General features: G+C 39.0%; 40 protein-coding genes and 1 pseudogene (1 of these 41 running past the window's edge). 9 read left to right on the top strand and 32 right to left on the bottom strand.

The features are described 5' to 3' along the window. Positions 1-87: 87 nt before the first annotated feature. The 5 genes from pflA to RU86_RS04350 form a co-directional block, all read right to left on the bottom strand. A complete protein-coding gene (gene pflA, locus RU86_RS04370; protein WP_096814234.1) occupies positions 88-870 on the bottom strand; it encodes a pyruvate formate-lyase-activating protein in 783 nt (260 codons plus the stop codon). Positions 871-1,085: 215 nt separating this feature from the next. After that, complete coding sequence (locus tag RU86_RS04365; protein ID WP_096814233.1) at positions 1,086-1,823, bottom strand: response regulator transcription factor; 738 nt, start codon at positions 1,821-1,823, stop codon at positions 1,086-1,088. Then, positions 1,820-3,205: a GHKL domain-containing protein gene (locus RU86_RS04360; RefSeq protein WP_179296197.1), complete on the bottom strand. Its 1,386-nt coding sequence runs from the start codon at positions 3,203-3,205 to the stop codon at positions 1,820-1,822. Before RU86_RS04360 ends, RU86_RS04365 begins: the two co-directional genes overlap by 4 nt. A gap of 386 nt (positions 3,206-3,591) precedes the next feature. Beyond that, on the bottom strand, positions 3,592-4,941 hold the full coding sequence (locus RU86_RS04355; protein ID WP_096814231.1) for a hemolysin family protein: 1,350 nt from the start codon (positions 4,939-4,941) through the stop codon (positions 3,592-3,594). A 63-nt stretch (positions 4,942-5,004) separates the two neighbouring features. Then, positions 5,005-6,132, bottom strand: a complete 1,128-nt coding sequence (locus RU86_RS04350) for an AI-2E family transporter (RefSeq protein WP_096814230.1) — start codon at positions 6,130-6,132, stop codon at positions 5,005-5,007. Positions 6,133-6,277: 145 nt separating this feature from the next. Between RU86_RS04350 and RU86_RS04345 the strand changes: the two genes are divergently transcribed. Next, positions 6,278-6,715, top strand: coding sequence for a GNAT family N-acetyltransferase (locus tag RU86_RS04345; RefSeq protein WP_096814229.1), 438 nt, complete (start codon positions 6,278-6,280; stop codon positions 6,713-6,715). A gap of 21 nt (positions 6,716-6,736) precedes the next feature. On the opposite strand, the gene rsmA is transcribed toward RU86_RS04345, so the two are convergent. The 5 genes from rsmA to RU86_RS04320 all read right to left on the bottom strand — a co-directional run bounded on the left by rsmA (position 6,737) and on the right by RU86_RS04320 (position 9,750). Further along, entirely contained in the window at positions 6,737-7,606 is an 870-nt protein-coding gene (gene rsmA, locus RU86_RS04340) for a 16S rRNA (adenine(1518)-N(6)/adenine(1519)-N(6))-dimethyltransferase RsmA (protein ID WP_096814228.1), read from the bottom strand. Beyond that, positions 7,606-8,169, bottom strand: a complete 564-nt coding sequence (gene rnmV, locus RU86_RS04335; protein ID WP_096814227.1) for a ribonuclease M5 — start codon at positions 8,167-8,169, stop codon at positions 7,606-7,608. The genes rsmA and rnmV overlap by 1 nt, the downstream gene beginning before the upstream one ends. Beyond that, positions 8,162-8,932, bottom strand: coding sequence for a TatD family hydrolase (locus RU86_RS04330; protein WP_096814226.1), 771 nt, complete (start codon positions 8,930-8,932; stop codon positions 8,162-8,164). Before RU86_RS04330 ends, rnmV begins: the two co-directional genes overlap by 8 nt. A 291-nt stretch (positions 8,933-9,223) precedes the next feature. After that, complete coding sequence (locus RU86_RS04325; protein ID WP_096814236.1) at positions 9,224-9,439, bottom strand: helix-turn-helix transcriptional regulator; 216 nt, start codon at positions 9,437-9,439, stop codon at positions 9,224-9,226. After that, positions 9,439-9,750, bottom strand: coding sequence for a DUF6442 family protein (locus RU86_RS04320; RefSeq protein ID WP_096814225.1), 312 nt, complete (start codon positions 9,748-9,750; stop codon positions 9,439-9,441). The genes RU86_RS04325 and RU86_RS04320 overlap by 1 nt, the downstream gene beginning before the upstream one ends. Before the next feature lie 208 nt (positions 9,751-9,958). Here RU86_RS04320 and RU86_RS04315 point away from each other — a divergent pair, with 208 nt between their 5' ends. Then, positions 9,959-11,764, top strand: a complete 1,806-nt coding sequence (locus RU86_RS04315; RefSeq protein WP_096814224.1) for a glycerophosphoryl diester phosphodiesterase membrane domain-containing protein — start codon at positions 9,959-9,961, stop codon at positions 11,762-11,764. Positions 11,765-11,892: 128 nt separating this feature from the next. Here the strand turns inward: RU86_RS04315 and RU86_RS04310 are convergent, their stop codons facing one another. The 3 genes from RU86_RS04310 to RU86_RS04300 all read right to left on the bottom strand — a co-directional run bounded on the left by RU86_RS04310 (position 11,893) and on the right by RU86_RS04300 (position 14,075). Beyond that, positions 11,893-12,483, bottom strand: coding sequence for a DUF1349 domain-containing protein (locus RU86_RS04310; RefSeq protein ID WP_096814223.1), 591 nt, complete (start codon positions 12,481-12,483; stop codon positions 11,893-11,895). A 30-nt stretch (positions 12,484-12,513) separates the two neighbouring features. Continuing rightward, positions 12,514-13,152: a GNAT family N-acetyltransferase gene (locus RU86_RS04305; RefSeq protein WP_179296196.1), complete on the bottom strand. Its 639-nt coding sequence runs from the start codon at positions 13,150-13,152 to the stop codon at positions 12,514-12,516. 263 nt (positions 13,153-13,415) lie between these two features. Continuing rightward, the gene (locus tag RU86_RS04300) at positions 13,416-14,075 is read right to left on the bottom strand and encodes a DUF6198 family protein (protein WP_096814221.1); all 660 of its coding nucleotides are present in this window, start codon (positions 14,073-14,075) and stop codon (positions 13,416-13,418) included. 84 nt (positions 14,076-14,159) lie between these two features. Between RU86_RS04300 and RU86_RS04295 the strand changes: the two genes are divergently transcribed. Continuing rightward, entirely contained in the window at positions 14,160-14,819 is a 660-nt protein-coding gene (locus RU86_RS04295) for a cyclic nucleotide-binding domain-containing protein (protein WP_096814220.1), read from the top strand. Between the two features lie 259 nt (positions 14,820-15,078). Here RU86_RS04295 and RU86_RS04290 read toward each other — a convergent pair whose 3' ends face one another. The 4 genes from RU86_RS04290 to mutM all read right to left on the bottom strand — a co-directional run bounded on the left by RU86_RS04290 (position 15,079) and on the right by mutM (position 18,581). After that, the gene (locus RU86_RS04290) at positions 15,079-15,600 is read right to left on the bottom strand and encodes an HdeD family acid-resistance protein (RefSeq protein WP_096814219.1); all 522 of its coding nucleotides are present in this window, start codon (positions 15,598-15,600) and stop codon (positions 15,079-15,081) included. A 200-nt stretch (positions 15,601-15,800) separates the two neighbouring features. After that, positions 15,801-16,199: a transcriptional regulator Spx gene (gene spx / locus RU86_RS04285; RefSeq protein ID WP_047916282.1), complete on the bottom strand. Its 399-nt coding sequence runs from the start codon at positions 16,197-16,199 to the stop codon at positions 15,801-15,803. Between the two features lie 205 nt (positions 16,200-16,404). Continuing rightward, positions 16,405-17,574, bottom strand: a complete 1,170-nt coding sequence (recA, locus tag RU86_RS04280; RefSeq protein ID WP_096814218.1) for a recombinase RecA — start codon at positions 17,572-17,574, stop codon at positions 16,405-16,407. 173 nt (positions 17,575-17,747) lie between these two features. Beyond that, positions 17,748-18,581, bottom strand: coding sequence for a DNA-formamidopyrimidine glycosylase (gene mutM / locus RU86_RS04275; RefSeq protein ID WP_096814217.1), 834 nt, complete (start codon positions 18,579-18,581; stop codon positions 17,748-17,750). Positions 18,582-18,788: 207 nt separating this feature from the next. Here mutM and RU86_RS04270 point away from each other — a divergent pair, with 207 nt between their 5' ends. Then, entirely contained in the window at positions 18,789-20,225 is a 1,437-nt protein-coding gene (locus RU86_RS04270) for a UDP-N-acetylmuramoyl-L-alanyl-D-glutamate--L-lysine ligase (protein WP_096814216.1), read from the top strand. 222 nt (positions 20,226-20,447) lie between these two features. On the opposite strand, the gene RU86_RS04265 is transcribed toward RU86_RS04270, so the two are convergent. Beyond that, on the bottom strand, positions 20,448-22,235 hold the full coding sequence (locus RU86_RS04265; RefSeq protein ID WP_096814215.1) for a collagen binding domain-containing protein: 1,788 nt from the start codon (positions 22,233-22,235) through the stop codon (positions 20,448-20,450). A 173-nt stretch (positions 22,236-22,408) separates the two neighbouring features. Between RU86_RS04265 and hslO the strand changes: the two genes are divergently transcribed. Next, positions 22,409-23,281: an Hsp33 family molecular chaperone HslO gene (gene hslO / locus RU86_RS04260; RefSeq protein WP_096814214.1), complete on the top strand. Its 873-nt coding sequence runs from the start codon at positions 22,409-22,411 to the stop codon at positions 23,279-23,281. Next, entirely contained in the window at positions 23,271-24,260 is a 990-nt protein-coding gene (dusB, locus tag RU86_RS04255; protein ID WP_096814213.1) for a tRNA dihydrouridine synthase DusB, read from the top strand. The genes hslO and dusB overlap by 11 nt, the downstream gene beginning before the upstream one ends. Positions 24,261-24,398: 138 nt before the next feature. On the opposite strand, the gene RU86_RS04250 is transcribed toward dusB, so the two are convergent. From RU86_RS04250 to yfmF, 9 genes are all read right to left on the bottom strand, one after another. Further along, the gene (locus tag RU86_RS04250; protein WP_096814212.1) at positions 24,399-25,250 is read right to left on the bottom strand and encodes a YitT family protein; all 852 of its coding nucleotides are present in this window, start codon (positions 25,248-25,250) and stop codon (positions 24,399-24,401) included. 78 nt (positions 25,251-25,328) lie between these two features. Continuing rightward, on the bottom strand, positions 25,329-26,204 hold the full coding sequence (locus RU86_RS04245; RefSeq protein ID WP_096814211.1) for a YitT family protein: 876 nt from the start codon (positions 26,202-26,204) through the stop codon (positions 25,329-25,331). A 2-nt stretch (positions 26,205-26,206) separates the two neighbouring features. Beyond that, positions 26,207-27,949 (bottom strand): aspartate--tRNA ligase, encoded by a 1,743-nt coding sequence (gene aspS / locus RU86_RS04240; protein ID WP_096814210.1) that lies wholly within the window; start codon positions 27,947-27,949, stop codon positions 26,207-26,209. A 55-nt stretch (positions 27,950-28,004) separates the two neighbouring features. After that, complete coding sequence (locus tag RU86_RS04235) at positions 28,005-28,235, bottom strand: hypothetical protein (RefSeq protein ID WP_096814209.1); 231 nt, start codon at positions 28,233-28,235, stop codon at positions 28,005-28,007. Then, positions 28,228-29,517 carry a histidine--tRNA ligase gene (gene hisS / locus RU86_RS04230; RefSeq protein WP_096814208.1) on the bottom strand — a complete coding sequence of 430 codons (1,290 nt, stop codon included), beginning with the start codon at positions 29,515-29,517 and terminating at the stop codon, positions 28,228-28,230. Before hisS ends, RU86_RS04235 begins: the two co-directional genes overlap by 8 nt. Before the next feature lie 241 nt (positions 29,518-29,758). Beyond that, positions 29,759-30,304 (bottom strand): CDP-diacylglycerol--glycerol-3-phosphate 3-phosphatidyltransferase, encoded by a 546-nt coding sequence (gene pgsA, locus RU86_RS04225; RefSeq protein WP_096814207.1) that lies wholly within the window; start codon positions 30,302-30,304, stop codon positions 29,759-29,761. A gap of 7 nt (positions 30,305-30,311) precedes the next feature. Then, the gene (locus RU86_RS04220) at positions 30,312-31,181 is read right to left on the bottom strand and encodes a helix-turn-helix domain-containing protein (protein ID WP_096814206.1); all 870 of its coding nucleotides are present in this window, start codon (positions 31,179-31,181) and stop codon (positions 30,312-30,314) included. Positions 31,182-31,265: 84 nt separating this feature from the next. Further along, positions 31,266-32,552 carry an EF-P 5-aminopentanol modification-associated protein YfmH gene (yfmH, locus tag RU86_RS04215; protein WP_096814235.1) on the bottom strand — a complete coding sequence of 429 codons (1,287 nt, stop codon included), beginning with the start codon at positions 32,550-32,552 and terminating at the stop codon, positions 31,266-31,268. Further along, the gene (yfmF, locus tag RU86_RS04210; protein WP_096814205.1) at positions 32,542-33,804 is read right to left on the bottom strand and encodes an EF-P 5-aminopentanol modification-associated protein YfmF; all 1,263 of its coding nucleotides are present in this window, start codon (positions 33,802-33,804) and stop codon (positions 32,542-32,544) included. Before yfmF ends, yfmH begins: the two co-directional genes overlap by 11 nt. A gap of 214 nt (positions 33,805-34,018) precedes the next feature. Here yfmF and yaaA point away from each other — a divergent pair, with 214 nt between their 5' ends. Together yaaA and recF are read left to right on the top strand one after the other, a co-directional pair. Continuing rightward, on the top strand, positions 34,019-34,417 hold the full coding sequence (yaaA, locus tag RU86_RS04205; RefSeq protein WP_096814204.1) for a S4 domain-containing protein YaaA: 399 nt from the start codon (positions 34,019-34,021) through the stop codon (positions 34,415-34,417). Between the two features lie 6 nt (positions 34,418-34,423). Next, on the top strand, positions 34,424-35,500 hold the full coding sequence (gene recF, locus RU86_RS04200) for a DNA replication/repair protein RecF (RefSeq protein ID WP_096814203.1): 1,077 nt from the start codon (positions 34,424-34,426) through the stop codon (positions 35,498-35,500). 48 nt (positions 35,501-35,548) lie between these two features. Here recF and arcC read toward each other — a convergent pair. The 4 genes and pseudogenes from arcC to ptcA all read right to left on the bottom strand — a co-directional run bounded on the left by arcC (position 35,549) and on the right by ptcA (position 40,091). Next, positions 35,549-36,487 (bottom strand): annotated as a pseudogene (arcC, locus tag RU86_RS04195) (carbamate kinase). A 9-nt stretch (positions 36,488-36,496) separates the two neighbouring features. Further along, on the bottom strand, positions 36,497-37,594 hold the full coding sequence (gene aguA / locus RU86_RS04190) for an agmatine deiminase (protein ID WP_096814202.1): 1,098 nt from the start codon (positions 37,592-37,594) through the stop codon (positions 36,497-36,499). A 22-nt stretch (positions 37,595-37,616) separates the two neighbouring features. Then, entirely contained in the window at positions 37,617-38,984 is a 1,368-nt protein-coding gene (locus RU86_RS04185; RefSeq protein WP_096814201.1) for an APC family permease, read from the bottom strand. Positions 38,985-39,068: 84 nt separating this feature from the next. Continuing rightward, positions 39,069-40,091 (bottom strand): putrescine carbamoyltransferase, encoded by a 1,023-nt coding sequence (gene ptcA / locus RU86_RS04180; protein WP_096814200.1) that lies wholly within the window; start codon positions 40,089-40,091, stop codon positions 39,069-39,071. 255 nt (positions 40,092-40,346) lie between these two features. Here ptcA and RU86_RS04175 point away from each other — a divergent pair, with 255 nt between their 5' ends. Then, on the top strand, positions 40,347-41,363 hold the full coding sequence (locus RU86_RS04175; RefSeq protein ID WP_096814199.1) for a response regulator transcription factor: 1,017 nt from the start codon (positions 40,347-40,349) through the stop codon (positions 41,361-41,363). A gap of 85 nt (positions 41,364-41,448) precedes the next feature. Here RU86_RS04175 and RU86_RS04170 read toward each other — a convergent pair whose 3' ends face one another. Further along, positions 41,449-41,608 carry the 3' end of a transglycosylase domain-containing protein gene (locus RU86_RS04170; RefSeq protein WP_096814198.1) on the bottom strand. Its footprint extends 2,192 nt past the window's final position, so the window shows 160 of its 2,352 coding nt (coding positions 2,193-2,352); its start codon lies beyond the right edge, outside the window — the gene reads right to left on this strand; its stop codon occupies positions 41,449-41,451.

Raw genomic sequence — 41,608 nt, 5'->3', positions numbered from 1 at the left:
TCGAAATATGCCTTTTGTCTCCAGTCTGATATGAGAATTTCTTCTCATATTTTTTTGACTTCATAATGCCAATACAATACTTTAAGACTAATTTTTCACACGTTCTAGATATTTCTGATAGTCCTCAGTATGTAAGAGGTCCTTAGCATTTGCAACACGACTAGCACTTGGTGGTTTTACCCCAACCAGTGGGTAATCCCAGCCAAGTTCACGCCATTTAAATTCTCCCATCGTATGATAAGGCAAGACTTCAAATTTTTGAACATTCGATAGTGTTTTAACATAATCACCAAGTGCAACCAAGTCTTCATCAAAATCTGTTTCACCAGGTACTAATACGTGGCGAATCCAAACTGGTGTGCCTTTATCTGATAAGTACTTCGAAAACTCAATTATCGTACTATTTTTATGGCCTGTTAAATCTCGATGGCGCATATCATTAATTTCTTTTATATCGAGCAGGACCAAATCCGTTACAGCAAGTAACCGATCAATCTCCGCAAGCGTATCCGGTTGTGTTGAGTAAGGCAGGCCACATGTATCTAGTGTACAATGAATCCCTAGCGCTTTAGCTTTAGTAAACAAGGCTGTTACAAAGGGCATTTGTAGCATGGCTTCACCACCAGAAACAGTAATCCCCCCACGACTTCCCCAGAACGACTTGAATTTAATCGCTTCTGACAAGACATCGTCAACCGTCCGTTCCTTTGACTTATCATTTGTCATCGCCCAGGTATCTGGATTGTGGCAGAATTTACAACGCATCTTACAGCCCTGCATAAAAATGACAAACCGAACGCCAGGGCCATCCACACTGCCAAAACTTTCAGTCGAATGAACAAGTCCTGTTACACTGCCTATATCTTCCATGATTATCAACACTTTCTAGTAGGGTCAGCTCATACGATGAGCTTGATTGATTGCAAAATAAGTTGTTCTTAGATAACCACAAAAAATATAAACCTATTTAAAATAGATATTTGTATCGTCATCCTAACTCTATTTTACGTTATTTTGAAAGCGTTGACAACTTTTTATGTACATCTCTCAACAAAATGATGTCCTGCTGGGTTAGTTAACCTCGTTTAACCTGTCACCCCTAACCGTTCTAATAACTTAAAACCACCTCTTGAAACGGCAATTTCAGTATCATCATCTAATAAAATTAACTTCTCTTTTTTATAGACCTTTTTAATACATGCTTTATTAACAAGATAAGAACGATGTACTCTAACTAGCCTGTCAGAAAGCATTGCAATCTCATTCATATTGCCGTACATGGTTAAGGTTTCCCCATCCATTTGTAGCAATAATTTGTGTGAGACACCTGTTGTTTCAAAATAATAAATATCAGAATAGAGCGCTTCTATCACTTTACCCGTTCTCGACCGATATGAAAAAATCTCATCTAAGGGCTTAAGTCGATTGACACCTACAAAATGATCAATATTGTCTTTAATCTTCTGGTCAAAGTCCGCTTGTGGCATTAACTTGTCAATAAAATCATGCGCATTCACTTTGTATTCATAGGTAATGGAGGCGAATTCACTGTGCGTCGTCACAAAACTGATTTGTCCGATCACGTCTTTTTGTCTGATTTTTTCAGCAATTTTAAGCCCCGCATTATGATGCATTTTGATTGCAATATCTAAAAAATACAAATTGTTTTGAGAAAGTTGTCCTATTATTGCTAAGAAATCCCTGATTTTATCATAGGTTATGACCTCGGTTATTGGGTATTTTTTTTCTTTCAAATATGTTTTGACCAGACTCTCAAGTCGAAACTGCTGGACAATCTCATCTTCTAGAATATATACTTTCATCTTATCCTCATCTCTAGTTCAATTCTATAGGTATAGCTTTTTGCTTGAATATGGTAACTTACCCAAGGGTAGGTTGCAACAATCGCAGCCAAACTCGTCAGACCATAGCCCCGATGCTTACTTTTTGTTGAATAACCTTCAGATAATAGTAACTTAGTCGGCAATTTTTCTTGACGCATCCTATTTTCAACAACGTAATACCTGGATAATCCCTTGTTAAAGATAGCTAGCTTAATGGTAGGTTTATCTATCTCTAACTCAGTCATTTCATCAATTGCATTGTCTAACATAATACCTAACAATCTCACGATATCCAATTTATCTACACGTAAAGTATCTACTCGTTCTGGGAGCTCTAGTTCAATGTTGATACCTTGCATATCAGCCTGTAGGATTTTTGCAGAAATCACACTTTTCACTTCCAAAATTTTGATATTGGCAAGTTTTGCAACCTCTTGTCTATTTTCATCAAGTATAATATTACTTTTTTCAAGTATGTCTGCATAAGTCTTTCTGATTTCACCTATCTCCTGTGTCGCAATCGTTTCACGCATCGATAGAAGAATATTGGTAAAATCATGGTGAAATGCACGAACTGACTGATAGGCTTTATCAACTTCTTGTGTATAGGTCGTGAGTCCTGAGACCATATAGTCCTTATATCTAAGTAGCTTTTGATTTTCCCATTCTTTATATTTAACATTAATTGCATACAACATAAAGATAAATAAAAAGACATAGGTGAAAATCATATACTTATCATTATCATGATTCCCATCGGTCGTCACCCGAACAATATTACTATATAAATAGAAACATAGCATCATACTATTTGATAGGACGATTAAATGATGTTGCTCTTTTTCAATATTCCGTTCATGTTCTGATCGTGTTTCTGGTACCATATACGCTACTTGTTGCATATCTATCGTCTGCTCTGAGATTAACAGATGACTTGGTCTAATGATCATATATCTCAGTAATAAGTAATAACTTGGCACCACACAAAAATAGCTCAGAACGATTTCAAAAACGATATGATTTATACGCAATAAATCACAGACAATGAAGGTAGATACCAACAGCTTAACAAAATAGGTAAAATTTAAGGTGAAAATCGTATAAAATAAACTCCTTGTTACATCTTTTTCTAGTATCCACCACAAAAATACAAGCATAAAACACAACTTTAGAAAACTCGGAATATGGTAGGCAGTTTCCACCGAGGAAACAAGTGTCAACAAAATACCAGCACCTATGTATCTTGCAAAAGCAAGGGGTTTTGGCTTATTTTTCAAGCTCGTGATTTGATAAAGTAGGTATAAATTAATACCCACATCTAAAGCAGCAAGTGGCAGACCTAAAAAAATTGTAGTTATCATACCCCACCTATTATCCATACCCTAACCCTATCTAAACCTGATCGGGTTAATCTCTTTATTTTTAATTATCTGATATTTTTATTATATAACAAATGCCTTCTAAACTGAAATAATAAGTCGCTGTCATGAATCAAATACGGTTACTTGACGCCAGCCTTGTTCAATCTACCTTAATTTTACAGAAAAAAATGCAACTTATTGTCAGCATACCCAACATGGTCAGAAATATGCCAAATATAACGTACTTCATGTATGAGTGACCATAATGTACCACTTATGATATGTGTCAGTAGCTCCCTGTAAAAAAAGCAAACAAAAAAACAAGTACCGAAGTATCAGTACTTGTTCAACATGCTTAACTATTTTTCAACACAATTTATCAAAGTTTATTTGTCAGCACTAGTTGCTTCTGCTTCTAGTTCATCTCCATGGAAGGTGACACGTAGTTTAACCAGTCTCGTCCCATCAACTTCTAAGCTGGTCAGTGTCAAATTATCTTTTTCAGTGATCACGTCATAGTCAATCTGTTCTTTTTCACCAGGAATGGCACCGATACCCGCCATAAAGTAACCTGCTATTGTATCGACATCATCTGATTCTAAATGCGTATCAAAATACTCATTAAAATCATTTAAAGTCAGGCCACCTTTAACGGCAAAGATATTTTCATTAATTTTGAAGACATCTTTTTCAGCGATATCCGACTCATCTTCAATCTCACCGACGATTTCTTCTAGGAGATCCTCAAGTGTGACAATCCCTTCAACACCACCGTACTCATTCAGTAGGATAGCCATCTGATTTTGGGTCTTCTTAAGCTCTCGCAAGAGGTCATCAACAAAAATCGTTTCTGGTACAAACAAAGGTTCTTGTATAATGTCAGCTAGATCTAATTTATCGAAGCCTTGTGCATAGCCTTTTTTCAATAAGGTTTTGGTGTGTAAAACACCTGAAATTTTATCTTTTTCACCATCATAGACTGGAATTCTACTATAGTTTTGTGCCAGAACTGCCATGATATTATCATGGACATCATCATTGACATCGATCATAAAGGCATCCGTGCGTGGCACCATGATTTCACGCGCCATCAACTCATCCAAACTAAAGACACCCGCTAGCATCTCTCGCTCATTTTGGTCTAAAGCCGTATTATCCGTATTGAGCAGATACTCAATCTCATCACGCGTCATATTCTCATTATCATCATCAAATGTCATGGGTGTTAACTTACTCAAGATATTTGTAGAGGTTGCTAACAACCAGACGAAAGGATGCATGAGGTGGCCCAGAACATTTAAGGGACCTACTGCTGCAAGGGCATATTTTTCTTTTAAGTTTTGCGCAATTCGCTTAGGATATAACTCCCCAAAAACGATCGAGATATAAGTCAAAATCGCAAGAATGATCACTGATGCTAATGTTTTCGCAGTTGGCGTACCACCTAGTACAGGTGCTAATCTTGTCGCCAGGCTATCAGCCAAGCTCGCCCCCGAAAGGATATTAATCAGCGTGATACCGATTTGAATCGTCGATAGAAAATTACTAGGCTGATTCAAAATAGCAAGTAATTTTTGATATTTCTTATCCCCTTCTTCTGCTCGTTGTTCAACACGTGAACGACTCGTTGACACTAGCGCCATCTCTGCGCCAGAGAAGAGCGCATTAATAATCGTCAACACGATCAGTAAGGCGATTTGCAATATTAAGGACTGACTATCGGGGTCAGGGTGCATGAGTTATATTCCTCCAAATTTTTTTACAGTTATTATATCAACCAATCAGATAGGTCAACACAGTTATTTTTCTATTATATCATACTTCTCTTTGCCATCGCTACCTAGTTGTACTTGTTTATGATTTTCCCATAATCGCCATAGAAATTTAACAACTTCTTTTGCAAGCGAATAAAATGGGACTGCAACCAACATACCAATTAAGCCATAAAGGCTGCCCGCAACTAACATCAGCACCATAATTGTCACTGGATGCACCTCGATAGCAGAGCCAACAACTTTTGGATAGATGATGTTGCCATCAATTTGTTGTAAAGTCAATACAATCAAGGCTGCAATCAAAGCTCTTACTGGGTCTGTAAAACCGATCGAGAATAAAACGGGGATCAAACCGATGTATGGACCTAAATAAGGAATTAAGTTAGTAATTGCTGAAAAGGCTGCGAATAAGAAGGCATAGGGGACACCAATGATGAGATAGGCGATAAATACCGTTACAAAGATAAATAAGCAGTCGATGGCAGCACCACTAATATATTTTGAAATGGTTGCATTCATATCATCTAGCAGGGACACAATATTCAGCCTATCCCGTTTCAATAGTGTCTTCTTCAAGAATGGCAGCATATTCTTGCCATCTTTTAGCATATAAAATAGCAAGATAGGGACTAAGCTCAGGATCATGACCACTTTAAAAATGGCATTCACAACATTTGACAAGCTAAAGGTAACACCAGATAATAGGTTTTGTAGAATATCCATATAGCTGATATTTGCCTTATTAATTAATGCCTTGAAATCAATCTCTTTAAAAGCAGGATTTGCCGATAGTTTATCTACCCATTTTTGCAATTCAGGGACAATCGACCCTGAGGCAATAATCAGATCAGATAACTGTGTAATGACCCGGGGTACCAAGGATATCACTGTGTAGGTCAAAAGACCAATCAGTAATACGAAGACAAGCACAATCCCCCAAATGCGAGGTAACTTAATTTTTTCCTCTAAAAACATCACTAACGGATTAAAGACATAGTATAAAAAGCCTGCAATAATAAAGGGCAGAAATACAAGTGAAAATAAGGTGGTCACAGGCTTGAAGACAAATCCGATATGCGTTGATATCCAGATCACCCCAAGGACGGCGAACAGTTCTATCGTCCAGAAAAATAATTTTGAGTTTTTAAACATATCGATCCCTTTGATATTTTCGTTTTATTTGTTATAATATTCCTAATTATAGCAGATTTTTTAGACAAATGCGGCTTTCCAGCGATTAAGTCAAAAAATTTTAAATCTACTAGCCACCTACACGCACACCCCTAAGGAAAATCATATGACAATCAAACATACTCGCGATAACTTATCCCCCGTCTATCACCAATCCTTGAGCATCCGACATGCCGTCTTTGTCAAGGAACAACAAGTCCCACTGACACTTGAAATAGATCAAAACGAAGCTTACTGCATCCATTTCGTCTTATTTGATGATGCGGATACACCGGTCGCTACCTTACGGATTTTACCAGATAAATCTGGTAAACAAGCACTCATTCAACGTGTTGCAACCCTGAAACCTTATAGAGGAAAGGGCTATGCTTTTGACCTCATGACAAAAGCATTAGCGTTCTTAAAAACACAACAGATCGAATTGGCCGAGCTTCATGCCCAGCTTGAAGCCATTCCTTTTTATGAAAAACTTGGCTTTACATCCTTTGGTGACGAATTTTTAGATGCTGATATCAAGCATCTAGCCATGAAAAAAACAGTATGACGACAGCGCGTCATGCTGTTTTTATTTTAAGGGTAAAAGCGCTTCAGATAGTTTAGCAAATTCTGGAATTGAGAGGGCCTCACCACGAATTTGTGGTGAAATTTCTGCTATCTCAAGTGAGTTTGTCAGTTGCGCGCGAACTTCTTCTGTCTTACCAAAGACAGCTTGCAGATTATTCCAAAGTGTTTTTCGTCTATGCGCAAAGGCTAACTTTGATACTTTGAAAAAGAAATCTTCATCCGTAACTGCCACTAAAGGTGACGCACGGCGCGTCATTTTTAAAATCGCAGAATCTACATTTGGTGCTGGTACAAAGACAGTTTTAGGAACGATGAAGGCAACTTGCGCTGTCATATAGTATTGTACAGCGATACTCAAGCTACCATAAGCCTTGGTGTTGGGTTCAGCTGAAATACGATCCGCAACCTCTTTTTGCATCATGACAATAAATTCACTAAAGGGAATCTTACTCTCAATCAGATGCATCAAAATAGGCGTTGTGATATAGTAAGGCAGATTTGCCACGATTTTTATCGGTAAAGTTGGATTCTTAAACTGGGCAATATGTGTCTTTAAATCAGCTTTTAAGATGTCTTCATTTATGATCGTCACATTATCAAAATCTCTTAAGGTATCCGCTAAAATAGGGATCAAGCGATCATCGATTTCAAATGCCATTACTTCTGCAGCATTTTCTGCAATAAACTCCGTCAATGCCCCAATACCTGGACCGATTTCGATGACATTGACCTCACGATCAATTTCTGCTGTATCCACTATTTTTTGTAGAATATTTGTGTCTGTTAAAAAGTTTTGACCAAGACTTTTCTTAAATGAAAAGCCATGACGGTCTAAAATCGCTTTTGTCACGCGATAATCTGCTATATGCATTAAAATTTCTCCATTATTTCTTCAACTTCTGCTAATGTGATCCCGAATAGGCTTAACCGTTTTAATTGTTGCTTGGCATTGCTATAGCCGATTCTAAGTGCTTCACCTAAATATTCACGGCGAATTCTGCTATCTGTATGCCCAATCAACCCTAAACGAATCAAATCAGCATGGCAAATATCAAATTCAGATGCATCCTCAAAATTTGAGGTTAGGTTACGCAGCGCTTTTTCTAAATCAGCTGCACTTGCATGTTCCACACCAAGAGAACGGCCTTTGGTCTTCGATTTCGGTGCTGCCTCATCTCTGTTTAGAAAGGCATGTTTGACCGTTGGAATAGCAGTCATGATGATGCGACGAATCCGCTCACCACTATGATCTGGGTCTGTGAACACAATAACGCCACGTAGTTCATTTAACCGATCAATCCGCTCTAAATCATCATCTGAAATAGCCGATCCTTGCGTCTCATAGGTATCAACATCATAATACTGTTTGAGGTTGGCTGTATCATCCTTACCTTCAACCACAACAACTTCTGCGATTTTTTGTTTATTAGTCATGAATATCAAACACTTTCAAGGCATTTTGGTAGGTTACATCCGCGACTTCATCGCTAGAAATCCCACGAAGTTCAGCTATTTTTTCAACAACAAATTTAGTGTAAGCCGGCGTATTCTCACGCCCTCTAAAAGGCATCGGAGCTAAATAAGGTGCATCTGTTTCTACTAATAGTTTATCCAACGGCAACAGTTTAGCTGCTTCCTGGAGCTCCAGAGATTTTTTAAAGGTGACCACACCTGAAAAGGAAATCAACATGCCTAAGTCGATGAACTTCATGGCATCCTGGTAGCTTCCTGAAAAAGAATGCATGATCCCACCACGTGGGCCAACACCCTCTGATTTGATAATCTCATAAGTGTCTGCCAATGCATCACGCGTATGCACCATAAAAGGTAAGTTATGCGTTTTTGATAGCTGAATCTGCTTGCGAAAAACAGATTCTTGCACCGCTTTCTCATCTGACATCCAGTGATAATCTAAGCCAATCTCACCTAAAGCAATCACTTTGGGATCACCTAGATGACTGACCAGCATCTTTTCTATTTCAGGCGTATAGGAACCTGCCTCAGTCGGGTGCCAGCCAATCGTTGCGTATAAGTTGTCAAATTCAGCAGCTAATGCCAAACTTTTTTCAATCGTTGGCCTATCAAATCCGACAATATTGAGTTTTGTCACACCAAATTCGCGTGCTTTCTCAATCTCTTGTGCTTCACGTCCTGTGAAATTTTCGGCATTCAGGTGTGTATGTGTATCAAATATCATTTAAACCTCTTTTTACTCTTCCTCATGTAAGTATTGACTATCTAATAGTATAACATTTATTTCCACCCCGTTTCCGCTTTGCATGCAAGAAATTTGTCAAATGCTGTGGCGGTTAGACATACTCATTAATCCGTTTAGCTCTTGAGCTATTCTCAATAATTTTTTGTGCTTCAAACTTGAATCAAATCCCTAATTTTCAGTGACACTATTATGCTATCCTGCTTTTGTAGACTAACTATCGTAACAAAGCAAAAATACCAACAAAAGCGATTATGCTGTCGGTATTATTGCTTAGTCTTCAAAATAGAATAAGGTTTCAAATGTTACATCTAATGCGATGCAAAGCAGTAAGGCTAATTTAGCAGAGGGAATATATTCATAGGTTTCGATATTACTAATCGTTTGTCTCGACACACCAACCAGTTTGGCAAGCTGACTCTGATTGAGTTTTTTTTCAGCACGTGCAACTTTCAATCTATTCTTTAGCTCAAGTTTATCTTTGTGCATCATTTTAAAATGACGCTCATCAGTGTCCAACCAGTGGTTAAGACAGCAACCACTAAAATGGCACTGACGCCTAAACTAATCATTGATTTTTTCCTTTTAAAGGCATAGACTTCATGTCCCAAGGCTAATAAATACACCATGAAAAACAAGTCAGTTGTTGCTTGTTTGTGAATTAATCTGATCGCAAAAATGAACACCCAAGCGGCCAAAAGCATGATGTAGTGTACGCTCGATATATTTTTCAACTCATATAATCTGCCTTCATCTAGGTTTTCCTGCTGTGCCATTTCTAAAATTTTTTTATGATTCATGTCATCCTCCATCTGATAACAGTATATCATTTGACAAGCTAACTTGTCAATAATATAAGTTAACTTGTCATAGAAATAGTGCAGTCATTCATCAAAATAATAATAACAATGACATCTCCCCTGTATAGCGGTATAATAAAGTATCATTGCGCCAAAATTCAAGGCGTTTTTATGTGATGCCGACAGGTATCATCAGTAGGGAGTAGTTATGACCAACTTAGGCACAAACTTTAGGAAAGCTTTTAGATTTATCAGAACAACAAGACACTATTACCGTGATGTCTTATTAATGCACGTTTTTTTATTATTCATCTTAACACCATCACTTTCACAACTCACAAAACTTTTGCTTAATCAGGGGGGAATCAACTATATTTCCTATGATAACATCGGCAATATCCTGCGTCACCATTCAGTCATATTTGCTAGCCTCATTTTTATGCTTTTACTTCTGCTAGTCTCCGTTTATTTTGAATTTACTTTCTTACTCTTAACTGTTTATTTTATTGAACAAAAACAGCAAGTTGTACTGAAAGACTTACTCAAAGGCACATTCCTTCAAATCAAAAAAATAAAAGGCGGTGCACTTGCCTTTTTCCTCTTCTATTTCTTTTTAGTGTTACCTGTGATTGGCATGAGTTTTAACTCCGCTCTCCTTGCAAAATTCAGAATACCTGTTTTTATTTTAGACGTCATTTTTGAATACAGACGCTTGTACATCGCACTCTTTATTTTAGTTTATCTATTACTCATTTATCTAGCAATACGCTTTATTTTTACACTACCTGAAATGATTCTGCATGATCAGCCCTTTAAGCATGCGATAGCCCTTAGTTGGCAAAGGACCAAAAGAGATGTATTCAAGATTCTTTTTCAATTCTTGGTAGTCTCAGTGACCCTCACACTAATGATGGGCTTATCTCAAGGGCTACTGCTTTTGATACAACACGGCATAGAAGTCTTGCTACCTCACTTTAGTTTTGTGTCTGCCATTATCATCATGACCCTGCTTCAAATCCTTTGGCTAGTTAACATTGTGCTCTCTACAGTTAGTATTTTTTTCATTACTGTAGACTATATGAAAGAAGGCAATTTTTTACTTGATCGGTTAAGTTGGTTCATACCAACCCATCGTCCTACGCCTTCTCTCAATAAAAAAAGACTTAAGGATGTCATGATAGGCATTCTGATACTACTTGTTATCTCTTTTGTTACCCAAGCTAATGTCGCCTTTCTTTCAAATCCTAGGGCTGCAAGGCCAGTTGGCGTTTCCCATCGAGGCGTCGACAATAAAAATGGTGTCCAAAATACGATTGCCTCACTCAAGAAAACCAGTCAAACCACACATCCTAAATTCGTTGAGATGGATATTCAAGAAACCAAAGACCATCAATTTGTCGTCTATCATGACTATAACCTCAAAGCATTGACTGGCGTTAATGAAAAGCCTAATCAGCTCACACTCAGCCAACTGACAAAGCTAACGATTCATGAAAATAAACAGACTGCGACTATTGTTTCATTTGATGACTACTTGGCAGCTGCACAAAAACTCAATCAAAAACTGATGATTGAAATCAAACCAAACAAGGATGATAGTCCTGAAATGCTCACCAATTTTCTAAACAAGTATCAAGACAAGATATTGAAATCAGGCCATGTCATCCAATCCCTTTCTTATGACATTATTGAAAAGATAAAGGAACTTTCTCCAACTGTCACCGCAGGCTATATTATGCCGTTTAGCTTAGTTGGTCCCCCAACAGGAAAAATGGATTTCTTAACCATCGAATATACAACGCTAAATGCTAAATTTATTGACTCAGCTCATGCTCAGGGAAAGCAAGTATTCGCCTGGACACCTAATGACGAGGATACCATGTCTAGAATGCAGTTTTATGGCGTAGATGGGATTATAACCGATCAGATGCAGGTCCTTAATCATACTTTTAAAGGGACTACACGTCTCAATTATTCTGACCAGCTGTTCTTTTTTACAATAGGTATCGGATAACTTAATTTCAAGCCTATTACTTATCAGATCAGCATTTATCTACTATCATAAAAAATCCTGTAGGGCGTATTCGGCCTACAGGATTTTTTTATGTATTGTACCAATCGTCACATCCCCATACATCACGATTAGCTATGAGGGGGCCATTTACAATCTGTTATCGATAGTGCTTCAAAAGTGGCTGTAAATGATGAATTTTCTGGGCTACAGGCATAGATACCAAAGGATATCGTTGCATCCCCTTGATTCAGATGACAAATCCGCATTTGCTTAAATAGCACGCCATCAAAACTATAGTCGATACAGTAATCACTATGTCTTCTACTCAGTCGATACCAAACTTCTCTATGATCAGTCGAGATGTCAGTCGTCGCCCAATCTGAAAACCCTTGATTTGTGACGACACTACCTAATCTTTGAAAGATGTCATTTTCATATTCAACTGACGCCTTTAACCAATTCTCTGAGTCTAAGTAGATGACAATGCCACATTGATCAAATCGGTGTGAACTATCAAATGTCGTCTTCACCACAAATGAGAAAAATGGGTCATCTGTCTTCGTCTGTAACACAGGGGCATTATCGTTTTGGAACCCATAGTAAGTCCTTTGCCATAAATCCGTAAATGGTTCTGTTATGATCTCAATTTTATCATCTTCAATCACAACTTGTCCTGGTTCTCTTGTCCAAAACAAGTCTGCATCTGTAAATTTTTCCATCTCACCCTCCCAAATGACAACTTATACCAGCTAAGTTCTATCCGCGACAATATGTTTTTGATAGCTCCAATTGAATAAGACTTTATCACGTCGATGAATCTCACCTGCATGAAACTCAATGAACCCATTCTTTTTATAAAATCGGCGATTCACTTCTGAATTTGTGATAAATGTCAACGTACCACCACCTTGATTCGCGATATAAGGTATGACAAATTCATTTAGCATTTTACCGCCTACACCCTGCCCCTGAGCGTTATTTGAAACAGCAAACAGTTCTAAAAACCAAGCATCGGGATAGGTGCTATGACAAACTGAGTTGCTTTCTTCTAGTAGGCCTAAGAAACCAGCTGTATCTTTGATGCCACCATGACGTAATAACGTGAGCCCACCAGCAAGTATATAATCAATCAAGTTGACTTTAGGGGCTTTGGGTGGTACTAGTATGGCTACTGAACAAATGACATCATCAATCAAGCCGACTAAAATAGGATAGCCTTTACGCATTGATGTTACCACACATAACTCTTGAATCACACGAACAAATTTTTGTCGTTTCTCTTCTTGATCTACATATAGTTTATAATAAGCATAATCCATAAAAGAGGCTGTTAACAGCGCAACAATCGCTGCTTGCTCAGTTCGTTTTGCTTCTCTATACACAATCATTCTACACGCCTCCTGGATGATGCTTAGCATGGCACCATGTATCTGCCTATCTGACTATCTAGCGAAACGACACGCGCATCTCTCAATAATTTAGAGATCGGCATCACACAGCTACTGCCTATATCATACTAAAAAAAAAGTCGAGTGACAACTTTTATGCTAAGTAAGTCCTGTAGGTTGGGGGGGGCCTATAACAGAGGAAAGCTAGCAGGTATTCATGTATTTTTAACCTCTATCGCCAACATGTAACATCAGCTAGACCATTAACTTTTTTTGGTAAATCTGCTTATCAACTTCATGTACAAACCTTTCACTGATAAGTTCTTCGATAGATTAATCATGTAAGAAAGCAGAACGAGACTGATTATCGTCCCCTCACGCACAAATAGTGGTAGGTGAAATAGACTGGTCAACCCTAGAGAACCTATAACGCAAAGCACATCAATACTATAGCGATAAACTGAAAATTTCTGATGCGTCATCTCACTTAAGAGCAAACAAAAGTGTTCAATTGGGAAGCGTAACGTTTTTAATCTCAATACTTGGCCTGTCCCAAATCCTGCGATAATAACGCCAGCAATAAATAGCAGCATACGCATCCCATAAGTGCTTATGAATAGGCCTGAAAACATATAGTAAACAAAAAAATTAACAACTGTGCCAAAGAGAATGAGGGCCAGCACGATTACAAGATAATCTTTTACTTTTCTATGCTTATCTAACAGCCAGCAAGCCAATAAAAATAGTAAATTAATGAAAATCGTGATAGTACCCACTTTCATCGTTAGTTCTTGAGCTATTGCTAGATTTAAAGCATTGAAACTACTAACACCTATTTTGGAAATAATCGTTAAGCTAATGCCAAAGGCACTGATGAGATAAAAGATAATTGAATAAAAAAATTGGGTTTGTTTTACAGTCATTATGATACTTCCTTATTGGTTTTTCTATATTATATGCTATAATAAAATCAAAAAATATGAGATTTAGCACATATAGGAAAACCCATGAAAAAAATAAAATTTAATCAGGAAACAGCTGCTAACATGTATAACACGGCGTTACCTTTTGACCAGAATATCTTGTCCATCAGTTATCTGATGACATATGGTAATAAAGAATGGATACAGCATGCCTCTAGTTCAATCGACTACTTATACCTGTTGCTAGATGGCAAGGCAAAACTAGTGAAAGGTGAAGAAAACGGCAAGCAAGCGATTCTACAATTTCTATACCCTGGGGATTTTATAGGTGAGTTAACCTTAGTTGGTGCAGAAAAAACGACGAAAGATATCATTTCTATAGGTAATAGTGTCTGCTTAGCGATCCCAATGTTTTATGCTGAGAAGCACTTGTTAGATGATAATGCTTTCTTACGCATGATCAGCCAATATACAGGTAAAAAATTACTAGAGCGAACAGAACGCGCCATACACAGCCAGTTATACGAATTTAAATATCGATTAGCAGAACTACTATTAATCATCACTGTTGACGATCACTATCAAGAAAAGCACACAGAGATGGCTGAGTATTTAGGGGTTAGTTATCGACATCTACTCTATACATTTCAACACTTTCGGGATCAAGGGTTAATTGACAAAGGAAAAAAAATTAAAATAAACCGAACAAAATTAAGCCATTTTCTAGAAGAGCGGATGCAGTAAGCAATAGATGTATGAGATTCCCGCCAACTTAATAGCCTATGTTGCCCTAAACAAGGTATTTAATGCAAACACATTAAGCAGCTAATTTGATAGCCTAAATACGCAAGACTGTTAAAATAGGGTACATTAGATAAGAAAAAAAGCAAGTACCGAGGTACTTGCTGATACGTTAGCACATAAGCAGCATGATTTTAAAACGTGCTACTACCATACAAACTGTAAGACTAGGCATTAAATAGTGGCTACCTTCCAAATGATACTAGAAAGATGTGACAATAAAATCAATACCTGAAGTTAAGAAATATAGGCCAACTAGAAAACTGATTGTCAAAGCAGAAACAATTGGATTGAATAACATCATAATCCCTAAAATTAGGCCTAAAACATTCATAACTACTTTAAACCAATAATAACTCGTACTGACTGTTTTGAAAACATCAGCTATGATTAATTCACCAATTGAGTCAATGATAAACCAAATCGCAAATATGTAGGGTAATGCAAGCACACCGAAACTCATATTGAATAACAGAAACAACCCGATCAGAATATCTAAAATTCCTAATACTAAAATAGAATTTGCCTTATGCCCAGTGTACTCATTCAATCGACGACGGAAAGCCAGTTGAATAATACCTTCGAAAATAGCAGAAATTGCGAAAATAAGAACGATTGCGACCAAACTCTTCATAGGATTTAAAAATGAGATTATCCCTGTAAGTAATAGTACTAATCCTAGAATAAAATAAACGACATTAAACTTGTTTTTAGATGTCAACATAAAGACACCCCTTTCTTTTTAGTGAACCTAGTCTTCAAAGAGACAGTATAGCCCTTTATTGTATAAAGTGCAAACTTAAAGAGAAGTGACGCATCAAATTTGTGTGACTCCCCTTATTCAAGTATCAATATTTTGCATGCACATAGACTTGAGTATGTACAAAAAAACCGGCCATCAACTGGTCGGTTTTTATCAATACATCAGATGGCATCGCGTAAGCGTAAGCCGTCATTTTCAAGGACACGAACATTACGTGGGAGAAAGGCACGGATTTCTTCTTCATTATAGCCAATATGTAGTCGCTTATCATCCAATATAATTGGGCGACGCAAAATCTGTGGATTTTGAGATATAATCGAAACAGCCTCAGAAAGAGACAATTCTTCAAAATCGACATTCAATGACTTAACAAACCGATTTCGGTTAGAAATCAAAGATTCAATGCCATCATCACATTTTTCTAGAATGTGCTTGACTTCATCAGTAGATAAAGGGCTCGACATAATGTTTCTCTCATCATATGAGATGTCATGAACTGCTAACCATTGTTTCGCTTTTTTGCAACTGGTACATGATGGAGCCGTGTAAATTGTTATCATATATTGCCTCCGTGCTGATAATGCTAACGCGTATCAAGTTATACCCAGTCAACCATCCAATTTCATTTTAGTTGATCAAGTTAATTATATGTTACCAATTATAGCACAGTTTGTCATCAGTCAAAAGACCTATTCCGTACAAAATCACATTTTTTACGGAATTGTTACTCATTTTTCATATTTAAGTTGCATTTTGGTGAGCAATTTATTCTTCTATCTCTATCGTATCTAACTCTAGTGATACAAGCTCTGGCTCTGAAACTTTAGCTTTTTCTTTAGTCGCCTTTGCTGCAGGTTTTTCGTTTGATTTATCTGAGGCTGCTGCTTCAGGAATCAAGCCAAAGTGTTTCCGAACTTTATGGTCTATCTCCTGGAATACTTCAGGATGCTCTTTTAAGTATAATTTAGCTTTTTCAGACCCTTGTCCAATTTTTTCATCATTATAAGCAAACCAAGCACCAGATTTTTTGATAATGTCTAAATCAGTTGCAATTTTGACAAGTTCTCCTGTTTGTGAAATCCCCTCACCAAACATAATCTCAACTTCTGCCACTTTAAATGGTGGGGCAACTTTGTTTTTGACAACCTTAATCTTAGTTTCTTTACCCATTGCTGTATCTTTATCTTCACCGGTTCCTTTAATCTGTGTATTACCACGGACATCTAGACGAACTGAGGCATAAAACTTCAAGGCACGACCACCAGGTGTTGTTTCTGGACTACCAAACATAACACCAACTTTTTCACGCAATTGGTTGATGAAAATCGCGATTGTTTTTGTTTTATTGATAGATGATGAGAGTTTACGCATGGCTTGAGACATCATACGCGCTTGCAGTCCGACGTGAGAATCACCGATTTCACCATCAATTTCGGCACGTGGTACAAGTGCAGCTACTGAGTCAATAACCACTAAATCGATCGCACCTGAATCAATCAGTTTACCAGCGATTTCAAGACCTTGCTCCCCAGAGTCTGGTTGAGATAGTAATAACTCATCTATGTTAACGCCAAGTGCTGCTGCATAGGCTGGATCAAGTGCATGCTCTGCATCGATAAATGCGGCAATCCCACCTTCTTTTTGTGCTTGTGCAACCGCATGAAGCGCAACAGTTGTTTTACCTGAAGATTCAGGGCCATAGATCTCAATGATCCGTCCTTTAGGATAGCCACCAACACCCAAGGCAATGTCAAGAGCCAATGACCCTGAACTCATGACTTGTACTTTTTGCTCTGCTTTATCTCCAAGACGCATCAATGCGCCTTTTCCGAAATCTTTCTCAATAATTTTAAGTGCGTCATTGAGTGCTTTTTCACGCTCATCACCGAATTTTTTAGTAATATCATCTAGATTTTTTTTAACTTTTTTTGCCAATGTTTATCTCCTCTAAAGTAGTGAACCTATCGCTAAAACTCATCGCGAACAGGGATTGCTTTTAACGACTAGCAAGGCTGTTTTCAAGAATTTATCGCAAGTCCATAGTATCTTATTATACCATTTTTCTGTCTATTTTTATATACGTATAACCGATATCAATTGCGCAACTCTCACCCTTTTTTTAGGTGTTGACAGTGTGGACAAAAGTGCGTGCCGCGCCCCGCAAGTTTATATTTTTCGATTGGTCTACCACATCTTTGACAAGGCTGATCTTTCTTTGCGTACACTTTCAGACTGTCTTGCATGGTACCAGCCATCCCCAAAGCATTTTTATAGCTCCGAATAGTAGACCCGCCTCGCTTGACACCCTCGTCTAATACTGAAATGATGGCCTGTCTCAAATCTGCAATTTGTCTCTTTGATAAATTCCTCGCAATTTCTGATGGATGGATTTTAGACAACCATAGCACCTCATCAACATAGATATTGCCTAGTCCTGCTACTAAGGTTTGGTCTAGTAAATACGGTTTAATTTTTTTTGTACTCTTGACAAGCTTTTCTTGAAAAGGTGCTAAGGTAAACTCTGATGCTATTGGTTCTGGCCCAATTTTTTTACCCCTGAAAAAAGCAAGCAGCTTGCCCTGATCAACCAGCTCCATCGTACCAAATTTTCTAACATCTTGATAGACTAAGGTCTGACCATTTGATAGCGCGAAAAAAGCATGAAAATGTTTATGATCAGGTACTGCTTCACTAGGGAACAGCTGGTACTTGCCTTCCATCCTCAGATGACTGATCAATGTCTTATCCCCTAGCTCAAACAACAAGTACTTGCCACGACGGCTAACAGTCAAAATCGTCTTGCCTGGTAGATAAGCTAAAAATTCTGATAGCTCCGACTGGATCATCCGGTTATAGTTAAGCTCAACAGAGATTATCTTTTGACCACTAACAAGTTTATTAAGCCCGCGACGTACGGTTTCTACTTCTGGTAATTCTGGCATATAAGTTACTCCTCATTAATCAGTTTACCAAAAATATGCCGATGGCAAGGCAATTTTGTCTTGATAGACTGACATAATACCAAAGCATCTGTTCACATCAATAGCCAGTAGATGGGATACTAATTTTAACTAACTTACATTTCAGCAATGGTATGCGTTATCTTGTTCTCAAGCACCATGACTATTCAGGTATGATATAATGGAGCTATGATAACTTTGAAAACTGTTGTAACTATCCTGAAAAATGATCATAATTTCCGCGATATCCTGATAGATGGCACTTATTTTAACACTGAACAGACTGATTTTATTTTTGATAGCCTTTCATATGATAGCCGAGAGGTCGCTTCAAAGACCCTTTTTTTCGCCAAAGGTAGCCAATTTAAACGCGCATTCTTAGCTGATTTAGCCATTCCCTTTTATATTTCTGAGACAGACTATGAAGTTGGCATCCCTGCGATTATTGTCAATGATGTCAAACATGCCATGAGTTTGATCGCCATGGCCTTCTACGGTAACCCCCAAGATGACCTTAAAACATTGGCATTCACAGGAACAAAGGGCAAGACGACTGCAGCTTATTTTGCCAAAAATATTCTAGATGTGCATAATAACCATAAGACCGCCATGTTTTCAACGATGGATACAACACTAGATGGCAAAACCTTTTTCAAGTCACAACTAACAACACCTGAAAGCATCGACCTGTTTCGCATGATGCGCGAAGCCGTTCGTAACGGTATGACACACCTGGTCATGGAGGTCTCTTCTCAGGCCTATAAAACAGCTCGAGTCTATGGCTTGACCTTCGATGTTGGTGTCTTCCTAAATATCTCTCCCGATCACATCGGACCGATCGAGCACCCGACGTTTGAAGATTACTTCTACTGCAAGCGCCAATTACTCGCAAATTCACGGTTTGCTGTTGTCAATGCTGAAATGGATCACTTCGATTTTATCAAGTCTGAGTTAACTTGTGATCATGCATTTTATGGCGACAATTCTACCCACCCAATCACCCAATCTAAGGCCTTCAGTTTCCAAGCACTAGACCAAATATTTGATATCCAGCTGATTGGCCACTTCAACCAAGAGAACGCTGTAGCAGCTGCACTCTCTGCCCTACAACTAGGAGCTGAGATGTCCGATATCAAGAAAGGTATTGCCAAAACAACGGTACCAGGCCGTATGGAAGTGATCAAGCAAGCAAATGGTGCCAAAGTTTTTGTAGATTATGCCCATAATGCAGATAGCCTAGACAAACTAATTAATGTCGTGCTCCCACATCAAACCGGTCAAGTCACAGTCATCATCGGGACGACTGGTAATAAAGGCGAAAGCCGTAGACAAGGGATAGGGGAGCTTTTAAATGGCTTGCCGAATCTCAATGTCATTTTAACAGCAGATGATCCAAACTTTGAGGACCCGGCAGCTATTGCTAAAGAAATTGCGAGTTTTATCGACCGTGATATCTCGATTATTATCGACCGTGAAGTCGCAATTCAAACTGCCTTGCAGCAAACATCTGGTCCTAATGATGCCGTTATCATAGCTGGCAAAGGGGTCGATGCTTATCAGATAGTGAATGGCGTTCACACCCCTTATGCAGGTGATAAGAAAATTGCTGAAAAGTACTTATCATGACAAGACGTACAAGATAATGCCTGATTAAACGATGAATTACAAGATACGATATTAAGTAGCAACCCATAAAGGGTTGCTATTTTTAATTTCTTTTATAATGAATGAATGCATCCACCCGATCACATTTTACACCCCTAGATTATGCGTTACAAAAAAATGCTTAGTCGCTTTATTGCTTACTAAACATTTTCTTGACTGACTCATAAAAATCAGATAACTTTATTAGTTAGATTTTTTTCTTTCAAAATAGACGTAACCTATTGTTAAGATCATGATAATTCCTAGAACAATAGCTAACATTCCTTTTTCTTCTCCCGTTGCCGGTAATGCTACGCTAGGATCAGCTGGCGTTTTTGTCGCTGGGGCAACTGGCGTTGGTAAATCTGGATTAACTGCGGGTGTGGGTAGGTAACTATTGTTAAAAGTTTGATTGCCATCATAAGTCACCACGGCTAATAATTGATTATGTTCCAATGTAACAACCACTGTTGCCTTAATACTATGGTCGTCATAAGTCATGCCAGACGCATTACCCTTTACTTCATTTATCGTGTATTGGTAAGTACCTGGTTGACTATAGTTGATGCTGTCAAAACTAATTGCACCTTGACTATCATTTGACTTTGTTTGCAACACATTGCCGTCTACATCTCGCAATTCAAAACTAAAAGCATCAGCTGTCAGTATTTTTCCTGTCAATACTTTTTTTGCGCTCAACTTGGCAGAGACATCCGGTATTACTGGTAAATCAGTATATGTATTGGTGATATCATATCCCACTATATCGGACGTATAGCCATTTACAGGAACTTCTTTAACCGAGTATTGATAGGTCTGATTATTTGTATCAAATTTTGGCCGTGCATTAAACTTGTACATCCAGTTATCAGATGCTGTAACAACTTTTGCATCTATCTTTTCATTATTTTGATACAGTTCAACTGTAATCGCATCTGGTCTTGCATTTTGAGAATTATTATCGTCTATCCATGTTTTCTTACCGGCTACGGAAACAGTCATATCTCCTCCGCCACCGCCACCACTATTTGGTGTATAAACATCAACAAGTCTGCTCTCAATATTGTCACCAGATAAAGTTCCTGAGTTTTGGTAGTTTAAGGCATAGCCACCATCAGTTGCTCGCGTATCATAGTCAAGATAAACACAATCTGTTAAGTCTTCAAATTTAACCGAAAAATGCGACTTATCAGCCTCTGTTATACTTTCACTAGAGATATAAGTACCTGGTACAGCATTCCAATTACTATCAAAAGAAGCGACATGGTAGCCTGAAATTGAATCCGTCACTAGTTCTTGATTGGGACCAACATTATCTGTATAAACAGCATTTTTGATTGCTGTTTTGGAATAATTCACTCTAACAGTCCAATGAATCAGGCTTGGATCATTTGCATCTACACTTCCCCATTTATGGAGACCCTCATCATCATCTGGCTTGCCATTACCACTTGGATTGATAAAAATAATTGACTCACCAACCGTTCCCCAGTTTAGAGAGACATCGGTATCTTCCTTGACTTTTGTCTTATCCCAATGTACCCACATATCAAAGTGTCCTTCGATATCGTGTGATCCGGATGCCGCAGCTACTTCTGTAAAAGTAATCGTAACGATGCCAGTATTATGGTTTGCAAATGCATTCCCAATTACGTTACCGCTACTATCCTTAATAGCAAAAGTCAAATCAGCTTGTAAAGTCAAGACCTCTGGATTTTTGATGGTCATTGTATCTCCGGATTGAATACCGGTACCTGCTTTGATAAGAAACTCCCAATGTGTTTCCATATCATCATAAATGCCAAAATCTGTCTTAGGATTATGATTTTTGTCTCTCAATTCAGCTTTTGTAACAAATTGATCTCCCCAATCCTTAGTATTTGATGTCGCCGCATCTACTATAGCACTTACATTCATTGCTGAGAATAAAACAATGCCTAACAGTAGCCATGTTTTAGCCTTAAGACTAATCTTCTTTAATTTTCTTAACATATTTTTCCTTTTCTAACGCCTTAATCTATAAATAATACCATTGCTTAAACTACCTTAATGGATTATACACGACAAAACATACGATGTCAAAAATTTTTTACTGAACAAAATTTAGTCTATTTTGTCAGTCAATGCTTCTGCAGTTCAAGCACTTTTATGATAAAATGGAGGCTATGGATAAGATTATCAAGACACTATCAAATGATGGTTATTTTAGAGCCTATGCACTGGATGCAACACAAACAGTAGCTGAGGCACAAACACGACATAAAACCTGGTCTAGTTCAACCGTTGCACTGGGTCGTACCTTGATTGCTGCGCAAATATTAGGTGCCAATCAAAAAGGAGATGACACGATTACTGTACGTGTCCAAAGTAACGGGGCAATTACGATGATGATAGCCGTTGCGGATACACGTGGTAATGTCAAAGGCTATATTAAAGAACCAAATGTTGACTACAAACGCGGGTCAACTGGCGAAGTTTTAGTTGGTGATGTCGTCGGTCAAGGCTGGTTTTCGGTTGTCAAAGACATGGGGCTTAAAACCCCTTATACTGGTCAAACACCCTTAATTTCTGGAGAAATCGGGGAAGACTTGGCCTATTATCTAACGACGTCTGAACAGACACCCTCAGCTATCGGCCTTAACGTTTTATTAAATGAAGATGAAACGGTCAAAGTAGCAGGTGGCTTTTTAGTACAAGTCATGCCTGATGCACCTGATGCTGAAATAGCAGCACTTGAAGCTAGAATTCAAGCCATGCCGGCTATCTCTAACCTCTTATGCTCTCATGACCATTCTAAAGCAATCTTAGATGCTATCTATGGACAAGACCAGTACAAGATACTTGAAGAATCTGCCCTAGCTTTCCACTGCGACTGCTCAAGAGACCGTTTTTCTGATGGCATCAAAAGTCTCGGTAAAACTGAAATAGAAAGTTTAATCACTGAAAATCATGGTGCTGAAATTATTTGTCAGTTCTGCGAGACAGTCTATGATTTTTCTGAAAATAATTTGAAAGAACTGATAAAAAATGACGAATAACTATACGACGCCCTGGAAAATTGGCGATGTCGACATAAACAAAAGAATCGTGCTAGCACCTATGGCTGGCATTTCAAATAAAGCATTTTTGAGCTTAGCAAAAGAGTTTGGAGCTGGGCTGGTCGTAACTGAGATGATTTCTGACAAAGGAATTGAGCATCGCAATACCAAAACCTTGTCTATGCTTGATTTTGATGGCATACCAAATCCATTATCCATTCAAATTTTTGGTGGTGATGCTACTACCTTGGTCGAGGCTGCTAAATTTGTCGAGGCACATACGACTGCTGATATCATTGATATCAACATGGGCTGCCCCGTGCCAAAAGTGACAAAAAACGAATCCGGATCGCGCTTACTCCTTGATCCAAATAAGATTTATGATGTCGTGTCTGCTGTCGCATCTGCCATTGACCTCCCAGTAACGGTTAAAATGCGAACGGGTTGGGATAATGATCATCTCTTCCCTGTGGAGAATGCCTTAGCAGCCGAAAAAGCTGGTGCTGGTGCGGTTGCCATGCATGGACGAACTCGTGCGCAAATGTATGAAGGCCATGCTGATTGGGATATTCTAGCAAAAGTTGCAAGTCACATGACCATTCCTTTTATCGGTAACGGTGATGTGAAGACACCTGCAGATGCCAAAAGAATGTTAGACGAAACTGGGGTCGATGCCGTGATGATTGGCAGAGCAGCCTTGGGCAATCCTTGGATGCTGAAGCGAACAACTCATTTTCTTGAAACTGGCGAGGAAATGCCCGAACCGACAGTTTTTGAAAAAATTGAGACTGCTAAAGTCCATTTGACACGTTTAGCCTTACTAAAAGGTGATGAAAATGGCGCGCGTGAGTTTCGCCAGCATGCTGCCTATTATTTAAAAGGTGCACCTCGTGCAGCAAAAGTGAAGCAAGCCATTAATCAGGCGAATAACTCTCTTGACATGTTTGGTATATTTGATACCTATTTAGAAAACCTTTGATCTAGCAATCAACGGTTTTTTTATTTATTTTTGAACACACTAAAAGCCTCTCGTTAGTCATACGCGAGGCTTTTAAATGTCCTATATCATGTGATCAATTTATAGCACCTATCATCTTAAAAATAGGATTGGCTACACTCATTCAGAAGTAAACCCACTACCAATTACCTCATGAACATTGATAATCGAGACAAAAGCATCTGGATCAATCTCTGATAAGATAGCTTTGACAGCAAGTACTTGCGTTGGACTTAGCACAACATAAATCACTTTTTTATCTTGGCCTGAATAGACCCCTTCTGCCTTAAGATAAGTCGCACCCCGGTCAACTTCTGCCATGATTTTACTAGCGATAATTTCGTGATGCTCACTGATGATCAGCATGCCGCGGACGGTATAGCCACCATTTTGGACAACAGCAACTACTTGACTAAAGACAAAACTTGCGATGACCGTATACATCATATGCTGAATATCGATATAACTCAAAGATAAAGTCAAAATCAGAATGTCAAGCATAAACAAGGTTTGACCTATTGCAATCCCTTTTTTCTGTTCAACATAGCGGCCGATGATATCACCCCCACCCGTCGTTCCACCAAAACGAAATACCAGTCCGCCACCAATCCCTGCAAAGATACCTGCCAGTAAGGCCGCAATCAGCATATCATGGCTGATATCGATCGAAAAGGTAATCCTCTGAAATAACCAGATGAAGACAGACAAACACACAGTCCCATGTATGGTATAGATCATGCCTCGCTTACCAAATATTTTAATACCCAATACAAACAAGGGTAGATTGAGTATAATTTGTGAATAGGCCGGATTGATATTAAATAGCGCATGACCAATCAAAGTCAAACCACTGACCCCACCTTCTGCCAGATGGTTAGCCATATTAAAGTTAACAAAGCCAAAGGCATAAATTGCTGTCCCTAGCGCAATCATTATGAAATTTATTGGATGAAACTTAGTTTCTTTTACCATCCTACTTCTCCATCTATCTTTCCAAAAAATAAGATCGTGATCGACTATCACAATCTTATTGAAACCTTGTCTATTTAGTTAAGTTTCATCTTCGACAAAACGGCCTAAAACCTTAACATTTTCAGCAATTGACACGAAGGCAGCAGGATCTACTATTTTCATAATATGCTTAAACTCTTGATATTCAGCCTGAGTAATAATCGTGATTAACAGCGTCATATTGATATGTGAATAACCACCTTCTGCAGAATGGACAACTGTAACGCCACGATGTAGCACCTCGTGAAGGGCTTGTGTAACAGCCTCAGGATTTTTCGTAATAATCGTCGCTTGCATTTTTCTTTGCTTGGTATAAATCGCATCGGTTACACGACTAGAAACAAATATCGTTAATAGCGAGTAGAACATGTATTGCCAACCAAATAATATACCTGCTACCAGGACGATGATCCCATTAAAAACTAAGCTGATATTACCAACTTGACGACCTGTTTTCTTGCGGATATACAGACTCAAAATATCTGTGCCACCACTTGAAATACCACTACGTAAGGCGTACCCAATACCGGCACCCATAACAGCACCACCAAAAATCGCATTGATAATCGGGTCTGTTGCCAGGGTATACTGTGGAATAATATGGATGAAGACAGAGCTTAACGTGACTGTCAACACCGTATAAAGTGTAAACTGTTTACCAATCTTGAACCACGCTAAAATCAACAAGGGAAGATTGAGTAAATACAAGGTGATCGACACAGGTAAATTTTGCCCAATTACTCTGACTGATAGGGTCGTAAATATTTGTGCTAACCCTGTAATGCCGCTTGAATAGACGTGACCTGGTTGGAAAAACAAGTTTAAGGCAATCGCTGACAAGATAGCGTAAACAACGGATGCTGACAATTTTTGCATCAACTTTTCGAAGGATAAATTTTTTAACACGTTAATCATAATTATTTTCCAATTTTTAGGTTAAGTTCAGAAAGTTGCTGAGACGAAACGAGACTAGGTGCTTGCGTCATCGGATCAGTTGCTTTGTTATTTTTAGGGAATGCAATCACTTCTCGGATATTTTCCTTGCCAGCTAATAACATGACGAATCGGTCAAGACCAAGTGCGAGACCACCATGTGGTGGAAAACCGTAGTCCATCGCTTCTAGTAAGAAGCCAAACTGTTCATTCGCTGCTTCTTGACTAAAGCCTAGTGCCTTTAGCATACGCTCTTGAAGTGCTTTTTGATTAATCCGGAGACTACCACCGCCTAGTTCATAGCCATTTAAGACGATATCATAGGCAACTGCACGGACTTTTGATAGGTCTCCCTCAAGCTCATGCGCACTTTCTTGTGTTGGTAGGGTAAAAGGATGATGGGCGCTGGTATAACGCGCCTCTTCTTCGCTCCATTCAAACATCGGCCAATCAATCACCCAAAGAAAGTTGAATTTAGCGTCATCGATTAAGTCCTGATCTTTTGCGATACGACTACGTAAGGCACCTAATGTGGCATTAGCAACAGCTAACTCATCAGCGACAAAAAGGACTAAATCATTATCTGTTAAGGCTAATTGGTGTGATAAATCTGCACTAATTTCTGGTAAGAATTTGGCAATTGGTCCTGAAAAGGCGTTGTCAGCAAACTTAACCCATGCAAGCCCTTTTGCACCAAATTGCTTAGCGAATTCTGTTAGGTTATCGATATCTTTTCGAGAATAACGATCAGCTACATTTTTTGCAACGATAGCTTTAACGACTGCTGCTTCTGTGAACACTTTAAAATCAGCTTGTTTAGCGGTATCTGTGACATCTAGAAGATGCATGGCAAAGCGCGTATCTGGTTTATCAGACCCATATTGGTTCATGGCATCATCGTAAGACAACCTTGGAAATGGTAAGGTAACGTCTATATCTTTTGTTACTTTCATAACTTTTGCGATCAAGCCTTCAGTCATCTCTTGAATCTCATGTTCATCTAAGAAAGACGTCTCTAAATCGACTTGTGTAAACTCAGGCTGACGGTCGCCACGCAAATCCTCATCTCGGAAACATTTAACGATTTGGTAATATCTGTCAAAACCAGCATTCATCAATAATTGTTTGGTAATTTGTGGCGACTGAGGCAAGGCATAAAAATGCCCATCTGAAATACGACTAGGTACCAAGTAATCACGTGCACCTTCAGGTGTTGATTTTGTAAGCATCGGTGTCTCAACATCGATAAAATCAAGATCATCTAGGTAATGGCGAATTGATTTAGTCACCTGATGACGTAATTTGAAGTTGGTTAACATCTCAGGACGTCTTAAGTCGAGATAGCGATAACGCATCCGCGTCTCATCACTTGCTTCTAACCCATCTTTTATTTCAAACGGCGTTGTTTTGGCAGCATTTAGAATCGACAGGCTAGTTACTTCCAGTTCAACTTGACCAGTTGCTAATTTATCATTAGCCTGTGTTCTAGCATTAACAGCACCCGTCACTTCGATTACAAATTCACCGCGTAAGCCTTCTGCCATCGTCAATACGTCTTTTGAAACCAGCTCAGGATTCACGACCAACTGCATGATCCCTTCACGGTCCCGCAAATCAATGAATATCAACCCACCCAAATCTCGACGACGTGATACCCAACCTTTAAGTGTAACGGTTTGACCGATATGTTCCGTGCGGACTGCGCCCGCATATAATGTACGTTTCATAATTTTTATTCCTTTTTACCAATCAGTATCAGTCAGTCTGATGACTTAATCACCACTATCTGGTTACAAATGTTGCCACCAGTAATAAAATAAGTGTTACAATCACAACAAGCCGTGCAACCTTATCTTTAGAGATTGCCTTGTCTCGATTGAACAAGACAACCAATATGCCATAGAAGATGAAAAATGCGCTACTTGCACTCGGCATCTTTGTCACGATTTGATAGAGACTAGCTGCTATTGATAGCGCTGACAGGCCCATAAATATTTTTAGTTTATCAGACATCTTTTACCGTCAATTCTGAAAAGACAGCATCAAAATTATCTTGAATAGTAGCTAATGTTGTCACAACTTCTGTACGTGTCACATTATTTTTGACCGTAATATCACCCGACTCAACTTCTGACTCACCTAAAGTGATGATTGTTTTCGCACCAAATTCTTCTGCTGATTTAAATTGCTGCTTAATCTTACGATTCAAGACATCACGCTCTACAGCATAGCCTTGATTACGTAAAGACTGAACTAATTTGAGTGCGGCGAGATTAGCACTTGCACCTAAAACAACCACATATACGTCTAAAGTTTGCGCCACTGGCAAGGTAACCCCTTGCGCCTCTAATACCATAAGGAGACGATCCACACCTAGGCCAAAGCCAAAGCCAGGTGTATCAGGACCATCAAAATAACTCACAAGTGAGTCATAACGCCCACCGCCACAAAGTGTCAGTTCTTTTCCTTTAATATCTGTCATGAATTCAAAAATCGTGTCGTTATAATAATCTAAACCGCGGACCATGTTTTGATCCACCTGATAAGCAATCGAAAGACTATCTAACATCGCGGTCACATCAGCCAAATGGCTTTGACTAGCCTCGGATAAGAAATCTAAGATAGACGGTGCATCCTTAACAATCTCGATATCTGCTTTTTCTTTAGAGTCTAATACCCGCAAAGGATTCTCATGTAAGCGACGTTTTGAGTCTGTGGAAAGATTATCTAAATGCTGCTCTAAATACACAATCAAAGCCTCACGATAGCTATTACGCGTATCACTATCGCCTAGTGAATTAATCACTAATTTGATATTTTTCACACCCAGCTGATCAAAAAAGGCTTTGGCCATCGCAATTGTCTCAACGTCTGTCGCTGGATTTTTTGAGCCAAAATTTTCAACACCGATCTGATGAAATTCACGTAAGCGACCTGCTTGAGGCCGTTCATAACGGAACATTGGACCAGTATAGTAGACCTTAAATGGTTTTTGAACCTCTGGTGCAAACTTTTTATTTTCGACATAAGCGCGAACAACAGGCGCCGTCGCTTCAGGACGGAGCGTGATGTGACGATCACCCTTGTCATAAAAATCGTACATTTCTTTAGTTACGATATCTGTTGTATCACCAACAGAACGTGAAATGACCTCATAATGTTCAAAAATAGGTGTTCTAATTTCGCTAAAGTGATAGGCTGCAAAGACTTGTCTCATCGTCTCCTCTACAAACTGCCATTTTTCACTTTCTCCAGGTAAAATATCATTGGTGCCTTTAGGTCTTTGTAATTTCATCGTTTTGTATTTCCTTTCAACTATCCTATAAGAAAACGCCCAAGAGCGCAAAAACTATCCGCTCAAGGACGATCATATCGTGGTACCACCTTGTGTTCCTAGGAAATCCTAGCTTTTTAGCTATATAGTCGCTATCTATCGTCTGTTTGTCACATTTATGTGGCTTTTCAGCTAGGGCCACTCTCTTAGTTTTAATTATATATTAGTCAGATCTTTTTTGCAAGATTTTCCCGACAAATAATCAATCCGCATCCTTGAAAACGCTCATATTTTTTGCAAAATAATCGTATCCTGAATAGATGGTTGCCACCAGACAGATATATAAGAAAATCGTCCCAATCGTCGTGAGTCCGAGGAGCAAGAAAATGATTGATAGCATTTGTGTAAATGTTTTGATTTTACCAGGTAATGCTGCCGCCATCACGACGCCACCTTGTTCAACAAGCAGTAAGCGTAAGCCTGTCACTGCTAATTCGCGACAGACAATAACTGCAATTACCCAAGCAGGTGCTAAATCAAGCGGTACAAGCATAATAAAGGCTGCCATCACTAGCATTTTATCTGCTAAAGGATCCGCAAACTTGCCAAAATTGGATACTATATGCCACTTACGCGCCAAATAACCATCTAACCAGTCGGTAGCTGAAGCAACTGCGAATAAAACAGCGGCAACGATTTGCCACGTTTGTGAGTGGCCACCTAAAACGATGATTAACAAAAACACTGGTATAGCAAATATGCGTGCAATCGTCAGGTTATTGGGTAAGTTCTCTTTCGTAAATTTCATCTTATCTCTATTCTATTTTGATCGTTAACGTGCTTGGGCTATCAGCAGATGCCATAGCCGACAAATCAATCGGCGTGTCACCAATCTTGACTGTCAAGCCTCTTGTTTTACCTAATGTTAGTACTGTTTCATTACCGGTTACAGTTGGTGTCACCGGTGTACTGTCATTTAAAGTCACTTGACCTTCGGGTAAATCAGAATTGGTCATGCCAACCCAAACAGATGTGCCAGCTGCGACACTAAGACTCACCTTAACTGGAGTATTCATATTTTTGGTTGTCGCAACAAGTGCTTGACCAGCTCCTGCTACTTTAACCTCTGCTTTGGGTACTGCTACTGCTTTGGATGAGCTTTCAGGTGTCGACGCTTTTTCCACAGGTGCTACAGATTTACTGGAGGGTTTAGAAGCTACTGAAAAACGATATAGGCTATCCGCAATCTTATTGTCTTTGGGCTTATTTAGCAACACGACCGCTGCAATACTAAACACAATTAAGGCTGCAACCGTCCCTAGAATCGTAATGGGCAGATAATGCTGCCAATTTTTTTTACTAGTTAGTCGCTCCTCTTTCTCCATTCTCTCTGAAGGTTTAACAAAACGATAATTTTCTGAAAAATCAGTTGGTTCTCGTACTTCTATTAAGTCTCCTGTTTCGTAAGCACTGATCATTTTATCAGAATCCAGGTCTAGTCGCTCAGCATATTGCTTAATATATGCCTTGATGTAGAAGTCTCCTGGAAGCGCGTCATAATTATCCTGTTCCAATGCAACGATATATGTTTTTTGAATTTTTGTTAGATTTTCCGCTTCATTAAGCGTCATATCAAGCTTTGCACGCTTTGCACGTAGCACTTGACCAACTGTTTTTTGTGCCAAGAGAACTCCTTTCTGTCACTTATATTTATCTTGCTACTGTATTTATCTACGTCCCTTAATTGCTAATCTTATCAAGCTAATCCCTTATTCTTTAGGCATCATAGAGAAGTCCGTTGAGATCATCTCTGCTATAAAATGATCTGCATGATACTCAATTTTCTCTAGCGTTAAGTCCGACAAAATCGTTGGAAAGTCAAAGAAGGTTACGCCTTCAAAAAGATTAGATGAAAACTGATTGGCAATAAATTCTAATGAATTTAACGCTTTATAATAATCACCTAACATTTCTTTTTTGATAATCTCTAGATGTGCTAAATTGAAATCACTTTCTATTTTATAACTTTTTAGTGTTTCACGCAAAATTTTAGCAAGTTTTGTTGGATACAATGTATCAGAAGTCATACTTGCAAACTGATAGTGCGGTGTGACTTCAAAATCAAAGCCAAAAGAATCATCAATTAACCCTTGATTATAGAGCGTTTCATATTGACTACTCGTATTACCCAGGATCATCGTCAGCATGACTTGAATGGCAAGCTTATATTCGAAGCGTACCACATCATCTGATGGTAAGTTGTTGTAGCCTCTAAACCCTAAGGCAAGTTTAGGAATGGTAACATCAAAGGTAATCTCATTTGATCGTATTTGCTCTCCTGATACAAATGGTGCCCGTTCTATTTCTGAGATCGTATCAAATTTTTTGTCAGCTTGATTTTGATGGACTAAGGCTGATAGACTTGTGACATCAAATGGCCCTGTTAAAAACAGTGTCATGTTGGCTGGATGATAAAATGTGCGGTAGTTGTCATAAAGATCTTCTGCGGAAATCTCTCTAATGCTTTGTGGTGTGCCCGCAATATCTGAGGCCAAGGCAGAGTCAGGATAGAGATTTTGTAGTAAGCCAAAAAACAAGCGAAAATCAGCATCATCCTGATACATCTGAATTTCCTGTGTAATAATTCCCTGTTCCTTTTCGACTGACACTTGCGTAAAATAAGGATCCTGTACAAAGTCTAACAACAAGGCAACATTGGGATCGATATTTTCCCTGGTAGAAAAGAGATAGGACGTCCGTGTAAAGCTTGTAAAAGCATTTGAACTTGCACCTAAGTTACTGAAAAAGGTCATGGCATCCCCATCCTCTTTTTCAAACAACTTATGCTCTAGAAAATGCGCAATGCCCTCAGGGAAAGTCTTCATATTGGTCTGCCCACGTGGGACAAATGTGGTATCTAAACTACCAAAATTTGTGGTGAACAGCCCATAAGTTTTATTAAAATCAGGTTTGGGTAAATAATAGACAATGAGACCATTGGCTAATGTTTCTTTATAAAGCACTTCGCCAACTTGTGGATACCTTTTAATCTCCAAGAGCATCTCCCTCCATAAAGTAAACTGACTGCAAGCTCAATGTTGCAGCTAACTTAACCACATCCTCTTTTGTTACATCAGCTAAGCGTTGTAACCACTCTGCCTGCGCCAAATAACGATCTGGTAAAAGCGTCTTAATATAAGCCTGCTCGATCAAATTTGTAGGAGAATCTAATGCGATAAAGTAAGCATTTCTTAGCATATTTTTGGTTTGGCTGAGTTCACTGTCAGATATATCCCCCGCGATTAAGGCCGCAACCTGAGCCTTGATGAGTGTGAGGGCCTTATCATGATCAGCAGCATCTATACCCGCTGAAATTTTTAAGAAACCAGTAAAACTATCAAAACGCGAGTTTGCATAGTATGCTAAACTTTCTTTTTCTCGGACAGTGGTGAAAAGTTTTGCATGTGAAAAACCACCCAAAATACCATTCAATACTTGCATTGTAAGGTAATTCTCATCCCCAAAGGTAACAGCATGATGATAGCCTAACTGTAAAATGGACTGATTAACCGCCTCTTTCTCAGTTGCTTCTTGACAAATAGATGCACGATCTTGTTTATAGAGAATGCTTGCTAATGGCACACGATCTGAAAAAGGGAGTTTTGAGAATTGGGCAATGATTGCTTGCTCTTCTGACAGGGTTAAGTCGCCTAAAATAGAGATATCAATCGTATCAGTCTGCACCATTTTTTGATAGTACGCATAGACACTTTCTCGTGTTTCTTTAGCCAATAAGTCTACAGTCGAAATACTTGGTGTTGCCATATCCTTATCCGTAAAAAAAAGGGCTGTCAATTTTGTTGCAGCTACATAAGCTTTATCTTCACGAGTTGACGCTAAATACTGTAAGAGATTTTTCTTTTCTCGATCAAATGTCGCCTCATCAAACCCATATTCGTCTACAAGAGGCATAAATAGCGCTTGATGAATAAGCGTTATCGCCTCTGTAATCGTATCACTAGCCACAAACTTAGGATTGACAACGCTCATCCCGATTGTCAGAAAATGATTATCCCCTTTTTTGGATAGACTGGTCGCAAAACTTGCACCGTACATACCCGACAATTTCTTTTGAAACTGTTGACTTGTTGGCAGTTGTGCATTTGACGTCTCCCAAAGGTTTGAAATGAGCACGCGCTTAGCAACCGTATCTCTGGACATCTTTGTCCGAAATCGAATTAAAAACTGAACCGTTTTAAACTTCTTTTCTTTAATAATATGTAGATTAACGCCGTTTTTTATTTTCATAGTTTTCCTTTTTTATACTCTTATATTATACCAAAAATATAAGCGAGCCTGTAGCAATTGAAAATAAGATTTTCCGTTTTTTTCTGATTAACGGTTTGATTAGCATACAAATCAGATGATCTCTTTATCAATACAGTTAAACGCCAGATAACAGACCAGCTGCTTTATTTTCGGATTTTGAGTAACAAGTGCTTAATTTATGGTAAAATGAGGTATGAATACTTATACGATTTACGATGAATTTATCACCCTTGGCAAACTGCTCAAAGAAGCAGCAATTATTGAAACTGGTGGGGCTGCTAAACACTTTCTAGCGACCAATGACGTCCTCTATAATGGGGAATATGAAAATAGACGTGGCAAAAAATTATTTGATGGGGATGTTCTTGAATTCCCCGGTTTTGGCCTTAAAATTAATATTGTTGCGGCTACTGCTGAAGAAATAGCTGAACGTCAGACTGAACTTGATGAAGAAGCACGAGTTAAAGCAATTGTGAAGCAAATAAATGCCAATAACAAAAAAGCTGAAACGCGTCAGAAGACTGCTGCTAATAATAAAGAACAATACTATAAACGCAAAGTCACTAAACCAAAATTTCCAGGTGCCAAATAAACTTAAATGATCATTTCAGAGTTAACCCTCAAAAATTTCCGAAATTACAAAGCACTCCATCTCGAGTTCGACCCCAACCTGAATATCTTTGTTGGTCAAAATGCCCAAGGCAAAACAAATATTGCTGAAAGCATTTTTTTCCTTGCCTTGACACGTAGTCATAGAACGCATACAGATCGTGACTTACTGTCTTGGGATGAAAAGGAGATGCGTGTTTCTGGGCGTATCATAAAGAAAAATATGACCGTCCCTTTGGAAGTCAGTCTGACAAGTAAAGGACGGATTGCCAAGGCCAATCATCTTAAAGAAAATCGCCTAGCTGATTATATCGGCAATCTCAATGTGATTATGTTTGCACCAGAAGATCTAGCAATTATCAAAGGTGCACCGAGTATCAGAAGACGATTTATGGACATGGAAATTGGCCAAATAAGACCTGTCTACCTCTATGATCTCATGCGCTATAATAAGACACTTAAAGAGAGAAACAGCTATTTGAAATTCGATCCGGCTAAGATTGATACTGATTTTCTAGATGTCTTAGACGAGCAACTTGTTACATATGGTCATAAAGTCATCGAACATCGCAGCCGATTCGTCGAGAGTTTGATGACAATCTCTACAGTTTTACATGATAATCTCAGTCATGGCAAAGAAAAACTAGTTGTCAAATATGTACAAAATGTGAAGGCCGACTTTGCAGCAGAATTGAAACTAGCACGTCAGAAAGATCTCTTTCGACATCAAACATCAGTAGGGCCCCATCGTGATGATCTTCAGTTCATGCTCAATGACATTGATGTCTCGAATTTTGGTTCTCAGGGCCAACAACGTACAACAGCCTTATCCATCAAACTTGCTGAGATTGATCTTGTCTTCCAGGAAACAGGTGAGTACCCCGTCCTACTGTTAGATGATGTGATGAGTGAGTTGGATAATCAACGTCAATTGGACCTATTATCACTAGTTATCGGTAAAACGCAGACTTTTATCACGACAACAACGCTGGATCATTTGCAGCACTTACCTGATAAACTCACTGTCTTTCAAGTTAGTGACGGTGAAATTATAAAAGAAAATTAGCAAAAAACGGCACAGATGCTTTGAAATCTGTGCCGTTTTTGTAGGTATTTATAAGCTAATCACTGTACCACTCTCACCACTAAAAACTAATGGTGCATTTTCCAGAGAAGCGATAACTGCTTTTCGACCTGGTTTAGAACTGGCAAATTGAATCGCTGCCTCTACTTTAGGTAACATGCTCCCAGCTGCAAACTCATTTTGTGCTGCATAAGCAATTGCTTGGGCAACAGTCAGCTTATCCAAATCAACTTGATCTGCTTGTCCAAATCTTATCGACACACGGTCAACTGCTGTTAAGATGAATAAGTAGTCTGCATCAACAAGTTCTGCTAATTTAGCAGATGACATATCCTTGTCGATGACCGCAACGGCTCCTTCATAGTCACCCTCACAACGTTTGATAACAGGAATACCACCGCCACCGCAAGCAATGACGATGAATTCGTTATCAAGTAAGTTCAAAATCGACTTACTCTCAACGATATCAATTGGTTTTGGAGAGGCGACGAGCTGACGATACCCCCGTCCTGCATCTTCCTTAAAGACCATGTTTGGATTTTCATCACCCAGTTTTTCAGCTGCTTCCTGACTATAGAAACTACCAATTGGTTTCGTCGGTTATTTAAAAGCAGGGTCATCTGCTACAACTTCAACTTGGGTGATGATGGTCGCCACCTGCCAGACCATCTCTTGTTTTCTAAGTTCTCGCAAAAGTGCATTTTGCAAATGATAGCCGATGTAACCTTGGCTCATGGCCGTACATTCAGGGAGTTGCACATGAGGAATCGAGCTATCCAAATTTGCTGCCATGTTGATCGCTTTTTCAAGCATACCGACCTGTGGGCCATTCCCATGGCTAATAATGATCTCATAGCCTAGTTTGATTATCTCTACCATGGCAGGGGCAGCCTGATTAATCTGTGCCAGTTGCTCTTTGGGATTATCACCTAGGGCATTCCCACCGAGCGCGATAACAATTCTTTTCATACTGATCACCTATCTCCTGGGTTGTTGCTGTGTCACACAGTGAATGTTACCACCACCATAAACGATTTCAAGTGTGTCAACACCCACCACTTCTTTTTCTGGGAACATAGTACGTACTTGTTCAAGGGCTAGCTGATCATTTTCATCACCGTATTGGGGGACGATAACACCCCCATTTGTAATCAGGAAATTCATATAAGATGTGATACAGATATCACCATCTTCTCTAGGCATCGTCCCTTCTACACTATCAATGGCAAACTCTCCCTTGATCGTGATTGCTTTTTTAGGACAGCATAGTTTGTGTACTTTAAGCGTGCGTCCTTTTGCATCCGTCATCCCAATCAACGTTTGATAAGCTGCTTGGGCTTGGGCATAAAAAGGACTTGTCTTGTCTTGCGTATAGATACAAGCAACCTCACCTGGTGCAACAAAACAAGCGACGTCATCCACATGCCCATTTGTTTCATCCGGATCAATACCATCTTTCAACCAAAGGACTTTTTCACAGTTAAGATAGGCGCATAACTTTGCTTCGATTTCAGACTTAGACAACTCTGGATTTCTACCTTCACTTAAGAGGCACATCTCAGTCGTTAAGACAGTCCCTTGACCATCAACATGAAAAGAGCCACCCTCAAGTACGAAATTATCCGTCTTATAGGTATCAATCCCTTCAATCTCAGCAATTTTTCTTGCAACGAGTTCATCTTGATCCCACGGGAAATAAAGGCCATCGACTAGACCACCCCAGGCATTAAACTCCCAGTCATTGGCCCGAATATCACCTTTGTCATTGATAACAAAACTAGGCCCACAATCTCTAACCCAGGCATCATTATTTGACATCTCAATCACACGAATTTTCCCTGGTAGCTCTTTCCGACAATTGGCATACTGTGCTTGTGATACCACCACTGTCATTTTTGTAAATTGGCTGATTGCCTTAGCGACATTAGCAAATGATTTTTGGACTGGTTTTGCACCATCACGCCAATTATCTGGGCGCTCTGGCCAAATCATCCAAACTTGTTCCTGTGCTTCAAATTCTCCTGGCATCCTAAAGCCATCTGCTTTTGGTGTGGTGCCACTAATTCTTTTTGCCATAATACTTATCTCCTATTTCTATTTATTTGGTAATTTTTTTAACAACAATAATGAGTTCCCCTATCACGATAAAGACGATTGCGCCGATGGTGATCGGTAAAACCTGGGTCATCGTCTCAGTACTCAGATTAAAAGGCACTGCGATAAAGACGATAGAGGTGATGATCAAAATCATTGGCAATGCCACTAACAGATACAAGACCCCTTTTCCGCCACCCACTTTAAAGGGACGCTCAATATCTGGATCTATTTTTCTAAGCTTTAAGAACGCTGGAAAAATGGGCAGATAAGCAAAGAGGAACATCACCAAGTTTAAGGCAAAGAAAGCCCAGAACAAATCTTGATTTGGTAGGAATGGGGCAATCACAACAATAACCGATGCGACAATCCCATTCATAATAGCTGCACCTGTTGGCATATCATTTTTCGCACTTTTTATGGCAAATACGGCTGGCATATCACCATGTTTAGCCGCGTAACAAGCTGTATTATTGACCCCTAATGACCAAGAGGCCATGTTGCCAAATAGGGTTAATAGAAACAAAAATGCGACAAGCGTAACGACTAATCCATCCGTCTGACCCAGCATTAATTGAATACTATCAATCAGGCCACTACTGGTACTGATGTCCGCAGTTGGAATGGCAACACCGATGCCGAACGCTGAAAAGATATAGATTGCTGCAATAACCAGACCGCCTGATACAATCGCAAGCGGAATTTGTTTCTTGGGATTTTCCATATCCGGTGCAAAGGTACAGACCACTTCAAATCCTAGAAAGTTGAACAAGATAACCGAGATAAAAGATAATGATTTTAAATCAAAGCTAGGTAACAAAGACCCAAGCGTATAATCATTCGCCACACCTCTTGTTACAGCCACATAGATCCCTAATCCACCGACTAAAAGCGCCAGAAACACTTTGACAAAAGCTGCCCCATTCAATATCCATAGACTATCACTAATTGGAAAGAAGCTGATTAGCACGACCAACCAGATGAAGAGCAACTCAACCACTATGGCACCAAATGTCCCTAGTGTCTGTCCTGTCATGGTCGTGACAAGTCCAGGACAAATGACTGCAAGAGAAGCCATCCACAAAGGAAAGTTAATCCAGTAGTACCATGACGTTCTTGCGCCCATTCGGTGACCGAAAGCTTTGGTTACCCAGTCATAAATACCGCCCTCCCCTTGATAAGTTGTGCCAAGTTCTGAGGCAATTAAGCCATAGGGTAAAAGAAAGGTTAGCATCAAGAACAGCCACCAGAAATACTGTGAGTTACCGATTGCCGCAACTGGTGCAGCCGCCTCGGCAACAAATACAACACATATAACTGAGAGAATGACTGAGAATAACTTAAACTTCTTTTTTGGTTTGACATCACTCATTTGATTTCCTCCTCATAGATGCGCGTGTGACTACTTAGTTTTTAAATCATCGTTTAAACCCCAAATAGAGACGCACCAAACACGTTATAGTGCTTTTCCTAAAAATTTTTCGAGATTAGCTTTAGCATCCGCTTTATCTTGTTCGCTTATGACTACTTTTGTTTCATATTGATTAAAGAAATAAACAAGCAACCCACGCATGGCAGTCAATCTATTTTCAGCTTCGTCAAAGACAACAGAATACGCTGAATCAATCACCTCTGCCGATACCTCTTCTCCACGACTTGCCGGTAAGCAATGCATGAACTTAGCCCAAGGGTTTGCTTTTTTGACCATGCTATCACTTACTTGATATTTAGGATAGAAAATCCCCATGCGTTCTGCTTCTGACAACTCCGCATCATACAAGCCATACCAGACATCTGTATAAACAAAATCCGCATCAGCTAATCCCGCATCTTCATCCTCTGTCAGGATATATGACCCACCTGATACCTGACAAATCGCATCCAGCTTGGCTTGTTTTTCCTCGCTTAATTGATAATCCTTAGGACCAAACTGAGCAAATCGCATCCCAAATTTAGTGGTAATCAAGGCTAATGAGAAACAGACTTGTGTCGCATCTCCAACAAACACAACTTTACAATCTTCTAGTTTTTTTCCTTCAGGTAAATGTTCCATCATTGTACAAAGATCGCCCATCTCTTGCGTTGGGTGGTTATAATCAGACATCCCATTAATTACCGGTATTGTCGCATATTTTGCTAGATCAGCTACATCTGCATGACGATCTACTCGAGCCATGACAATATCGAGCAATCTCGAGAGGACTTTAGCCGTATCTTCTAAAGTCTCATGACCGCCAAGCTGAATTTGACCAGGTGCCAAATACTGGGCATGGCCACCTAACTGTGTCATTGCTGTTTCAAATGAAATCCGTGTTCTAGTAGAAGATTGCTGAAAAATCATCCCTAGCGATTTATTTTTTAGCAAGGGTGGATAGAATCCTGTTTTAATACTCTTTTTGATAGCCAATGATAGGTGTAAGATTTCCAAAAGTTCCGCTTTTGTGAATTCCTCTGTTGTAATAAAATCTTTCTTCGACATGTGTATATCCTCCGTTTAAAATTTTTTGAACACCCTTAGTATACGCTTACATTTTCTAGTTTAATATCAGCTTACCCTCAACTTTTAGGTCTATTTTGAGCTAAACTTTTCTATACCTTTAGCTATGAAACCGTTATCCCAAGCCGTTTTAGCCTTTTTGAAGCGTTTACATTATTTTGTAATCCTCTTAATTATCTGCTATACTTAAAAATAGAAGAGGCTCCTAATTTCAGTTAACGGACCTGCGGTGACCAGATGGCTATTTTACTTATCCTTTACAATATCGGACTTATCATCTTATTTACGGTAGTCGCAACGCTAGCGGCTATCACTTATTTTAAAAATAAAACACGATTATATCTCGTCATTACACTTTTATTTTTATTTTTAATTCTTAATAATATGTTGATTTATTTAACAGAACAATTGCCTTGGTTTTCTGTTAAATTTAATCAACTATTTATGACAACACCTTCTCCCAAAACGATACTCCTCGTTGCCCATACTTTCTTTCTGGTGCTGATTTTAACTGCTACCTTAAGCCGTAAGATTTCTTTTTGGCAGTATGGGCTGGTCATAAGCCATGCCTTGATATTATTACTGGTGCCTATGCTCCCAAATAATGCCTTTAAAATATGGATTTACTACTTTCCATCTGATCTTGTTAATATCATACTTGCCAGCTATGGACTAGCTACTCTAAAGCAAGTTACAGACAAGAAGAAGAGGTCGTCAAACAGTGACATCAAGACTCAAGCTGTGACGACGCAAGTATTATTAAGAAAACTCATGCTCATAACGCTTATCATGACGAGCTTAACGATAGCCGAGGATTCATATGTCATCTTTTTTCTAGATAACTATACATTCGGTAATGTCCGTATGACCAACCGGAGTATCAGCGAGGATATACTCGCGATTATCTATGCAATAACGGCAATAAGCTACTTAGCAAAAAAACTGTTATCCGTAAGTCAGTCTAAAAAATATGATCCAAATCAGCATACAGATGTCATTCCAACCCACCTCCAATTTATTGAGACTTACCATATGACCTCACGCGAATCAGAAGTTTTGCTATTACTCTTACAAAATAAAAACAACCAAGACATTAGCCGGGAACTCTACATCTCCATGGGGACGGTGAAAAGCCATATTCATAACATCTTTTCAAAACTCAACGTGACTAAACGCAACCAGGTAAAATTATTGTATGATGAATATCAGCAATCACAAAAACTTGATCCGATGACAACAGATATCCCTAAGTGAGATAAATGCCGGGATGAGCTTATGAGACTTAAAAAAGATGCAGATTGACTAAGTCAATCTGCATCTTTTTTATTTTGATTACTGTTTACTTTTTATTCTGATTGCCCAATATTTTAGTCCATGCATCAGTATAATCGCTATCACTACCACCCATTGCAAATTTATATTGTGTAAGGGGAGCGCCATCTGATTTGGCCCAATAAGAGGTCGTCGTATCACCTGATACAGCAACATTTTTATACGTA

Source organism: Pseudolactococcus piscium (genome assembly GCF_002441695.1).
Taxonomy (GTDB): Bacteria; Bacillota; Bacilli; order Lactobacillales; family Streptococcaceae; genus Pseudolactococcus; species Pseudolactococcus piscium.
The sequence above is the reverse complement of the archived record's forward strand: the minus strand, read 5'-3'. Positions and strand labels throughout refer to the sequence as shown.

Coding starts and splice junctions, on each gene's coding strand:
- RU86_RS04305 (WP_179296196.1), bottom strand. CDS start 13,152: ATGATTGTGTATAGAGAAGCAAAACGAACTGAGCAAGCAGCGATTGTT.
- pgsA (WP_096814207.1), bottom strand. CDS start 30,304: ATGAAATTTACGAAAGAGAACTTACCCAATAACCTGACGATTGCACGC.
- rnmV (WP_096814227.1), bottom strand. CDS start 8,169: ATGACTAATAAACAAAAAATCGCAGAAGTTGTTGTGGTTGAAGGTAAG.
- RU86_RS04250 (WP_096814212.1), bottom strand. CDS start 25,250: ATGGTAAAAGAAACTAAGTTTCATCCAATAAATTTCATAATGATTGCG.
- recF (WP_096814203.1), top strand. CDS start 34,424: ATGATCATTTCAGAGTTAACCCTCAAAAATTTCCGAAATTACAAAGCA.
- RU86_RS04360 (WP_179296197.1), bottom strand. CDS start 3,205: ATGATAACTACAATTTTTTTAGGTCTGCCACTTGCTGCTTTAGATGTG.
- RU86_RS04245 (WP_096814211.1), bottom strand. CDS start 26,204: ATGATTAACGTGTTAAAAAATTTATCCTTCGAAAAGTTGATGCAAAAA.
- RU86_RS04185 (WP_096814201.1), bottom strand. CDS start 38,984: ATGAGTGATGTCAAACCAAAAAAGAAGTTTAAGTTATTCTCAGTCATT.
- RU86_RS04175 (WP_096814199.1), top strand. CDS start 40,347: ATGGCTATTTTACTTATCCTTTACAATATCGGACTTATCATCTTATTT.
- rsmA (WP_096814228.1), bottom strand. CDS start 7,606: ATGCATATAGCAGATTATCGCGTGACAAAAGCGATTTTAGACCGTCAT.
- RU86_RS04270 (WP_096814216.1), top strand. CDS start 18,789: ATGATAACTTTGAAAACTGTTGTAACTATCCTGAAAAATGATCATAAT.
- RU86_RS04290 (WP_096814219.1), bottom strand. CDS start 15,600: ATGTTGACATCTAAAAACAAGTTTAATGTCGTTTATTTTATTCTAGGA.
- mutM (WP_096814217.1), bottom strand. CDS start 18,581: ATGCCAGAATTACCAGAAGTAGAAACCGTACGTCGCGGGCTTAATAAA.
- RU86_RS04315 (WP_096814224.1), top strand. CDS start 9,959: ATGACCAACTTAGGCACAAACTTTAGGAAAGCTTTTAGATTTATCAGA.
- RU86_RS04325 (WP_096814236.1), bottom strand. CDS start 9,439: ATGCACAAAGATAAACTTGAGCTAAAGAATAGATTGAAAGTTGCACGT.
- RU86_RS04295 (WP_096814220.1), top strand. CDS start 14,160: ATGAAAAAAATAAAATTTAATCAGGAAACAGCTGCTAACATGTATAAC.
- spx (WP_047916282.1), bottom strand. CDS start 16,199: ATGATAACAATTTACACGGCTCCATCATGTACCAGTTGCAAAAAAGCG.
- RU86_RS04345 (WP_096814229.1), top strand. CDS start 6,278: ATGACAATCAAACATACTCGCGATAACTTATCCCCCGTCTATCACCAA.
- RU86_RS04235 (WP_096814209.1), bottom strand. CDS start 28,235: ATGTCTGATAAACTAAAAATATTTATGGGCCTGTCAGCGCTATCAATA.
- RU86_RS04300 (WP_096814221.1), bottom strand. CDS start 14,075: ATGACTGTAAAACAAACCCAATTTTTTTATTCAATTATCTTTTATCTC.
- ptcA (WP_096814200.1), bottom strand. CDS start 40,091: ATGTCGAAGAAAGATTTTATTACAACAGAGGAATTCACAAAAGCGGAA.
- RU86_RS04330 (WP_096814226.1), bottom strand. CDS start 8,932: ATGATATTTGATACACATACACACCTGAATGCCGAAAATTTCACAGGA.
- RU86_RS04355 (WP_096814231.1), bottom strand. CDS start 4,941: ATGCACCCTGACCCCGATAGTCAGTCCTTAATATTGCAAATCGCCTTA.
- yaaA (WP_096814204.1), top strand. CDS start 34,019: ATGAATACTTATACGATTTACGATGAATTTATCACCCTTGGCAAACTG.
- dusB (WP_096814213.1), top strand. CDS start 23,271: ATGACGAATAACTATACGACGCCCTGGAAAATTGGCGATGTCGACATA.
- yfmF (WP_096814205.1), bottom strand. CDS start 33,804: ATGAAAATAAAAAACGGCGTTAATCTACATATTATTAAAGAAAAGAAG.
- RU86_RS04320 (WP_096814225.1), bottom strand. CDS start 9,750: ATGAATCATAAAAAAATTTTAGAAATGGCACAGCAGGAAAACCTAGAT.
- aspS (WP_096814210.1), bottom strand. CDS start 27,949: ATGAAACGTACATTATATGCGGGCGCAGTCCGCACGGAACATATCGGT.
- aguA (WP_096814202.1), bottom strand. CDS start 37,594: ATGGCAAAAAGAATTAGTGGCACCACACCAAAAGCAGATGGCTTTAGG.
- RU86_RS04365 (WP_096814233.1), bottom strand. CDS start 1,823: ATGAAAGTATATATTCTAGAAGATGAGATTGTCCAGCAGTTTCGACTT.
- RU86_RS04265 (WP_096814215.1), bottom strand. CDS start 22,235: ATGTTAAGAAAATTAAAGAAGATTAGTCTTAAGGCTAAAACATGGCTA.
- pflA (WP_096814234.1), bottom strand. CDS start 870: ATGGAAGATATAGGCAGTGTAACAGGACTTGTTCATTCGACTGAAAGT.
- hslO (WP_096814214.1), top strand. CDS start 22,409: ATGGATAAGATTATCAAGACACTATCAAATGATGGTTATTTTAGAGCC.
- RU86_RS04350 (WP_096814230.1), bottom strand. CDS start 6,132: ATGTTTAAAAACTCAAAATTATTTTTCTGGACGATAGAACTGTTCGCC.
- RU86_RS04310 (WP_096814223.1), bottom strand. CDS start 12,483: ATGGAAAAATTTACAGATGCAGACTTGTTTTGGACAAGAGAACCAGGA.
- hisS (WP_096814208.1), bottom strand. CDS start 29,517: ATGAAATTACAAAGACCTAAAGGCACCAATGATATTTTACCTGGAGAA.